The sequence below is a fragment of the Sorangium sp. So ce327 genome (assembly GCF_051530205.1).
GTDB classification, from domain to species: Bacteria; Myxococcota_A; Polyangia; order Polyangiales; family Polyangiaceae; genus Sorangium; species Sorangium cellulosum_B.
This window is the reverse complement of record NZ_CP150330.1, coordinates 288358-346028: the sequence shown is the minus strand read 5'-3', so window position 1 is coordinate 346028 and position 57671 is coordinate 288358. Positions and strand designations below refer to the sequence as shown.

The 57671-nt window shown below is 70.9% G+C and carries 33 protein-coding genes (2 of these 33 only partly in view); 22 read left to right on the top strand and 11 right to left on the bottom strand.

Annotated features, from left to right (window positions below):
• The 4 genes from WME95_RS01300 to WME95_RS01285 all read left to right on the top strand — a co-directional run.
• Positions 1 to 195 carry the end of an AraC family transcriptional regulator ligand-binding domain-containing protein gene (locus WME95_RS01300; RefSeq protein ID WP_437906582.1) on the top strand. Its footprint begins 783 nt before the window's first position, so 195 of the gene's 978 nt are visible here — the last part of the coding sequence; the start codon falls outside the window, past its left edge; it ends in the stop codon at positions 193 to 195.
• Between the two features lie 103 nt (positions 196 to 298).
• Entirely contained in the window at positions 299 to 1387 is a 1089-nt protein-coding gene (locus tag WME95_RS01295) for a BPSS1187 family protein (RefSeq protein ID WP_437906581.1), read from the top strand.
• A gap of 121 nt (positions 1388 to 1508) precedes the next feature.
• Positions 1509 to 3395: an FG-GAP repeat domain-containing protein gene (locus WME95_RS01290; protein ID WP_437906579.1), complete on the top strand. Its 1887-nt coding sequence runs from the start codon at positions 1509 to 1511 to the stop codon at positions 3393 to 3395.
• A gap of 147 nt (positions 3396 to 3542) precedes the next feature.
• The gene (locus tag WME95_RS01285; RefSeq protein ID WP_437911126.1) at positions 3543 to 4874 is read left to right on the top strand and encodes a formylglycine-generating enzyme family protein; all 1332 of its coding nucleotides are present in this window, start codon (positions 3543 to 3545) and stop codon (positions 4872 to 4874) included.
• Between the two features lie 160 nt (positions 4875 to 5034).
• Here WME95_RS01285 and WME95_RS01280 read toward each other — a convergent pair whose 3' ends face one another.
• Positions 5035 to 7950, bottom strand: a complete 2916-nt coding sequence (locus WME95_RS01280) for a protein kinase domain-containing protein (protein ID WP_437906578.1) — start codon at positions 7948 to 7950, stop codon at positions 5035 to 5037.
• Between the two features lie 34 nt (positions 7951 to 7984).
• On the bottom strand, positions 7985 to 9835 hold the full coding sequence (locus WME95_RS01275) for a hypothetical protein (RefSeq protein ID WP_437906577.1): 1851 nt from the start codon (positions 9833 to 9835) through the stop codon (positions 7985 to 7987).
• Between the two features lie 501 nt (positions 9836 to 10336).
• Here WME95_RS01275 and WME95_RS01270 point away from each other — a divergent pair.
• The 7 genes from WME95_RS01270 to WME95_RS01240 all read left to right on the top strand — a co-directional run bounded on the left by WME95_RS01270 (position 10337) and on the right by WME95_RS01240 (position 16843).
• Complete coding sequence (locus WME95_RS01270; RefSeq protein ID WP_437906576.1) at positions 10337 to 10576, top strand: hypothetical protein; 240 nt, start codon at positions 10337 to 10339, stop codon at positions 10574 to 10576.
• 347 nt (positions 10577 to 10923) lie between these two features.
• Positions 10924 to 11718, top strand: a complete 795-nt coding sequence (gene cobM / locus WME95_RS01265) for a precorrin-4 C(11)-methyltransferase (RefSeq protein ID WP_437906574.1) — start codon at positions 10924 to 10926, stop codon at positions 11716 to 11718.
• Positions 11715 to 12275 (top strand): cob(I)yrinic acid a,c-diamide adenosyltransferase, encoded by a 561-nt coding sequence (gene cobO, locus WME95_RS01260; protein ID WP_437906573.1) that lies wholly within the window; start codon positions 11715 to 11717, stop codon positions 12273 to 12275. The genes cobM and cobO overlap by 4 nt, the downstream gene beginning before the upstream one ends.
• Entirely contained in the window at positions 12275 to 13771 is a 1497-nt protein-coding gene (locus WME95_RS01255; protein WP_437906571.1) for a cobyrinate a,c-diamide synthase, read from the top strand. Before cobO ends, WME95_RS01255 begins: the two co-directional genes overlap by 1 nt.
• The gene (gene cobU, locus WME95_RS01250; protein WP_437548783.1) at positions 13768 to 14358 is read left to right on the top strand and encodes a bifunctional adenosylcobinamide kinase/adenosylcobinamide-phosphate guanylyltransferase; all 591 of its coding nucleotides are present in this window, start codon (positions 13768 to 13770) and stop codon (positions 14356 to 14358) included. Before WME95_RS01255 ends, cobU begins: the two co-directional genes overlap by 4 nt.
• Entirely contained in the window at positions 14355 to 15293 is a 939-nt protein-coding gene (cbiB, locus tag WME95_RS01245) for an adenosylcobinamide-phosphate synthase CbiB (protein ID WP_437548782.1), read from the top strand. Before cobU ends, cbiB begins: the two co-directional genes overlap by 4 nt.
• Positions 15290 to 16843: a cobyric acid synthase gene (locus WME95_RS01240; RefSeq protein ID WP_437906570.1), complete on the top strand. Its 1554-nt coding sequence runs from the start codon at positions 15290 to 15292 to the stop codon at positions 16841 to 16843. The genes cbiB and WME95_RS01240 overlap by 4 nt, the downstream gene beginning before the upstream one ends.
• Positions 16844 to 17216: 373 nt before the next feature.
• Here the strand turns inward: WME95_RS01240 and WME95_RS01235 are convergent, their stop codons facing one another.
• The 5 genes from WME95_RS01235 to WME95_RS01215 form a co-directional block, all read right to left on the bottom strand.
• A complete protein-coding gene (locus WME95_RS01235) occupies positions 17217 to 21104 on the bottom strand; it encodes a protein kinase domain-containing protein (protein WP_437906569.1) in 3888 nt (1295 codons plus the stop codon).
• Positions 21105 to 21276: 172 nt separating this feature from the next.
• Positions 21277 to 21411, bottom strand: a complete 135-nt coding sequence (locus WME95_RS01230; protein ID WP_437906568.1) for a hypothetical protein — start codon at positions 21409 to 21411, stop codon at positions 21277 to 21279.
• 325 nt (positions 21412 to 21736) lie between these two features.
• Complete coding sequence (locus tag WME95_RS01225) at positions 21737 to 22369, bottom strand: hypothetical protein (RefSeq protein ID WP_437906567.1); 633 nt, start codon at positions 22367 to 22369, stop codon at positions 21737 to 21739.
• A 505-nt stretch (positions 22370 to 22874) separates the two neighbouring features.
• Entirely contained in the window at positions 22875 to 28826 is a 5952-nt protein-coding gene (locus WME95_RS01220) for a protein kinase domain-containing protein (RefSeq protein WP_437906566.1), read from the bottom strand.
• Positions 28827 to 29110: 284 nt separating this feature from the next.
• Positions 29111 to 30109 carry a trypsin-like serine protease gene (locus WME95_RS01215; protein WP_437906565.1) on the bottom strand — a complete coding sequence of 333 codons (999 nt, stop codon included), beginning with the start codon at positions 30107 to 30109 and terminating at the stop codon, positions 29111 to 29113.
• Positions 30110 to 30569: 460 nt separating this feature from the next.
• Between WME95_RS01215 and WME95_RS01210 the strand changes: the two genes are divergently transcribed.
• On the top strand, positions 30570 to 31820 hold the full coding sequence (locus WME95_RS01210) for a hypothetical protein (protein WP_437906564.1): 1251 nt from the start codon (positions 30570 to 30572) through the stop codon (positions 31818 to 31820).
• On the opposite strand, the gene WME95_RS01205 is transcribed toward WME95_RS01210, so the two are convergent.
• Complete coding sequence (locus WME95_RS01205) at positions 31798 to 35508, bottom strand: protein kinase domain-containing protein (protein ID WP_437906563.1); 3711 nt, start codon at positions 35506 to 35508, stop codon at positions 31798 to 31800. The two genes, WME95_RS01210 and WME95_RS01205, sit on opposite strands and share 23 nt — an antisense overlap.
• Before the next feature lie 53 nt (positions 35509 to 35561).
• Between WME95_RS01205 and WME95_RS01200 the strand changes: the two genes are divergently transcribed.
• Positions 35562 to 36998, top strand: a complete 1437-nt coding sequence (locus WME95_RS01200; RefSeq protein WP_437906562.1) for a serine/threonine-protein kinase — start codon at positions 35562 to 35564, stop codon at positions 36996 to 36998.
• 146 nt (positions 36999 to 37144) lie between these two features.
• Entirely contained in the window at positions 37145 to 38707 is a 1563-nt protein-coding gene (locus WME95_RS01195; protein WP_437906561.1) for a sigma 54-interacting transcriptional regulator, read from the top strand.
• A 301-nt stretch (positions 38708 to 39008) separates the two neighbouring features.
• Here the strand turns inward: WME95_RS01195 and WME95_RS01190 are convergent, their stop codons facing one another.
• Positions 39009 to 40808, bottom strand: a complete 1800-nt coding sequence (locus tag WME95_RS01190; protein ID WP_437906560.1) for an LGFP repeat-containing protein — start codon at positions 40806 to 40808, stop codon at positions 39009 to 39011.
• A 972-nt stretch (positions 40809 to 41780) separates the two neighbouring features.
• Positions 41781 to 42455 carry a hypothetical protein gene (locus WME95_RS01185; RefSeq protein WP_437906559.1) on the bottom strand — a complete coding sequence of 225 codons (675 nt, stop codon included), beginning with the start codon at positions 42453 to 42455 and terminating at the stop codon, positions 41781 to 41783.
• Between the two features lie 154 nt (positions 42456 to 42609).
• Between WME95_RS01185 and WME95_RS01180 the strand changes: the two genes are divergently transcribed.
• The 7 genes from WME95_RS01180 (at position 42610) to WME95_RS01150 (ending at position 55181) form a co-directional block, all read left to right on the top strand.
• The gene (locus WME95_RS01180; RefSeq protein WP_437906558.1) at positions 42610 to 44805 is read left to right on the top strand and encodes a DUF362 domain-containing protein; all 2196 of its coding nucleotides are present in this window, start codon (positions 42610 to 42612) and stop codon (positions 44803 to 44805) included.
• A 91-nt stretch (positions 44806 to 44896) separates the two neighbouring features.
• On the top strand, positions 44897 to 45535 hold the full coding sequence (locus WME95_RS01175) for a regulatory protein RecX (RefSeq protein WP_437906557.1): 639 nt from the start codon (positions 44897 to 44899) through the stop codon (positions 45533 to 45535).
• A gap of 108 nt (positions 45536 to 45643) precedes the next feature.
• Positions 45644 to 49147, top strand: coding sequence for an ATP-binding protein (locus WME95_RS01170; RefSeq protein ID WP_437906556.1), 3504 nt, complete (start codon positions 45644 to 45646; stop codon positions 49145 to 49147).
• Positions 49148 to 49214: 67 nt separating this feature from the next.
• Entirely contained in the window at positions 49215 to 49631 is a 417-nt protein-coding gene (locus tag WME95_RS01165) for a GAF domain-containing protein (RefSeq protein WP_272097267.1), read from the top strand.
• A 141-nt stretch (positions 49632 to 49772) separates the two neighbouring features.
• Positions 49773 to 51002 (top strand): radical SAM protein, encoded by a 1230-nt coding sequence (locus WME95_RS01160; RefSeq protein WP_437906555.1) that lies wholly within the window; start codon positions 49773 to 49775, stop codon positions 51000 to 51002.
• Positions 51003 to 51357: 355 nt separating this feature from the next.
• On the top strand, positions 51358 to 51984 hold the full coding sequence (locus WME95_RS01155) for an L-2-amino-thiazoline-4-carboxylic acid hydrolase (protein ID WP_437906554.1): 627 nt from the start codon (positions 51358 to 51360) through the stop codon (positions 51982 to 51984).
• 359 nt (positions 51985 to 52343) lie between these two features.
• A complete protein-coding gene (locus WME95_RS01150; RefSeq protein ID WP_437906553.1) occupies positions 52344 to 55181 on the top strand; it encodes a hypothetical protein in 2838 nt (945 codons plus the stop codon).
• 55 nt (positions 55182 to 55236) lie between these two features.
• Here WME95_RS01150 and WME95_RS01145 read toward each other — a convergent pair whose 3' ends face one another.
• A complete protein-coding gene (locus WME95_RS01145) occupies positions 55237 to 56190 on the bottom strand; it encodes a S1 family peptidase (RefSeq protein ID WP_437906552.1) in 954 nt (317 codons plus the stop codon).
• 423 nt (positions 56191 to 56613) lie between these two features.
• Here WME95_RS01145 and WME95_RS01140 point away from each other — a divergent pair, with 423 nt between their 5' ends.
• Positions 56614 to 57671, top strand: the 5' portion of a protein-coding gene (locus WME95_RS01140; protein WP_437906551.1) for a cytochrome P450. It continues 391 nt past the right edge of the window; 1058 of the gene's 1449 nt are visible here — the first part of the coding sequence; the start codon lies at positions 56614 to 56616; its stop codon lies off the right edge, out of view.

Below are 57671 nucleotides of genomic sequence, written 5' to 3'. Positions count from 1 at the left end.
GTGCTGGACGAGGTGCGCCGCGATCGCGCGGAGCAGCTGCTGGACGAAGGGGCGCTGACGCTCGGCGAGATCGCCGCCCGTGTGGGGTTCGCCGAGCAGGCCTCCTTCACGCGCGCGTGGCGGCGCTGGCGCGGAGAGGCCCCGTCACGGAGCCGCCGCCACGGATCGGCGCTCACGCCACGGCGAGGCCGGTGAAGCGCCGCCGTGCGCGCCCGCGCCGCGCTGCGTGACCGAGAAAATCGGGAGATCCGGCTCGTCCACCGCGGGGCGCAGGAGGTGATCTGGTAACGTTTCGAGCATGCGGATCGCGGCGTGGATCGGTTGCGCCTGGTGGACGCTCGGGTGCGTGGCGTGCGGCGGCTCGTCGAGCGACGGCGGCCCCCCGGGCGCTGGCGGCGGAGCAGCCACGGGCACCGCGACGACCGGGACCGGCGGCGCCGCCGCGACCTCCGGAGTCGGTGGCTCTGCGGGCGGCGCGAACGGCGCGGGCGGCGCGGGCGGCGCGGGCGGCGCGGGCGGCGCGGGCGGCGCGGGCGGCGCGCCGCGCGAGCTGCACGTGGACACGAGCTCACCCGAGCTCAGCGAGATCCGGTTCAAGCCCAGCGAGCTCGATCCAGAGGTCTCCGACCGCGACCTGGAGCAGGTGGCCCTCCTCGACACCCGGGTCGCGCGGTTCGCGGGCAAGCTCGTCGTCACGCTGTCGGGGAGCAGCCAGCCTCCTGGCCCGCTCGACCTCACCCGCTTCGTCGCCGCGCGCGGCTTTCACGCGTTCGCGGTCGCCTACAAGAACGACTACAACATCGTTCAGAATGATCCGGACACGTTCGGCGACGCGCGGCTCGAGGCGTTCGACGGTCAGGACCACACCGCGCTCATCGAGGTGACAAGGGCCGACAGCATCGAAGCGCGGCTGGCGAAGGCGCTCGCGCACCTGAAAGAGGTCCACCCGCGAGGCGACTGGGGCTACTTCCTCGAAGACGACGGGAGCCCGCGCTGGTCGGTCATCATCTTCAGCGGCCACTCGCACGGCGCGAGCTCGGCCGCCCGCATCGGCAAGGTCGTCCGGCTCGATCGGGTGGTGTCGCTGGCCGGGCCGCGCGACACGAACCCGGTGAGCGCCACCTGGCTCTCGGAGCCGTCGGCGACGCCCGTGGATCGCATGTTCGGATTGACCGGCGAGCGCGATGAGCAGCACCCGGATCACCTCGAAGCATTCGACCTCATCGGCCTGCCCGGCGAGCTCGTCGAGGTGGACGTCCCGGGCGCGGCGCCGCCGTACGGCGGGTCGCACCGGCTCGCGCTCAAGGACGGCGACCACGGAGCCGCCGGTAATTGCGGCGCGCACGTCGCCGTCTGCGAGGCGATGTTCGGCTTGCCGCTGCCGTGATGTCGCGCTCCACGTCGAGTGAGGCTGCCAGCTCGTGCGCGACAACGTCCTGCGCTGCCTGTAGTCTCGACCGGATCGCTTTTCCCGCGGCGACCGCGGGCCTGACGATCGGAGGTCGAACGTGAAACGGTCTTTCCTCGCCCTCGCGGCGGCGTTGCTCGCGGTGGGCTGCTCGGCGAAGTCGAGGACGTTCTCCGGCGAAGAGCCCCAGGGCGCGGGCGGGAACGACGGCGGGGGCAGAAACGACGGCGGCGGCGACGCGGGCACCGGCGGCGGGAGCGACGGCGGCGGCGGGAACGACGGCGGCGGGCCGCTGTGCGTCGGCGTGGACTGCAGCCACCTCGACGGCGGCTGCATGCGCGGCGTGTGCATCGAGGGTGAGTGCTTCGCCCAGCCGCGGCGAGCGGGGACCGAGTGCGCGGCCGCGGCCGGCGAGTGCGACGCGGCCGACACGTGCGACGGCGCGGGCGAGTGCGTCGCGAACCGGGCGCCGGAGGGCACGGCGTGCACGGGGTGCCCGAGCGGGGCGTGCGGCGGCTGCGCGATGGGGGTGTGCGCCGATGGGCCCGCGGTCACCTGCGGCCTCCGCTTCGCCGACGTGACCGCCGCCTCGGGCCTGCCGGCGACGACAGGTGGCTCGGTCGTCGCATGGCTCGATATCGAGAACGACGGCGACCCCGACGTGTTCGTGCGCGGCAGCGGCCTGTACATCAACAACGGAGCGGGCGTGTTCACCGAGGGGGCCGCCGCGCGCGGCATCAGGGACCTTGGCACCACCTCCGAGCATTACCCGGTGATCGCCGCCGACTTCGACAACGACGGCGACATGGACATCTTCGTCGCCAACGACACCCGCTCCGGCACGATCCCGAACCGGCTCTATCGCAACGACGGCAGCGGCACGTTCATGAACGTCGCGCTCTCGGCCAACCTCGAGCTCACGGCGACGACGCCCGGCCCGGCGGTGTGGGTCGATCACGACCGCGACAACGACCTCGATCTGTTCTTCGGCTCGGAGTTCGGCGCGTCCGGCATGTTCCGGAACGACGGTGCGCTGCCGTTCGCGGATGACAGGGCGCGCTTCAGCACCTTCCTCCAGGGCGACAGCGCGGCGTGGGCCGATCCCGACGGCGACGGCGATCTCGACCTCTACATGGCCACCGGCTCGACCGGAGACGGTAACCGCTTCTTCCGCTTTACATCGCCGAGCTGGACGGACGTCGCGACATCGGCGGGGCTCGAGGACACACCGGCGGCCAGCTCCCGCTGGGGCGGCGCGACCTGGATCGATATCGACGCCGACGGCGACCTCGATCTCCTCTCGGTGCGCGACGGGGACGCGGACGATCTGCTCTATTACAATGCCGGCGCGGGCGCGCCGTTCTCCGGCGCCATGGCGGCGAGCGTGGGGCTCGGAGACGGATCGTTCATGAGCGCGAGCGTATGGGCCGACTGGGATCAGGACGGCGACCTCGACGCGTACACGGGCGGCACGCTCTACCGCAACGACGCGGGCAGGTTCGCGGCCGCCGGCGCCTCGCTCGGGATCACCGCGCGGCAGGTCGGCTCGTTCGCGGACGTCGACGGCGACGGCGACCTCGACCTCCTCACCACGAGCTTCGGAGAAACGGCGCTCTACCGCCGCGACGTGACCGGAATGCCTTGCCGCGCGCCGGGCTACGCGGTCGTCCGCGTGCTCACCGATCGCGACGGCAATGCGACCGACGCGAACGTGAGGGAAGATCGCGACGCGATCGGCGCGCGCGTCGACGTGGACCTCGACGGAGACGGCGACTTCCGCGCGGGCGGCTATACAGGGGCCGATCGCGTGGCGACCTACCTCGTGGGCGCCGGCCAGTGGGGCAACCGGCAGCAGAGCCAGCTCCCGCTGATCATCGGGATGGGGGCCGCGGCGTCGGTCGATATCCGCGTGACGTTCCCCGACGGCTCGGTGGTGACACGCAACGACGTCGCCTCGGGCGCGCGCATCACGATCAACGATGTCTGACGAGGGTGGTAAACGAGATCGGCGCGATCCGGAGTGGCGGGTCGATTGTCCAATGCGGGCTCGAGGCGCACTACCCCGAACTGGGTCATCCGCCCGGTTCGGAAGGTGACTTGACAAATGCCGGGCGAAGATCGGAGTTTGGTGTCGATGCCTCAGGCGCGCGGCGCAGCACGGTGGACCGCGGGGTGGCTCGCGGCGGTGCTCGCTGCTGGCTGTGCCCAGATCCTGGGCGTGGACTGGGATAGCTACACGCCTCCCGGAGCGCACGGGGGAGGTGGCACGGGCGGCGGCTCCGCATCTGGCCACGGTGGCCAGAGTGGCGGCCCCGATCAGGGGGGCGGCGGGGGAGTGGCCGGAGGCGACGCGTCCGGTGGCGGCGGCAGCGGCGCCAGCAGCGGCGGAAGCGGCACAGGCGGTGACGACGGCACAGGCGGCTCCGGCGGTAGCACCAGCAGCAGCAGCTCCGGCGGTGGCGCCGGCGGCAGCGGCGGCTCCGGCGGTGGCAATAGCACCAGCGCCAGCAGCAGCGGCTCCGGCGGTGGCAATGGCACCAGCAGCAGCTCCGGCGGTGGCGCCGGCGGCAGCGACGGCAGCGGCGGCTCCGGAGGCGGCGTGACCGCCCCGAGCTGTGCGACCAGCCCGCCTGAGACAGGCCCCCTCTGCGGGCCTCCTCCCGGCATCAGCTGCTGTGATAGCCGCGAGGTCCCGGGCGGCACGTTCAACCGGAACAACAACCCTGCATTCGCCGCGTCGGTCAGCAGCTTCCATCTGGATACGTTCGAGATCACCGTGGGGCGATTCAGAGCCTTCATGGAGAGCGGGCACGGCGTGCGGACCTCGCCGCCCGCCGCCGCAGCGGGAGAGCACCCGAAGATCCCGGGGAGCGGATGGCAGTCCGCATGGAACGAGGCGCTCCGCCCGGACGCCACCTCGCTCTCGGCAGCGCTGCGCTGCACCAGCATGACCGCGACGTGGACCCCCACGGCTGAGCATAACGAGGCGCTGCCGATCAACTGCATCACCTGGTACGAGGCGTTCGCGTTCTGCATCTGGGACCGCGGGCGGCTGCCCACCGATGCCGAATGGAACTACGCAGCTGTCGGAGGGAACATGCAGCGAAAGTTCCCCTGGGGCGACGTGATCACCCATGACCACGCGGCGTACGCCTGCACGATGCCGTGCGCCTTGAGCAGCCTCCTTGAGGTCGGCTCGCTGCCGCAGGGGCGGGGACGGTGGGGCCAGTTCGATCTCAGCGGCAACGTCTCGGAATGGGCGCTGGACTGGGCCGTCAACTACACAGTTCCCTGGAACGACCAAGCCCAGCTCTCGGACGTGGCTGCTGACAATCAACGCACCCGTCGAGGCGGCTACTACGCCTCGGATGAATATACGGTGAGCAACGCGCACCGAGGCACCGACCCTCCGACGGTGCGCGGTCCCTGGACCAGCGCGCGTTGCGCGAGAGATCTCCCTCCCTAGAACAACGATCACGTTGAAACCCGGAGAATTTTCACAGGGAGGCGGGGAGGCGGGGAGGAAGAAAGAATGAATTTCTTTCTCTTGCCGTCTCTCGCTCCCCGCCTCCCCGTCTCCCTGTGAAATTCTTGCTTTTTCTCGTCGTTTCAGCCCGTTTGTCGCGCTAACGCCGCGCCCGCAGCGCGCCGAGCCGCGCTCGCGCCTGCTCCGCGGAGATGGATCGCGGGCGCGCCTTGCCCCAGCGCTCGAGGACAGCCTCGTACGCCGCGGCGGCGCCGCGCAGATCGCCTGTCGCCTCCAGGGCCATGCCGAGGTAGAGCCGCGCCTCCGTTGTCGAGAACGGGTCGGCCAGGGCCGCGCACGAGCGCGCCACGCGCGTCAGCGGCCCGATCGCCTCCTGCCCCTTCCCCACGAGCGCGTACACCTTGCCGATGTGCAGATCGAGCAGGAGCCACCGGCCGCTCTCCGACGGGAGCGGCTGGTCGAGCGGCATCGTCTTGAACGCCGCCGCCGCGTCGGCCGCGGTCTCCACGCCGGCGGCGTACGCCTCGGTCCAGAGCAGCCAGCGGTGCTCCGGCTTGATCTCCTGCGCCGCGGCGCGCCACTTCGCCTGGACCCGCTCCACCCACGCCGAGCGCGCCGCGTCGTACGCCTCCTGCGTCATCGACGCTGCCCGGCGGCTGTACGGCAAGAACGCGATGGTCCAGTCGGCCGTGGTCGCCGGCTCGGACCAGGCGCTCATCCGGCGGAGGAAATCGTCCGCCACCCGCCCGGCCTCCCGCGGCAAACCCATCTCACGGTAGAGCTCCGCCAGCCTGAGGGCCGGGCTCGCGTGCGCGTCCTGATCGTTCCTGCCGGCGACCTCCCGCTGCCACGCGCGGGCGTGCTCCACCGCCAGCTCGAAATCGCCGTCCAGGACCGCGAGCGAGATCCGATCGAGCAGCTCCTTCGCCCTCCGCTCGCCCTCGGGGACCTCCGCCCACCCCTGCTCCAGCGCCACGAGCACGCTCTCGCGCGGCGCGCCCCGCGCGTGGAGCGCCAGCGCCAGGTGCCTGTGCGCCGGCGCCGCCTTCGGATCGATCGAGAGCCAGCGGCGCGCGTGCTCCTCGACTTGCTGGCAATCGCCCTGGCGATGGAGGAGGCGAACCCGGTTCGCGAGGCAAAGCGTCGCGCCGGGAGCCGTCTCGGCGCACGCCTGGTAGGCCGCGAGCTCCGCCGCGACATCCCCCTTCATCCCGAGCGACTCTCCCTTGGACCCCCACGCGAGCACGTGGCCCCGGTCCAGGGCGAGCGCCCGATCGTAGGCCTCGATGGCGGCGTCGAACCGGAGCTGAGCGAACCTCGCCGCGCCGAGGTACACGAGGAGCTCCGGATCGGCCTGGAACCTCGCGACCGCGGCCTCGAGCCGCCGCTCCCATGCGACGGCGTCGGAGGGCTGGCGCACGTACGGCTCGGCCGCGTCGAGCAGCGCCATGTCGCGCTCGCCGAGGGCGGCCCGGTGCCGGAGCGCCAGCTGGAAGTGCTCGCGCGCCACGGCCGGCCTCTGTCGAAACGTCCAGATCGCCACGCGCAGGTGGCCGGCGCCGAGGCCACGATCCAGCGCCACGGCGCGCTCCATCGTGCGCGCGGCCACGTCCGGCGCGCCGTCACGGTAGGCCTGCAGCGCCTCCTGGTAGAGCGCCGCGGCCTCCGGGTTGCTCGAGGCGGGGCGCGGCGGCTCCGGGGCGGCGACTGCCGCGCCGCTCGGCCGGGGCGGCGGCTCCGGGGGACGCCGGAGCACCGCGACCGTGGCGCCAGCGACCGCCGAGGCCGCGAGCGCGAGCGCGACGAGCCCGCGCCGGCCCGGCCGCGCGCGCTCGTCGCGTGCGGTCCGCACCACGACGGCCTCGCCCGACGCGGCCCCAGCCCCATGGTCCGGCCGCGGCGCAGGCTCCGCACCGGCCGGCGCGGACGGCGCGCCATCGGGGCGCAGCGACGCCGGGTCGGTCCGGTGCGGCACGGTCGGCTCGAAGCCGATCCCCGCAGGCGTGCCCGCGTGCTCGGCGCCTGGCGCAGGGCCGCCCAGCGCGTTCCCGCTCTCGACCCGCGTCTCGGCCTCTCGCGCCGCGGGCGGCGAGCGCGGCGGGAGGCTCGGCAGCTCGGCCTCGAGCCCCTCGGCGGCGATCAGCGCGCGCCAGAACGCGCCGGCGTCGGGGTACCGGTCACGCGGAGCGACGCTGAGCGCCCGGGAGAGCACGCGCTCGACCGCGTCCGGCGCCGAGACGCCGCGCGCTCGCAGCGTGGGGCGCAGCGCGGGATCGACGACCACCGAATAGAGCTCGACGATCCCCTCCCCCGCCAGCGCCCGAGCGCCCGTCACGAGCTCCACGAAGACGAGCGCGAGCGCGAAGACATCGGTCCATGGCCCCGTCGCGCCCCGCTGCTTGTCGAACTGCTCCGGAGCCCCGTAGCGGGGCGTGAACACCGACGGCCCCTGCGCGGTGCTCGCGAGCGCCGCGGTGCGCGAGCGCTGATCGCCGATGATCTTGGCGATGCCGAAGTCGAGGACCTTGAGCGTCCTCGCGCCCCCTGCCTCGGCGAGGAAGAGGTTCTCCGGCTTGACGTCGCGGTGGGCGATGTTCTGCTCGTGCGCCACCGCGAGGGCGCGCACCGCGGGGTCGAGCAGGAGGATCGCCTCGCGGCGGGACAGGGCGCCGCCGCCTCCGGCGCGCAGGCGCTCGAGGTGGCTGGCGAGCGTCTCGCCGTCGAGCCACTCGAGCACGAGATAGGGCACGCGACCGCCCTCCTGGGTCGTGAAGGCGCCGATGTCGAGCGCCTGGACGATGCCGGGCGAGAGGCGCGAGAGCTGGAGCAAAAGCCGCCCCTCGTCGCGCAGCCGTCGAACGAAATCCTGCTGCGCCTCGGGCGAGAGCTCGTCGGGCAGCTTGAGGCACTTGATCGCGACGGGCGCGTCGAACCCCTCGTGCACGCCGCGATAGACGACGCCGAACCCGCCTGCGCCGACGGCGGAGAGGACACGGTATTTGCCGTCGATCGTGGTCCCGCAGAGCCGAAATATGTCGCGCTGGGCGCCGGACATCGGCGGAAGTATACGCCATCTCCGGAGGACAGACTCAGGGCGACTCGGCGTTCGCCATGGCGGCCCGGAGCCGGCCGCAGGCCTCCACGAACCCGGTCGCGAGGATCTGGTCCAGGTGCCAGAAGTTCCTCTGCCGCTCGTGCTCGTAGAACCGGGCGATCGTCACCAGGAGCAGGTCGACGCACAGCGCCGGGTCGCGCCAGGCGAGCTCCGTCCGCGGCCCGCTCCGTGACCCGCTCCGCGGCCCGCCTGCGCACGACGCGGCGAGCGTCCGCTCGAGCACCGCGGCGACCTGCGCGAGCTGGAGCACCATCCGGCGGCACGCGCTCGCGCGGATCCCTCCGCCCCTGGCAGCCACCGGCCGCAGCGTGTCGTCGAACGCCGTCGCGAACTCGCGCCACAGCAGCGCGCCCGCCTGATCCACCGCCTCCTTGAGCCCCGCAGCCGGAACGCGCGGCGAGAGCGCGTCGACGAGGCGGGCGCGCGCCCCCTCGTCCTCGGCCAGCGCGCGGTACGGCTTCGACCAGCGGGCGACCTGGCGGCGAACGTCGCCCACCGTCAGATCGAGCTTGAGCCCCGTGATGGGGAGGAGCGACGCGTCCGGCAGCTTCAGGGAGGGCCTGTGCCACGCGTACTTGCTCTCCATGAAATCGGCGAGCATCTCGGCGATACCGTTGCTCGCGGCCACCTGGAGTCGCGCCCTGATGTCGGCCTCGGCGAAGCGGAGCAGCGCCGCCTCGTCGAGCTCGGTGCGGCCCCCGCGCTCGACGAAGGCCGAGGCGATGCCGGGGCCGACCGCGCCGGGAAACACGGTGTCGAGCGCGAGGGGCTCCTCGATCCGCGGCAGCACCGCGTACTCCCACTCGAACTCGGCCAGCGCCTCCTGCCACGCATGGCCCCAGGCGTCATGAACCACGTAGTCCTCGACCTCCGGCGTCCGGAGGACCATCACCATGGTGGCGAGGGTCTGTGTGACGACCTCCGTCGGGACCGAGGCCGCGTCCGCGAGGGAGCGCGCGAGCGCCGGGTCGATGGCCGCGCGGTCGAAGTAGCCGAACGCGGGAAAACGCGCCGTCGCCGCGGTGTTCGTGTCGTCGCATCGCGCGATGAAGGCGGAGATGGCGCGCCGCTCGTCCTCGGGGCGCTCGTCCCAGCCGGGCACCTCGAGCCGCGGCGCCTCGCCGGAGCCCGCCGCCCCGGGCGAGCCGGTCGCCGGCGCCGACGCGCGGATGCACAGGAAGATCGCGGTCGACGTCATGAGCAGATCCACGTCGCCCGGGCGCCACGGCAACGGGCCGTAGATCGCGCTCATGAGCTCGGCGCACGCGGCGGGCGACGCGCCCCCCTTCGCGGCGAGCTGCGAGGCGATCGCCTTCGTGATCGCGTGCTTCACCGCGAGGTTGGAGGTCATATGATCCATCGCGGCCTCGACCTGCGCGAGCTCCGCCTCGTCCCACCCGAGCGCCTCTCGCAGCGCCCGCCGGACGCGCGGGATCCCCTCGCTGCCCGCCGGCAGATCGAGCGGGAAATCGAGGAGCGGGCGCGACGCGACCGTATCGATGAGCGGCGCGGAGCTGCTGCCGGCGAACCGGAGCCAGAGCAGCACCGCCTCGGTGAACCAGGCCCGGAACGACGCGCTCGCCGCGTGGAACTCGTCCGGGGTCGGCTCGCTCAGGGCGTCGATGCCGCGCATCAGCCGCTCGCGAAGATCGCGCCCCCTCGCCTCCCGCTCCTCGCGGCTGCCCTTCGCCGCGTCTTGCAGCTCCTCGATGTCGGCGAGCAGATCGAGCGTGGGTCCCCACGCGGCCGGGAGCGTCGGCTCGAAGAGGGCTGCCGCGGACAGGATGGGCGCCGCGGGCTGAGACCCGGTGTTCTTCTGGTCCATTGCCTTTCCTCGTGAAGGGGAGCGATCTCCCATCGCATCACAAGCGCATGGCCTGAGCAAGGTCAGCGGATTCCAGGGGAGCCGGGTGTCATGCAAGGTAGGCGCCGCGCCGCCGCCAAGGGTCGCGGCGGCGATTGCCATCCAGCCATCCAGCCATCCAGCCATCCAGCCATCCAGCCATCCAGCCATCCAGCCATCCGTTGCCTTGCCCGCTCGATCGGATCGCGGTGGTGGCTTTGCGGGGCGCTCTTCGGCACTGCTGCGAGAGGTCGCCCCGGTTCAGCAGAAGAATCACCATCCAGCCAGCCGGGGTTCCGCGCGAGGTGGGGTTCCGCGCGAAGCGCTTCCTCCGGTGATCAGGGATGCCGGACACGATTCCGCCCGGCGCGAGCGCTTGACGGGGTGAGAGCTGTGGGTTCTAGTGGCTGGCCAGCCGTCCGTTCGAGGTTGGGCAGATGTCCACGGTATCCTTCAACTCACCGAAAACACTGAGGAAATACCATGCCAAGCTGCAAAGTATACGGCACCAAACCTGGGACTGGCCCTGGCCAGCTCGCTGCGCAGGCTGCGCTCAATTCGATCAATGGGCTCAATCCTACCTGGGGCGTGACCCTCAACTACAATCAAGGGCTTACCGAAGCGACGTACGTCACCAACGCCGCCGGCGTCGGGACTGCTGCGCTAGAAACAGCCGTCCAGAACGAATTCGTGGCAACTGGGTACGACGTCATCGCTTGGTGAGCGGTGAGTTGCCGGGGGAGCGGCGAGACGCCCGCAGCCACCGCGATGGCGCCGCCCCCACGGAGCAGGGTGGCGTCGGCTCTGCCGCTTGACAGACCGCGCGGCGGAGCACGACGCCCACCGCTCCCGCCTCGGGTAGCCACGATGGCGGTCTTCCTCGGGACGCGGCTCGCCTGAGCAGAGCGACAGGCGCGCTCTCTCCCTCGACGCCGCAGCGTCCGTCTCCTCGGGCATCTCCGCCCCGAGGCGTCCGCCATGAACGCTGGCGTTTGTTCCGCGACCGCTCTAGCTTCGCGCGCCGCCGGTCCGCTCCGGGATCGCCGGCGCACGAACCGAGGAACAACACCATGCGCGTCTACATCATCGGCGCGGGCCCGGGCGATCCCGGGCTCATCACGGTGCGCGGCGCCGAGCTCGTCGCTCGCTGCCCTGTCGTCATGTACACGGGCTCGCTCGTCCCCCGGGAGATCGTCGCGTCCGCGCGGGCGGACGCCCGGGTCATCGACTCCTCCGGCATGACCCTCGACCAGATCGTGGAGGTCCTCGTCGAGGCCAGGGACGCAGGGCACGACGTGGCGCGCGTCCACACGGGCGATCCCGTCCTCTTCGGGTCGACGGCCGAGCAGATGCGCCGGATGGATGCGCTCGGGATCCCGTACGAGATCATCCCCGGCGTCTCGTCCTTCACCGCGGCCGCCGCGGCGCTCGGGCGCGAGCTCACGCTGCCCGAGCTCTCGCAGACCGTCATCCTGACGCGCGCCGAGGGGCGCACGCCGGTGCCGCCCGCCGAGCGGCTCGAGGAGCTCGCCCGCCACCAGGCGACCCTGTGCCTGTTCCTGAGCATCACCCTGCTCAAGGACGTGACCGCGGCGCTCATCCCGGCCTACGGCGCGGATTGCCCGGTCGCGGTGGTGCACAAGGCGAGCTGCCCCGATCAGAAGATCGTGAGAGGCACGCTCGCCGACATCCGGGACAAGGTGCGGGCCGAGGGGATCAAGAGCCAGTCGATGATCCTGGTCGGCCGGGTGCTCACGTCCACGGATTTCGCCGACTCGCGGCTCTATGATCCGGATTTCAGCCACCGCTTCCGCAAGGCCGAGAAGAAGCTCCTCGTCCCTGGCAAGACCGAGGAGGGCTCGTGAGCGCGGAGGAGAGCGCCGGCACGGGCGCGGCGGCCGCAGGTCGAAAGGGGCTCGTCATCGTCTATACGGGCCACGGCAAGGGCAAGACGACGGCCGCGCTCGGCATGGTGTTCCGCGCGCTCGGCCGGGGCATGCGCGTCGCTGTCGTGCAGTTCATCAAGGGGAAGTGGAAGACGGGAGAGCGGCTGTTCGCCGAGACGCTCCCCAACCTGACGTTCCTCGTCATGGGGCGCGGCTTCACCTGGGAGAGCGACGATCTCTCGCGCGACAAGGCGGCGGCGCGCGCGGCCTTCCAGGAGGCCGCGGCGCTCATCGCGGGCGGCGAGCAGGACATCGTGGTGCTCGACGAGATCACGTATGCGCTCCATTACGGCTTCATCGCCGAGGACGAGCTGCTCGCGGCGCTGCGCGCGAGGCCCGCGCACGTGCACGTCGTGATCACCGGCAGGAACGCGCCCGACGCGCTCCTCGCGCTCGCCGATCTGGTGACGGAGATGAGATCGGTGAAGCACCCGTTCGAGCAGGGGCAAAAGGCCCAGATCGGAGTCGATTTCTGATGTCCCGGGCCATCCCCCGGCTCGTCGTCGCCGGCACGGCGAGCGGCGTCGGCAAGACGACCGCCACGGTGGCGATCGCGCGCGCGCTCCGCGCCCGCGGCCTCCAGGTCGCGCTGTTCAAGTGCGGCCCCGACTACCTGGATCCGACGTACCACGCCCGCGCCGTGGCCGGCACATCGCACAACCTCGACGGCTGGATGATGGGCCGGGAAGCGGTCCTGTCGACGTTCGCGGCGGAGACCGCCGGCGCCGACGTCGCGCTGATCGAGGGGGTGATGGGGCTGTTCGACGGGGCGAGCCCGACCGGGGAGGAGGGCTCGACCGCCGAGATCGCGAAATGGCTCGAGGCGCCGGTCGCGCTCGTGATCGACGCGTCCGGGATGGCCCGCAGCGTCGCGGCGCTCGTCCAGGGCTTCGCGGGCTTCGATCCGGCGCTGCGCATCGCCGCGGTCGTGTGCAACCAGGTCGGCAGCCGCGGCCACCTCGACATCCTCCGACAGGCGCAGGCGCAGGTGAACCGGTCGCTGCCCGTCCTCGGCGGCCTGCCGCGGGACGAGGCGCAGCGCTTCCCCGAGCGCCACCTCGGCCTGCGCACGGCCGACGAGGCCGCGCTCCCCGAGGAGCGCCTCGACCACTGGGGCGCGCAGGCCGAGGCGTGGATCGGGCTCGACGCGCTGCTCGAGATCGCGCGCGCCGCGCCGCCCTTGCCGGCGGCCGGCGCGGCCAGCGCGGCCGCGACGCCCGGCGCTGCGACCGCCGGCGCGCAGCGCGGCCGGGCGCGGATCGGCCTGGCGTTCGACGAGGCCTTCCACTTCTACTACGCGGACAACCTGCGCCGCCTCGAGGCCGCCGGGGCCGAGCTCGTGCGGTTCTCGCCGATCGGCGACGCGCGCTTGCCCGACGTCGACGCGCTCTACCTCGGGGGCGGCTACCCCGAGGTGCACGCGGAGCGCCTGGCCGCGAACGCCGCGCTCCGCGGCGAGATCCGCGCGTTCGCCGGCCGTGGGGGCCCGATCTACGCCGAGTGCGGCGGACTCATGTACCTGACCGAGGCGATCCGCACGCTGGACGGGCGCGCGCACCCCATGGTCGGGCTCGTGCCCGCCGAGGCCGCGATGTGCGAGAAGCTGCAGGCGCTCGGGTACGTGGAGGTCGAGACGCAGGCGCGCACGATCCTGGGCGGCGCGGGGCTCCGCTTCCGCGGGCACCAGTTCCGCTACTCCGAGCTCCGCCCGTCGCAGCGCGCTGTGCCGGTCGAGCCGTCCGCAGCGCCAGCGCCGGCCGAGCAGCCGCCGTCGCCGTCCGCACAGGCGCCCTTGCCGATCGAGCACGCCTACTCCGTGCGACGCCGGCGCGGCGGGCAGGTCAGCCGCGAGGGGTACCGGACAGCGAGCGTCCTCGCCTCGTATGTGCACGCGCACTGGGCCTCGAACCCGCTCGTCCCCGAGGGGCTCGTCGCGAGCGCCGCCGCGCACCGGAAGGAGCGCGCGCGATGAGCGGCCCGGGCACGGCGCCGCGCCGGGTCGCGCTCATCGGCGGCGGCGTGCGCTCCGGCAAGAGCGCGTTCGCGCTCTCCCTCGCGCGCTCGCTCGGCGAGCGCCGCGCCTTCATCGCGACCGCCGAGCCGTTCGACGACGAGATGCGGGCGCGCATCGACGCGCACGTCCGCGAGCGAGGCGGCGCGTTCCTCACCGTCGAGGAGCCGATCGCGCTCCCCGAGCGCATCGCCTCGCTCTCCGGCGTCGACGTCGTCGTCGTCGACTGCCTCACGCTCTGGCTCTCGAACCTGCTGCTCCGCGACGAGACCGAGGGCCGCGCGCTCGGGCCCATCGAGGAGCGCATCGAGGCGCTCGCCGCCGCGGTCGAGTCGGCGGCGCCGCACGTCGTCCTCGTCTCGAACGAGGTCGGCATGGGCGTGGTCCCGGAGAGCCGGCTCGGCCGGGCGTTCCGCGACCTCGCGGGGCGCGCGCACCAGCGGCTCGGCCGCTCGGCCAGCGAGCTCTACGTGGCCGTGATGGGCGCGATCCTGCGCCTGCGCCCCGGCCCGGTCGCGCTCGTCGGCGGCGGCGAGGACGCGCGATGACGGCCGCCGCCGCGCTGCTCGTCGCGGTCGCGTTCGACCTCGCCTGCGGCGAGCCCCCTTCCGCCGTCCACCCCGTCGTGTGGATGGGCTCCGCCATCCAGGCCCTGAAGCGCGCCGCGCCCACGGGCGGCCGCGTTGCGGAGCTCCTCTTCGGCGCGCTCATGGCCCTCGCCGTCCCCTGCCTCTTCGCCGCGCTCGGCGCCGGCGTCGCGGCGCTGCTCGCCCCGCACCCCGTCCTCGCGCTCGCTTTGTCAGGTCTCTTGCTGAAGCCCACCTTCGCGCTCCGCGCGCTCCGCGACGCGGCCTTCGGCGTGCGCGACGCCCTCGCGGCGGGCGACGTCACCGGGGCCCGCGGCGCGCTGCGCAGCCTCTGCAGCCGCGACCCGTCGGAGCTCGACGAGCCCGCGCTGGTCGCCGCGTCGGTCGAGTCGGTCGCGGAGAACGCGTCGGACAGCTTCGTCGCGCCGCTCTTCTATTTCGCGCTCTTCGGGCTCCCGGGCGCGCTCTTCTACCGCGCGGTGAACACGCTCGACGCGATGATCGGCTACCACGGCCGCTACGAGTACCTCGGCAAGGCGTCGGCGCGGCTCGACGACGCGCTGAACTTCGTTCCGGCGCGGCTCACCGCGCTCCTCCTGCTCGCCGCCGGGTGGCTCCGCGGCGCCGACGCGCGCCGCGGCCTCGCCGTGCTCCTGCGCGACGGCGGCCTCACCGAGAGCCCGAACGCCGGCCGGCCCATGGCGGCGATGGCCGGGCTGCTCCGGGTCGAGCTCGAGAAGCGCGGCCACTACCGCCTCGGCGACCCCGTGGAGCCGCTCCGGCGGGGGCTCATCGACGAGGCCTGCCGGATCGTGCAGCTCGCGGCGCTGCTCTTCGCCGGGCTCGCGGCGGCCCTCCTGGCGGCGGCTTCCTTTGGACAGGAGCTCTTCCGATGACGGCGCTCACGGTGATGGTCCAGGGCACGGCGTCCTCGGTCGGCAAGAGCCTGCTCTGCGCGGCGCTCTGCCGCATCTTCCAGCGGCGGGGCCTCCGGGTCGCGCCGTTCAAGTCGCAGAACATGGCGCTGAACTCGTTCGCGACCCTGGACGGCGGCGAGATCGGGAGGGCGCAGGCGGTGCAGGCCGAGGCGGCGCGCGTCGCGCCGACGGTCGACATGAACCCGGTGCTGCTCAAGCCCGAGGGCGACTCCCGCTCCCAGGTGATCGTGCTCGGCAAGCCGATCGGCAGCCTGCACGCGCGCGACTACTTCGCGTACCGGGGAGAGCTGAAGGACATCATCGCCCGCGCGCTCGGGCGGCTGCGCGAGGCGCACGACGTCGTGGTGATCGAGGGGGCGGGCAGCCCCGCCGAGATCAACCTGAAGGACCGCGACATCGTGAACATGCACGTCGCGCGCGTCGCCGACGCGCCGGTGCTGCTCGCCGGCGACATCGACCGAGGCGGCGTGTTCGCGGCGCTGGTCGGGACGATGGCGCTGCTCGAGCCCGACGAGCGCGCGCGCGTGGCCGCGTTCGTGATCAACAAGTTCCGCGGCGACCTCAAGCTGCTGGAGCCGGGGCTCGACATGCTGACGGCGCGGACGGGCGTCCCGGTGCTCGGCGTGGTGCCTTACCTGAAGCAGCTGCGCATCGCGGACGAGGACTCGGTGTCGCTGGAGGGCCGTCGGCGCCGGGCGCCGGCGGGCCCGGGGCAGCTCGACATCGCGGTGGTCCGGCTGCCGCGGATATCGAATTACGACGACGTGGAGCCGCTGGAGCACGAGCCCGGCGTGGTGGTGCGGTTCATCGAGCGGCCGGACGAGATCGGCGATGCGGACCTCGTGCTGCTCCCCGGGACGAAGAGCACGATGGCCGATCTCGCGTGGCTGCGCGCGAGCGGCCTCGCGGAGGCGGTCGCGGCGCGCGCCCGGCAGGGCGGCTGGACGCTCGGGATCTGCGGCGGCTGCCAGATGCTCGGCGGGGCGATCGAGGATCCGGAAGGCGTCGAGTCGGCCGAGCCGGCGGCGCGGGGCCTCGGGCTGCTCGATGTGTGGACGCGGTTCGAGCGGACCAAGACGGTCGCGCAGGTGCGGGCGCGGCTCGCGGGCGGCTCGTTCCTCGGGGCGGCGGGCGCTGGAGAGGCCGAGGGCGAGGGCGCGGGAGAGCTGACCGGCTACGAGATCCACATGGGCCGCGTGGAGCGGGTGGGCGGCGCGGCCGCGGCGTTCGCGATCGGGTCGCGGGGCGGCAAGGCCGAGCGGGCGCTCGACGGGGCCGTCTCGGCGGACGGCGCCGTGGTGGGCACGATGATCCACGGGATCCTCGACAACGACGGGCTCAGGCGGTCGCTCCTCGCGGCGCTGCGCGAGCGACGGGGGCTCCCCAGGGCCTCGGGGGAGCCGGCGATACCGAGCCGGCACGAGGAGTACGACCGGCTCGCCACGGCGGTCGAGGCGAGCCTCGACCGGGCGCTGCTCGACCGCATCGTGGGGCTCGACCGGCGCTGAGCGGCGCCGGCGCCTGGTTGCCATTCACACCGGCAGCCACGTACGGCACGGGGTTCTACAGGCGCGGACGGACCGCACGTGCGGCTGTAGTACTCGCCAACAAACAGGACAAACGTAAACGAAATCCAGATAATCGATTCAGATTTCTGGATAAACACAGGCCATATCCAGAATTTCGTCACTCAGATCCAGACAATCACGAGCCACATCCAGAAAATCGACTAATCGACTCAAAAAAAGACCAGACCGACGCACCCTGGATCCAGAAAATACGCTCAGGAATCGAGCTAACCGGGCTCGCCCAATCGTGCTCGCACGGCGAAGACACGCCCCCGCTCGACTGCCTGGAGCCGGCGTACCTCCGCAGCGGATGTCAGCCACCTCCCTCATCGAGCCATTCCCGGGCGAGAGCGAGTGTTCTGCGATTCTCCGGGATGTTCTCGAAGAAGCTCTCTCGATAGGCCGGCTCGACAATCTTCTCGGCGCTCGAGAGGAGGCGGGCGCGAGCGCTGGCGAGGGCGGCGCGGGCTTCGTCATGGCGCCCTGTGGCCACGAGGCTCTCGGCGTGGGCGAGCCGGAGAAAGGCGCCACCCCGGGCGAAATACCCGTACGCGTTCATGGTCGCATGGAGCGAGAGGCCCTCCTCGGCGGCGGCGAGCGCATCGAGCGCCTTCCCTTGTGCAAGCTTCAGAGCGGCCTTCGTGGCGAGCGCGCCCGGCACGTCCGCAATATACGCTCTCCCCAGCAAGAGGAGGGCGTGTTCAACCTCCTGTTCCGCTTCCTCGAGCGCACCGGCACGCCGCAGCACCTCCGCGAGGACCCAGCGGCCCTGGCCCTCGGCGCCCGGATGGCCGTAGCCACACCCCAATGTAACGAGTTGCATCGCCACGGCGCGCGCCTCGCCCACCTCGCCGCGATCCGCGAGCAGCCAGGCCAGGATAAAAGGCCCGAAGGTCGAGACGAGCGTGGGCTCGGCATCTGCCATCGGTAGCGCCCGAAGCATTCGCTCGGCCTCGTCCGAGGCGCCCAGCCACCAAATACACAGCGCCACGATGACGCTCCCCATGCTCATCAAGCCCGGATGGCCGCACTCCCTGGCGAGCACTTGGCTCTTCCTTGCGTATTCCAGCGTGCCGACAGGATCATTGCCGTGCTGCAGCGCCCACCCCCCAATCACCAGAAGGTAGAGGCTCCCGACGATCTCGCTGCGGTTCCCAGCGGCCTGCGCGATCGCCTCAAGCTTCGCGTGCATCGCATCCCACTGCGAAGAATGTCCGCTCATCCTGAGATAAAAAATGGCCGTGGACAGCGTGACCGCCATCGGGTACAGCGCGTCCTGCGCAACATCCACCTCCGTGAGCTCGCGCGCAACCGAGAGGATCTCCTCGGTGTTCCCCGCCACGGCAGCCAACGCGATCCGCGCGCCCGCCCCCTGGATCCAGGGTGTGCTCCCGCGCGGAGCGCCCCGCATCAGCTCCTCGGACTCGTGCTGCACGGAGACCGCCATATTGATCCGTAGGACGGCGATTTCGCACAGTGCGCCGAGCAACCGGATGCGCAGCTGGTCCGGCAACGGCAGCGCAAGCCCCCGGCGCGCCAGCACGACCGTTTCCAGCACCCCATCACCGCAGCTCGCCTGCTGCGCCGCCCGCAAGTAATGCCTTCCCGCGGCCGGCCCGTCCCCGCCCTTCTCGAAATGCTCAGCGAGCGCCCGCGCGTCCTGTTCGCCCCGCGCCTCGAGCCACTCGCCCGCGAGCCGATGGCCCAGCGTCCGGTCGTGCTCGGTCAGCATCGCATAGGCGCCCTCGCGCAGAAGCGCATGCCGGAATGCGAGCTCCTCCTCGTCCAGGAAGCGGCTCTCGCGGCGGCCGACCAGGAGTTCCTGCTCCACGAGCGCCGCGAGCCCGGCCATCACGTCGCTCCGGCGCGCCTCGCCCCCAAGGAGCGCCGCGACGCCTCCAGCCCAGCACACCTCCCCGAACACGCTCGCCGCGCGGAGCAGCCTCCGTGCTGCCTCGTCGAGCGCCCCGAGCCGCGACTCGACCATGGCGACGACCGTCTCTGGCGTCTTCGAGCCCTTGCCTTCGGCCGTCCAGCGGATCAGCTCCTCCAGGTAGAACGCATTCCCCTCCGATAGACGCACGATCTGCGCGATGACGCCGGCGTCCGCGCGCTCACCGAGCACGTGCCGCGCGAGCCGCTCAGCCGCGCGCCGGCTCAGGTGGTTGAGCCGCATCTCGTACAGCCGGCGCTCGTCCCAGAGCTTCGGGAAGACCTCGCGTACCCCGGGGCGCCCCAGGGCAAGCACGAAGAGCGGGCGCTCCTTCAGATCGCGCAGCGCCGCGTCGAGGAGCTGCACCGTGATCGTGTCTCCCCAGTGCAGGTCCTCCAGCAAGATGAGCACTGGCCCTCTCCCGCAGGCGGCCCCCACGAAATCGACGAATGCCGCGCGCACCTGGTTCGCCATCAGCCGCGCATCGAGCCGCGCGGCCTGCAGCGGCAGGCTGCCCTCCTCCGGGAAGGGCGCGCCCGCGACTTCGCCCAGAAACTCCGCGACCCGCTGCCGTTCGCTCGGCGCGACCCACGCCGCCACCTGGGCCGAGAGCCGCTCTCGCCGGACCGAGAGCGGCTCTCTCTCGCGAACGCCACATGCGCTCCGCAAGACCTGCCCCAGCATGCCCAGGGGCGACCCCGCCCGCAGCGCGTCGCCATGCGCCCTCCAGATCGACACCGTCTCGCCACGCCCCCTGAGCTCCTGCACGAGCTCCTGCGCCAGCCGCGACTTGCCCACACCCGGCGGCGCCACCACCAGCGCCGCCTGCGCCGTGCGCTCCTCCACGGTCTCGTTGAACAGCGCCCGCAGCGTGCCGAGCTCGCGATCACGACCCACGCAGGGCGTGGCCTTGCCCAGGAGCAAGCGCGCGCCCTCGGCGAGCGGCCGCTCTCCGCGCAACGCGAAGAGCCCCTCCCCTTGCTGCACATCGAAGCGCGCGTCCAGGAGCCCCGCGACCACCTCGTCAATCATCACCGCGCCCTCCGGCGCAACGTCGCCCGTCGCGGTATCCAGGAGCCGCGCCACCCGGTCGATCGCCGGCCCAAACGACCGTGACCCGCGCTCGCCGCGCCCCATGGCCAGCGCGACGCGGCGCCCGCCGGCGCGCGCCCGCAGCGAGAGCGCGCACCGCGCCGCGCGCGCGCAGAGATCGGTCGCCGTGGCCGCGCCCTCCAGCACCACCACCGCCGACCCATCGACCAGGCGCTCGCTCATGCCGCCGTGCAGCTCCGCCTGGCGCAACATCGTCGCTTCGTCAGGGGCCACCGCCAGGGTCGAAACACCATCGAACGGCTCCACCTGGGCATTCGCGGCTGCACTCACCAGGATCACCGCTACCGCGCGCTGCTCACCGCCTGTCAATGACGGTGCCAGGATCGATCCTCCAGGCAGCCCGGAAGGCAATGCCTCGATCGCGCGCAGCGCCGTCGCTGCTGCCCGGCCGTCCATCGGCCGCTCCTCTCGCCCCTTGGACAGCATCCTTCGCAACAGCACGTCGAGCGCTTCCGGCACCTCGGGCCGCACGCTCCGCGCGCTCCGCGTCTCCTCGAACAGCACCTTCGCCAGGATCGCCGCCGCGTGCTGGCCGTCGAATGCAGGCTCCCCCGTCAGGCACTCGAAGAGCACGCAGCCCAGGGAGAACACGTCCGCGCGCGCATCGACGCTCGCCTCGCCCCGCGCCTGCTCCGGCGCCATATACGACACCGTCCCCATTATCATGCCCGACCGCGTCATCCGCGTCGCGTGCGCGAGCCGCGCAATCCCGAAATCGAGCACCTTCACCGCATCCAGGCGCCCTCCGGGCAAGAACAGGTTGCCCGGCTTCAGGTCGCGGTGGATCACTCCCTGTGCGTGCGCGTAGCCGAGCACCTCCGCGACGCGCAGGGCGAGGGCCACGCTCTCGTCAATCGCGAGCGGTCCGCGCGAGAGGCGCGCCTCGAGATCCTCGCCGTCTAGCCACTCCATCACGAGGTACGGCGCCCCCTCGGCGGTCGCGCCGTGCGCCACGTACCGCACCACGTCCGGATGCGAGAGCCCTGCGAGGACCCGCGCCTCGCGCGCGAACCGCGCCGCGTCGTCGTCATCGCCGCCGGGCACGACCTTGACGGCCACCGCCTCGCCCGTCGCTTGATCGATGGCCTTCCACACCTCCCCCATGCCACCAGCGCCGGCGCGGCGCTCGAGGACGTAACGTTCCCCAACGATCATCGCTCGTCGCACAGGGCCATTATCAGCGCGCGGGGCTGAGTGCGTAAAGCACGATTTCGCGGGACCGTGAAGCGAGCTCCCGTCGCCGAGCGAGCCATAGCTGCGCTAGCTCCGGGCCAGGCCGGCGAGTCACCGCATGGACGTAATCATACGAAATTACTGCGCGCGGCGGTCACCCGTGCACGGTCACCTTCCCGAACCAGAAGGCCACCTGCCGGGGAAGCATCATGATGAGGAACGGCGTGCCCACCTGAGCGGCGGCCACCTTGCCGCCGCTCAGGTGGTGACAGAACAAACGATCACTCAATGTGATACGTCTCCATCGACATGACATGCACCTTCCGCGTAGGTGCCGAGCTGCTCTCCGACGTTCGCGCGGTCGCGGCCACACGGTACGTCTTGCCGACGTGAAACTCCGCCGGATCGAACCCCACCCACGGCTCATCGCAGTAGGCAGCGTGGGACGGCGAGGCATCGTCCTATTGGCCAACGTCTTCTTGGGCGCCCTTCCAGATCCACCGGCCCGCCGGTGCGTGGAGCTCGAACAGGTCCGCTCTCACCCAGAGTTGGTTGCACGCGCCCGCCGTGGTCACTTGCGCGTCAGCATACTCGACGACCTGAACATCGGACAATCAGAAATATACCGGCTTATCGGATCTTACCCGGACCCTGCGCGTCGGCGCCGAGCTGGTGTTGTTCGTGCGCGCGGTCGCCGCCACGCGGTAGGTCTTCCCAGGATCCAAGTCCGTGAAGACGAGGCCGGGACCCCAGCAGGAGGCTTCGTCGAAGAGGTCGATGAGATGGACCCACTCGCCGTTCGCCTCCTTGCGGTCCAGGTAAACCCATTGGCCCGCGACCAACACGAAGAGGTCCGCTCTGACCCAAAGCTTCTCGCACTCGGCCTGCGTTGCCGCGGTAGAATTTTCCCCCCACCAGACCCGCGTGCCCCCCGAAGGAGACCCTGGGCCAGTAAACGATGCCGAGTAATTGGTCACATCATAGACAACCGCCTTGTAGCAGTGCTCCGTGTTATAGGTCTGGGGCGACATGGCATCGATACCTCCGGAGAACGTTTGCGTCGGCAAGGCCGCGGCGCACTCGGGACCGATGGCCTCCGCGGTCTCCATCACGTCTTCCACGAGCGCTTCGCCATCCATCATGTCCTCGGGCAGCTCCTCACCCACGCAACCGGCGAGCGCGAGGCCGACAATCCCGAACACCACCACACCCATCCCACGAACGATCTTCGAGGTGCCCATGTTCATCTCCCGCATTCCTTGCGGATGTTTTCCGGCACAAACCGACGCTGCCGACCATTCGGCCCCATCGATTCGCCTCTCCGACGGCTTCTCCGCTCGCGCGCCGGACGCCCGGGGATATGCAGCCGATATGCCAGCTCCCGCGCGTGCGATCCCAGCGACGTCCGTCGGCTCCTCTCGGCTCCGACGCCTCACCGGAGCGGCCAAAGCGAGAGGATCAAGCGGGCCGGTCCCGCACGCTTTCCTGCGCCGAGCACGAGGTGGCAACAGGGCGGTTCGTCAGGTGCCTTCAACCCGACGAGGATCGCCCTCACGGCAAGCCTGCCGGGGGCCCGTCCCCTGGAAGGGACACCCGTCCCATCGAGGGGAATCCCGTGGAGGGGACATCGACGATGAGACAGCCCTGAGGTCAAGGGCTTGAACGTTCTCTTTGCGCGGCTGGCCGGCTTTGGTGCGGCGGCGCCAGCGCTCGGCAGCGCTCGGCAGCTCGACTGACTCTCCTACCGCGAGATCATCGCGGCGCTGCTTCGCGGAGCCGCGTCGCGATCTCCCGCGCGGCTGGGCGCTTTGTCGGCTCCATGGTGAGGCAGCGTTCGAACAGCTCCGCGAGCTCCAGCGGGAGACCCGCGCATTGCCGCAGCGGTGACGGGACGTCGAGCTCCAGCCCATGGCGCCCGAAGCTCACGGGTGGGCGAGAGAAAGGCATGGATCCAACCAGCAATTCGAAGGCGATGACCCCGAGGCTGAACACGTCCGACGGCGGCTGCGCGTCCTTGGAGCCGGCAATGAGCTCGGGCGCGATATAGAAGGGCGTTCCGATGATCGCGCCGGTCTGCGTCACTCGCGCCCCACGTCCGAGCCTGTCCCCCCGCTGCTCGACCGGAGTGAGCGCGCTCTCCGCCGAGAGCACCATCCGCCCGCCGCCGAGCCCGGTGCCATCCTCCGCAGCGCCTTCCGTGGCCATGGATGCGACGGCGAGACCGGGCTTCGCAGAGCGGGCTGGCTCGAGCTCACGCCGCGTCGGCGCCGCGCGACGCGCTGTCGCGCGCAGCGCGTCGTCGAGCACGATCGAGATCCCAAAGTCCGCCAGCTTCACCACGGGGCGCGCGCCCGGAGCTCCGGACAGCAACAGGATGTTCTCCGGCTTGAGATCCCGGTGAACGATGGATTGCGTGTGCAGCACGGACAGCGCCTCCGCCGCCTGCCGCAGCACCGAGAGCACCCACGGGACCTCACCGAACCGCGCGTGCTGCTCCCGCAGCGACCCCCCGGTGACCAGCTCCATCGCGATGTACAGCACGCCTTCGCTCGTCACGTCCACGTCGACGATGGAGATCAGGTTCGGGTGACTCAGGCTCGCAAGGATCTGTGCCTCGCGCATGAAGCGCGCCAGATCCTTGTGCTCGGGGTTCGAGTGCAGCACCTTCGCGGCGAGGCGCGCGCGATCGGTCGTGCGCTCGACCTCGTAGACCGCTCCCATTCCCCCCTCGCCGATGGGACGGACGACGCGGTAACAATCCCCGAGCAGACCGCCTTCCTGCAAGGCTTCGTTCGACGACGGCAGGGTGTCCTGTGACAGGAGCGCCTCCATGAGCCGGCGGGACCGATGCTTGATCTGCCGCCGCAGCTCGTCGTTGAGCTGCTGGATCTCTCGATTGCGTGCCTCCAGCGTCCCCACCTGCGCCTCCACGTCGCGATACAGGACGGCGTTCTCCACCGCGATGGCGGCCTGCGCTGCGAGCACCGACAGCAGCGACACGCGCGCGGGTGGGAATGCCGATGGGGCGTCCCGGTGCTCGAGACAGAGCACGCCCACCAGGCGCCCTTGATGGGAAAGCGGCAGAGCCAGGATCGACCGGACCGCGTGTGTGGACAGGTACGGGTCGTCATGGAAGCGCTTCTCGCGCTGCGCGTCGTCCACCAGCACGGCCTCGCGGCTTCGGGCCACGTAGTGCACCACCTTGATCGGGACCCCGTCGCTCGCCTCGAGCGGCTCCGACAGGCCTGCGTCGATGCGGCCGTCCGCGACCGAGAGCCGTGCCACCACGACCAGCGCGCCGGCCTGCACCAGCACGAGCGCCCCGTGCTGCGCCCCCGCGTTCTCCAGCACGAGCTCCATCAAGCGCCCTACGACGCGGTCCGGGTGGAGCTCGCTCGCGAGCGCCTGCGCCGCGCGGATTGCGGTGCTCACGTCCAGCGCCGCGCCTCCCGTCGTATCCACCGCCGCGGCAGGCGCCGTCGCGGCGGTGCGCCGGGCACTTGCGGAGGCGAGGGGGACGTTCAGCAGGCCGGGATACTTGGCTTCCAGGTGGCCGACGAGGGCCAGCGCATCCCAGCGGAGATAGGCGTCGCGCGCCTCGTGCAGATAGAGCGCACCGATGCGCTCGCGCCCGGCTTCCAGGTGGTATTCCGCCGAGAGCTGGGCGGCGAGGGCTTCGACATGGAGAAAGCCGTCCTTGCGGGCGAGGGTAATGGCCTCGTCGTACCTGGCCATGGCCTCGTCGATCTTGCCGTGGATGCGGGCGCGCTCGGCCTCGAGAAGGCGACGCTTGTGGAGGAAGTTTTCGGGGCAGCCCTCCGAAAAGTAGCGGAAGCGCTCGATGCCGTGCTCGAGCTTGGCCAGGAGCGCCGCGCGCTCCACCTCGGAGAGCCCAGGTGACCAGCACTTTGCAGCGGCGAGCCCACGCCACAGGGATATGTCCGCAACATTTGCAGTGGCATAAATGGTGGCACGAAAATGTTCCGCTTCATCGGCGCAGTCGAGCGCTCGGGCGTACTCGCCGAATGCCAAGAACAGATGCGTCTCCTGCAGTCGCGCGTATTCAGCGACCGTCTTGTAACCCGCTGCGGCGAAAGAGCGGGAGCTCGCGGCCAGCCACTCCCGGCCAGATCCCGGTCGGGCGTTCTGCGGCGCGCGAAGAAAGCTCGTGTAGCATGCGGCCAGCGCGAACATGTGCTGCCCGAGTGCATCACCCGCCCTCAGCATCACGTCGCGCTGCGATTGTTCCTTTTCCGCCACCTCGCCGAGCGGGCGTCCCTGCCAGAGATCCAGGTAATACAGCTCTGCGAACAATGCCCAGCTCGTGCCCTGAAACGAGCCCGAGGCTGCTCCTGCGCGCTGCGCGGCGTGATAGAATTCCCGGCTCTGCTCTACGGGGAGCTCGAAAGCGACGTAGTTTCCTCGAGCCTGGCGGCATTCCGCCAGGAAGGGTGAGGCAAGCTGTCCGGCCAGCTGATCTCCCGCCCGAGCCCAGCGTGCGTCGCGCCGGAACTCCCCGAGAAGGGCGGAGCGGTCGAGCGCCACACAGACGAGGAAGAAGGGCGTCACGGGCGTCAGGCGCTCAGTCTCCGCTGCGTTCTTTGCGCTGCGCGCATTGATGATCGCGGCGAGCGCCGGACGGCTCCCGAGCGAAACACACACCATCATCGCAGCCTTCAGGGCGTCACACAGATGGTTTTCGACGGAAGGGTCGGCAGGCATCGATGAGAAGCCCTCCGGGTGCTCGTCGAGCCAGGCGTCATACTCCGTGAACAATTGAAGCGCTTGAGCAATGCACTCCTCGTCCGTCTCGGGATATGTGATGCCCTGCTCCGCGAGCGCGGCGAGCCCCAGCCGCTCGCCTTCCGTGTATCGTCCTGCTGCGAGGTACGCGCGCACGCGCAGCTCCTGCGCTGCCAGTCGCGGCAGCGGCGCGAGCGGCGATGCCAGCAGCTCCTGCGCACGCCGGTGCACTTCTTCGAACTCCTTCAACATGAAGTCCGCCTCGATCCGCTCGAGCGCGAGCTCCACGGAGAGCTGCGGCTCGTCCTGCCAGGCGCGCGCTCCCAGGAGCTCCTGCGCCTGCTCCACCAGCATCGCCTGCAATCGGTACGACCCGTTCTCCTTGGCTGCCTTGGCCGCCCGCAGGTCGAGCCGCGCGAGCTCCCTCCGCTCTGCCTCGCTCGACAGCGCCTCGGCGCCCAGGTTGAGGTGCCGGGTGAGCTCGATCAGCTTCTGGTTCGAGCCGCCCTCCTGCTCGAATGCCGCCTGGAGCCGCCGCCCGATGAGCAGGTGCGTTCGCGCTCGCTGCCCCGGCGCGATGCGCTCGTAGAACGCCTGCTGCACCCGGTCGTGCAAGAACCGATACCCAGCTTCCATCTCGGTGCTCTGGCGTGCCTCCGCGAGCGCCTGCGCCTCTCGGTATTGCCCGTCGTGCGGGATCACGAGCCCCGCCGTAAGCGCCGACCGCAGCCCGCTCGCCGCTTGCGCGTGGCTCACCCCTGCGATCACCGCGAGCTCGCCGAAGGAGAAGCGATTCCCGGCGCACGCGGCTTGCCCCACCAGCTCCTGCGTCTCCGCCGGCAGCTCCATGACCTTCTGCCGCATCAGCTCCACGACATTGTCGGTCACCGCCGCGCCCTCCACGGCGTCCTGGTCCCACTCCCAGACACCATCGTCCGCGCGCCGCCGCACCCGCTCTTGCCGATGGAGCTCCAGGAGGAGCTGTCCCAGGAAAAACGGATTGCCATCCGTCTTGCTCCAGAGCGCCCGGGCGAGCGGCGCAGCGCGCGCGGCGTCCGCCGACAGCACTGCCGCGAGCCACCGCTGCACCGAGGCTTCGTCCAGGGGACCCACCGTCAGCCGCGGCGCCTTCACGCCGCTCTCCTCCACCGCCTCGACCAGCTTCCACAGCGGGTGGCTCGGCGCAGCTTCGTTGTCGCGGAAAGCGGCGATGAGCAGGAGGTGCTTGCGCCCCACGTCGGTGAGCAGCGTCTTGAGGAGCTCCAGCGATGCCGGATCCACCCATTGCATATCGTCCAGGAACAGCACCAGCGGCGGTGATGCGTCCGTCACGGCGCGAACGAACTCAATCCAGCTCAGCTTGAGCCGGTTGTACGTCATCTCGGTCGGCACCACCGGCACCGGCGCGAGCTGCCCCATCACCCATTCCAGCTCCGGCACCAGATCCGCGATCACCCGCGAAAGGGGCCCGAGCGCCAGCTCGATGCGCGCTTTCCACCCGTCGAAGACGGGCCTCGGGCTCGCGGCCAGATTGCGCATCAGCCCGCTAAAGGCCTGCGCGAGCGCGGCGTAGGGCACCGAGCGACCGAGCTGATCGTGCTTTCCAGAGAGCAACAGCCCCCGCCCCGACCTCGCGATCTCACGATAGACCGAGCGCACCAGCGCTGTCTTCCCCACGCCCGATGGCCCTCCGAGAAGCAGCACCTCCACGGCCCCGCCCGCCGCGCGCTCGAAGGCCGCCGTGAGCCCCCGGCTCTCCTCTTCACGGCTCACCAGCGTCTCCGGGATCTGCAGCGCGGCAGAGAAGTCCCTCTGCCCGAGCGAAAACGGCTCGAGCCGCCCGTGCTCCTGGAGCTCTATCAGGCAGCGCGACAGGTCCGCCGACAGCCCCTTGGCCGTCTGGTATCGCCGCTCGGGGTGCTTCTCCAAGCAGCGCGCCACGATCCGCGCCACGGCGCCGGGTAACCCCGGAACCAGCCCATCGAGCGCGGGCGGCCCCTTCGCCAGGTGAGCGTGCACCAGCGCGAGCGCGTCGGCCTCCGTGAAGGGCCGGCGCCCCGAGAGCACCTCGAAGAGCACGACGCCCAGCGAATACAGGTCCGTGCGGGCATCGAGCGAGCGCGCCGTGCGCCCGGTCTGCTCGGGCGACACGTAGGCCAGAGTTCCCTCCAGCGCTTCCGGAATGCTCGCCACAGTCGCCTCCTGCGACAGCCATGAGGCAATGCTGAACTCGAGCAGCACCACCTGCGTGAGCGCGTCGTCGACCAGCACGTTTTGCGGCTGGATGTTCTTGTGGATCACGCCCGCCGCGTGCACCCCCTCGAGCGCGCGTGACAGCGAGAGCGCCATCCGCAACGCCGGCTCCAGCAGGAGCTTCCCCCGCTCCGCGAGCACCCGGTCCAACGAGCGATACCCCGGGTCTTCCAGCACCAGCGCCGTCACGCCGCCGCGCTGCTCGAGCGCCCTCACCCTCGCCACCTGCGGCACGGTGGCGAGCTTGACGAGGACGTCGTGCTCGTGGAGCAAGCGCCCCAGGACGCGCGTGGTCGGCATGCCGGCGACCGGCAGCTTCACCACCGCGCGCGCCCCGGAGGGCCGGTGAACCGCGCGGATCACCTGCGTCTCACGTCCACAGTGGACGATCTTCCCCGGCGCATAATCGATCAGATCGAGCATGATCCCTCGGATCGAACGGTACTGAAAACGCCCCACGGCGTCCATACCGCGGCCCGAGTCCCCATTCCCGCTGCGTTCGGGTTCGCCTCGCCGGGTGGAAGCCTTCTGGCTCCCCCTGCACGCCATGGAAGTAGGCGGATGTATTCGGCGTTCTGGAATCCAACGTTGGCGTCGCGATCGCTTATGCGACCGGTGGCTTGCGCCATGGCCTGGTAACCCCGCGGAACCGAGCGCGGGGGGGGAGGCACGGATGCTCTCCTTGACCTTGCAGCCGCAGCCCACCACCGGCGCCGGGTCAGGCGAACAAGAGCGCCGGACAAAACCGGACCGAGCCAGACGGCCGTGGGTGCAGTGCTGGACGCGACGAGGAGGGCTGCGGAAGCCGGGCGACGAGGAGCAACGACGCGATGCGCCCTCCACGGCCACCTGACGACGGGAGGTTCTGAGGGGCGCACGAAGGCGCGCTCGGGGTACTGCATGCGGTGTCGCCCTGCGTCCACGCGATCGGGCGAGCCCTGGGTGGGCCTGCCCGGGGCATGGCGCGGCCGACGACCCGCGTGCCGCGCGCTCTACTTCACGCCGCTCGTCGCGCCCGGGAAGCTGAACGACCCGCTGTTCGAGTTCTTGAGCTCGCACTGGCCGAACGTGGGCGTGTACGTGAATGCGACGCAGCTCGAGGTCTTGTCGCAGATGTACGAGCACACTTTGCTCGAGCTCGTGAAGTAGATCGATGACAGGCCGCCGAGAACGCTCACGTTGCTCGTGGTCGTGCCGGGGAACGTGTAGCCGATGGTCTTCAGGATCCAATCGAGGTGAAGCGGGACGCTGGTGTACTTGTCTCGGTACTCCCACTCGAACACCGTTCCAGAGAGCGCGCCGAGCACGCGGTTCGAGTAGAAGAACGGCCCTCCCGCGTCGCCGACGTTGTTCTGCGCATTCTCGGTCAGGAAGTGCCCGCCGCTGCCGTTGTCCGAGTAGGTCTGATCAGGCACGCCCCGGAGATCCGCGTCATCGTTCATGTACCCGTTGTGGCGGCCGGCACCGACCTTGAGACCCCAATCGTCGCCGCCGGAGGGATAGCTCCACGCCAGGGTCGCCACCGCGCTCGTCGCCGGGATGTTCGAGCTCAGCCGGACAACGGTGATGTCCGCGAATTTCCCGTTGACGTCGGTGTAGTCCCCGGCCAACACATCGACCCCTGGCGGATAGCTCACCGCGTCGATCGTGCGGGCGGTGCTCCCGTCCGCTGCGACGTAGTCGGGGTTGTTGCTCGTATAGAAGATCGCGTGGCCGCCCTTCTCCGGCGCGCAGCGCGCAGCCGTCAGCAGATGTCGCGGACCGATGATGGTCGCCGTGCACTTGCCGAGCGTGCAGTTGTCGAGCGACGCCACCCTGGCCCGAGTCCACAGATCGGGTGCGGTCCCGTTCTGGATTTCGCCCTGTGCCTCTCCGACGTCCTCGCTCGGATCCACGACCTCATCGGGCACGTCGGCGCAGCCGAAGGCCGCGAGCGTGAGGGTCGACAGCAGCAGCGCGCGGCTCGAAGTACGAATCAGACCATTCTTCATGACGATTGGCTCCTTCCCAGAATCGGCCGTCGATCACGGCCTCTGTGCCCCCTCCGTCCAAGAACCGAGCCAGGCTCCGCGATCGCCGCCAGCCGCCGCTTCGGCCGCGCTCGCGACGAGTCGCGGGCCCGAGCCGCCGGCGAATGGCGGTCTGGCGATGCCACCGTGAGAGCGACCCGGCACCTCCCGCCCGACACCCGTCCCCTGGAAGGGACGCCCGTCCCCGTGAAGGGAATCCCCGGGAGGGGACGCTCGCGTCACCGCCGCAGGGGGTCGAACGCGCGGACCAGGCTGCGCATCGCGACACTGTAACGACGGGGCGATACTGCCAAGACAGGCGGCGCGACAGCCTCGGGCCGGAAGCGGGCTCCCAGCTTCAGAGAAGCCGCCACGTCCATGGCATGACGCCTGCAATACGCGTCAGGGTCACTCCACCTTGGGCGAGAGAGGGAAATGAGTCATGTCGACGCAAGAAATGCCTTCCAGGACGAGCATTTTCAAACTGACGATCGCCGTGGGTCTGGGTTTCCTGGGCGCCGCCGGGATTGCGCTGATGCCCGGCGGGTCGACCGCGGAGCCATTCGGGATCCGGGAGGCGAGGGCGAATGGGCAGACTGCGGTAGGTACGCCGGACGGGCTGGGTGGACTGGGCGGGTCGGGGGGATCGGGCGGGCTGAATGGGTCGGGGGGATCGGGTGGGCTGAATGGGCCGGGTACGCATCCGGTCGGGGTGCACGACTTCACGTGGGGCAACGGGATCACCGCGCTGCAGTTCCGTGAGTACGGCCAGCTCCTGTGCTCGAACAAGTACCTTCAGCTCAACGATCCTAAGGGCGCCGATCTCAAACGCGTCGGTCTCCAGAACGACGGGAATTACGTCGCGAACCCCGTGTTCGCCGAGCACATGCGAGAGCCCGCTTTCAACAAGTGGTTCAGCTACGTCGTCAGGGACGGCGCGCCGTCCGGCACCTCGGTCGTCGGTCCTGATATGCTCGGCCGCTTTATAAGGTTCAAGGGCGAAGGCGGGCTAACCTTCAGCTGGCTGAACAATCCCCTCCTGAGGGAGCAGAGGGGCCTCATCCTGGGAGCCCTGTCGGCCTTCGTCAACGACAACGGTCCGATGAGCATTGTCCGGGCCTGCAAATCCTGCTCCGGGCTCAATGAAATCATCGCCAACGAGGGCCTCGTCTCCACGATGGACAGGGCAAAGAACCCGAAAATTAAACCGACAAATGACAAGAGTCACTGGCCTCTGGAACTGGCGTTCGTCGGCGAATGCAACGGCAATAACCCCAAGGTCCGCATCTTCTGGTCAGAGAAGCTCAAAGAATTGCTGCGTCCGCAGGCTGAATCGTCCAACCATGCTGGATCGTCCCGGGCTAATTCGGTCAAGATCGAGGGCCACATCGAGGACCGAATGTGCTCCCAGCCGTATAAAAAGCAACGCCTGTCCCATTGCCCGTTCGAGGTGGTGGACAAAATGGATGGGGTATGCCGGATGAACAAGGATAATGGAATGGTCTGCCCGGTCTCTGACCAGGACGGGGGGATAGTCTTCAGGGATGCGACCTATACGTTCATCGATCCCACCACGACTTGGCGGGCGTATGGGCTCCCGGTCCACATCGGGATCCAGGTCGGGGGGCCGACCGATCTGCCACGTCCACCAACCGACACGCCGATTCGGATCAACTCTCCGAAGACGCGCTGAGGAGCTCGGCGCCTCCACCAAGGCGGCGCCGCAGCTCGTCGAAGCGTGGGCGCCAGGGGGGGCGCTGCGCGAGCCACGGCTCGGCCTTCTCGAGGGCCCGGAGCGCGGCCGGCGGATCGCCGGCCAGCGCGGCCATCCGGGCGCGCCAGGCGAGAATCTCCAGCACGTCGATAGGGTCGACCTGCGCCTCCGCGGCGCGCACCAGCTCGCCCCACGCAGCGCCGTCCGATGCGGCGCCCGCGGCATTCGCGCCGAGTTGCTCCAGCACCAGCGTGAGCCGGGTGAGGTGCAGCGTGTTCCTCGCGTGGACCTCGGAGTGCTCGGTCAGGTCCGGCGGGCTCGCCTCGCGGATCCAGCTGACCAGGCGGCGCGCCTCGTCGATGTCGCCGCGCTCGAGCTGGATCCGGGCGGTGAGCAGCGGTCCCAGCGCGGCGGGACGGTCGAGGAAGCGCTCCTCCAGGAGGCACACGCGCCGCGCCAGCTCGAGCGCGTCGTCGTAGCGCCCGAGCTGATGGAGGAGCTCGGCGGTGTTGACGGTGACCATGCGCTCGGTCAGGGGGTCGCCGAGCTCGCGCGCGAGGGTGACGGCGCTGCGGGCGTCGGCGAGGCCGCGCTCCAGGTCGTGGCGGACGATCCACAGGTTGGTGCGGTTGTAGTGCGCCATGACCAGGTGGACGCGGTCGCCTTCGGCGGTTGCCCTCGCGATCGCCTCATCGAAGCGGGCCTCGGCGGCGTCGGGGCGGCCAGTGAAGGTGAGGAGCGCGCCGAGGATGAGCAGGGCGATGACGAGCGGCTCGTGATCGCCCTGCGCGGCGGCGGCGGCGCGCGCCTGCTCCAGGAAGGCGATGGCCTCGGGGAGCTCGCCGCGGCGACCCGCGGTGCGGCCGCGCGCGAGGAGGAGGCGGGCCGAGAGGCGCGGGTGCGCGAGCGCGGCGACGAGCGGCGCGGCTTCGCCGGCGCGCTGCGCGGAGAGCTCGAACTCCCGCAGCCAGTCGAGCGCGGTGGCCTCCTCCAGGATGAGCTCGGCGAGGAGCGCGCGATCGCCGAGCGCCTCGGCCAGGGCGCGGGCCTCGCGGAGGTCGTCCCAGGCCTCGCGGGCGCGGCCGATGCGGTAGCGGCAGCGCCCGCGGCCGGCGAGCGCCTCGGCGCGGCGCCGAGGAGCCGCGCCCTCGCCGCCCTCGAACATCGCGAGCGCCGCCGTGTAGCGGAGGTCCGCCTCGGCATGCGCATGGGCGGCGAGCGCGGCGTCGCCGAGGCGGAGGAGGGCGCTGGCCGCCTCATCGCGCCGGCCGCACGCGGCAGCGTGGCGGGCGATCGGCTCGAGCGCCCCGGCATCGCGGCCCTCGCGCGTGCGCCAGTACGCGAGCGCGTGCTCGTGGATCGCGGCGCGCTGCGCCGGAGCCACGAGGTCCTCGATGGCGTCCTGGAGGGGCGCGTCGCGGAACGAGAAACGGCCGCCGTCGGTCTCGGTGAGCAATCCCTCGTCGACCAGCGCGGTCAGACCAAAGCCCGCGTCGACGGGCGTGCCCGCGCCGCCAGCGCGCTCGAGCGCGTCCGCGACCCACGCGACCTCCTCGCGGTGGAAGCTCGTGCCGAGCGCGGCGCAGAGGCGGGCGCAGGCGGAGAGACCGGGCGGGAGCGCGGCGAGGCGGCGCGCGGCGAGCCACTGAAACACTGGCGACGCGGGGAGCGCGTCGACATCGGCCGTGGAGACGTAGAAGCTGCGGGCGCCGGGGCGGCGGCGGATGACGCCGGCGCGCCGGAGGGCGCGGGCGATCTCGGTGAGCGCGAAGGGGCTGCCGCCGCTCCAGCGCACGAGCCGCTCCAGCACGGCCGCGGGGGGATACTCCGCCGGGCGGAGCAGGGCGGCCGCGAGCTCCAGGGCGGGACCGTCGTCGAGGGGATCGAGCGAGAGGCGCAGGTGGTGCCGCGTGCGCGCGCCCCAGGCCGGACGTGCAGAGAGCAGGCGGGGGTGCGCGGTGACGAGGACCCAGAGGCGACAGCCGGATCCGTCGAGCGTCGCGGCCTCGAGCCCGTCGAGCAGCGCGCGGTCGGCCCAGTGGGCGTCGTCGAGGATCACCGCGACGCCGCGCTCCGCACCGCGGCGCGCGAGCTCTGGCGCGGTCGCGGCGGCGGCGCCCTGGCCCTGGAGGAGCACCACCTCCGCGCCCGGGTGCGCGCGGCAGACCAGGGCGGCCACCTCGGCGGCGAGGCGGCTCTTGCCGAGACCGTGGCCGCCCAGCGCCGTGACCAGCGTCGGGCTGCCGCCGTCGAGCGCGCCGGAGAGGCTCGCGGCGATGGCCTCGACGAGCGGGGCGCGGCCCAGGAACGGGATCTCGGCGGGCGGCTCCGCGGCCGGATCCGTGAGGGGCTCCGCGGCCGGATCCTTGGGGGGGCGCGCCGCGGCGTGATCCGTCTCCGGCAGGGTCTCGGAGAGCGCCGGCGTGACGACGACGCCGGACCAGGCGCCCTTCGGTAGCCAGCTCTCCGGCCGATCGAGCGCCGCGCCATAGGCCGCCGGGGGCTCGCCCGGGCGGCGCCGGATCGTCACGCCCGCGAGGTGCAGCGCGGCGCGCCCGCCCCGCGAGCCGAGCACCGCGCGCGCGGCCGAGAGCGCGGCGCGGGCCGGATCCTCCACGTCCAGACCGGAGAAGACCGCGATGTGGCGCGCGCCCCGCTGTCGCGCGGGGAAGCCGCCGCGCGCCGCGATCGCGTCGAGGATCGCCGCGGCCTCGCCGTCGTGCTCGAGGAGCAGGATCACCGCCGGTTGCGGGCCGTCGGCGAGGATGGCCGGGCGGGGCGCTGGCGCCGCTGGGGCGGGCACGGAAAGCGCCGCAGCGCACGCGGCGGCGAGCTCGCGCTGGAGCACGCCCGCGTCGGCCGGCCGCTGCCCCGGCTGCTTGGCGAGGCAGGCGAGCACCAGCGCCTCGAGCGCGGCGGGAACCGGCGCGACATGGCTCGGCCGCGGGGGGCGCAGCGCCAGGTGCCCGTGCGCGACGGCGGCGTCCTCTCCCTCGAAGGGCAGGCGCGCGGTGAGGAGCTGGTAGAGGATCACGCCGAAGGCGTACACGTCGGCGCGCGCATCGAGCTGCCGCTCGGCGCGGAGCTGCTCCGGCGCCATGTACGCGGGGGTGCCCGCCGCGAGGCCGGTCCGCGTGAGATCGTCGCCAGGCTCCTGCCCGACACGGCGGGTCAGGCCGAAATCCAGGAGTGCGACCCGCGCAGCGCCGTCCGCGAGGAAGAGGTTGTCGGGCTTGAGATCCCGATGCACCACGCCGCGCGCGTGCGCGGCGGCGAGCGAGGCGAGCGCCGCGGCCCCCACCCGCGCGATCTCGGACGGCGAGAGTGGCGCGGGGGCGCGCGCGATGCGCGCGGCGAGGGTCTGCCCGTGGAGCCGTTCCATCGCGAGGTAGGGCCGACCGTCCGGCAGCGCGCCGCGATCGTGGAGCGCGGGGGTGTGCGGCGGGCCGATCGCGGCCATCGCCTCGGCCTCGCGGCGGAAGCGCTCGGCGGTGCGGGACGAAGCCGCGCGCGCGACCTTCAGGGCCAGCGCCGCCCCGTCCCGCTCCCGGACGGCGGACCAGACGAGCGCGAAGCCGCCCTCGCCGAGGAGCTCACCCGGAACGTAGCCTCGTACGAGCGGCGGGCGGCGCTCCACCTGCAGGGCGTCTGTCGGGTCGTGCGGCACGTCGGCTCCTTCCGCACCGGCGGCGGGGTGTGCGAGGATCGGGGAGCGATTCTATGTCATCGCAGGAGGAGACAAGGGAGATTGCGGAGCTGGAGCTGCTTCTGGCCGGCGCGCGCGTCGGGCCCTACGTGATCGAACAGCCGCTCGCCTCCGGTGGTTTCGGGGTGGTGTATCAGGCCGCGCACGTGGAGAGCCGCGCGCCTGCGGCGCTCAAGATCCTGCACACCGAGCTCGCGGCCGATGCCGAGGCGGTCGCGCGTTTCGACCGCGAGGTGACCGCGGTCCGCCGTATCCGGCACCCCCACGTGATCGAGGTGCTCGACCACGGGCGGCTGGACGACGGGCGCTCCTGGCTCGCGATGCCGTTGCTCCGAGGCGTCAGCCTAAGGGAGCACCTTGCGATGCGGGGCTGCCTGTCGGTCGAGGAAGCGTGCGCGATCCTCGCACCGCTCTGCGACGCCGTGGCCGCCGCGCACGCGGAGGGGGTCCTCCACCGCGACATCAAGGCCTCGAACGTCTTCCTCGATGAAGCGGGCCCCCTCGCCCCGGGCTCGCCGCGGGTGGTGCTGCTCGATTTCGGCGTGGCCAAGCTGCTCGACGGCGAGGGACCGCGGCTCACCACGTCTCGCCACATGGTCGGGAGCCTGTGCTGCATGGCACCCGAGCAGATCCTGTGCGGGCCGGTGGACGAGCGCTCGGACGTCTATGCGCTCGGGGTCCTCGCCTACAGGCTGCTCACCGGCAGGCCGCCTTTCTCCACGACATCGTCGGTGGCGCTGTACCAGATGCATCTCTACACGGTGCCGCCGCCGCTCACGCTCTCGGCCCAGGTCAGCGCGGCGCTCAACGCGGCGGTGCTGCGCGCGCTGAGCAAGGAGCCGGAAGAACGACCGCCGACGCCGCAGGCCTTCCTCGCCGAGATACGGGCCGCGACGAGCCAGCAGCGCAGCAGCACGGAGGGGCTGGCGCTCGGGGTCCACGTCGAGGCGCGCCTCGCCGAGGGCGCGCCCCCCGAGGAGCCGGGCGAGGAGGCCATGGCCGATCTCGAGGCGATCGTCCCCGCGGCGCGCGCGGCGTTCGAACCGCTCGGGCTGCGGGTGGCGCTCTTGACCGGCTCCGGGGCGCTGCTCGCGCTGCCCTGCGCCGGGGAGGCGGTCGCGGACGCGGGCGCGCGCCGCCGCGTGATGGAGGCAGTGATCGCGTTCACCCGGCGGATCGAGGGCCGCGCCCGCCGGAGCCCGTGGGTCGAGGTGCGGATCTCCGTGCACATCGCGGAGGCGCGCATCGGGGGAGGCGGCACGGTCGAGGGCGGTCCGATCACCAGGCTGACATGGGTGCCAGAGGTGGCCGCGGCAGGCCCGCTCGCGTCGGATGCGGCCCTCGCCGGCATGGACCTGCCGGCGCAGGAACTCGGCGAGGTCGCCGGGATCGTCTGGCTCGATCTCGGATCGGCCGAGGCTCAGCGGACGGCGTCGGCGCAGGCGTCGTAGCACCTCATTCGGCGGGGATCTGCGCGCGCTCCCTGCCGGGGGGACGAGGGCGACGGGCGCTCACGCAGCCGTGCGAAGAGGCATCAGAGAGAAGCCGGCACTGGACGTCGTTGTAAGCCCATTCGCCTTTTCGTACTATCCGAGCGATGTCGTCCCTCTCCCCTGACGGCTCTGCGACGCAGGCGCGCGTCGAGAAGGAACGGGACTTCTACCGCAAGCTCCTGGAGCTCGGTCAGACGGACGAGATAGAGCCGTTCCTCTCGGACGCGCTCGCGCTGATCGTCGAGATCAGCGGGGCTCTCCGGGGATACGTCGAGCTGATGTCCAGTCCCGACGACCGGGAGCCGACGTTCTGGGTGGCCCACGGGTGCGAGGAGAAGGACGTGGTGGAGATCCGCGCGTCGTTCTCGCGAGGCGTCATCGCCGAGGCCCTCGCTACGGGCCGCACGATCAGCACGGTGTCCGCGCTCCTCGATCCTCGCTTTCGCACAAGCAAGAGCGTGCAGAAGAACCGCATCGAGGCGCTGATCTGCGCGCCCGTCGGGGCAGTGCCGCCGGTCGGGGTGGTCTATCTGCAAGATCGCGCGCACAAGGGCCCCTTCCCTGAGGACGATCGGCGGCGCGTCGAGGCCTTCGCGCGGCACATCACCCCGTTCGCCGATCGGCTGCTGCTCCGGAGGCGCAGGGCGGACGAGGTGGACTCGACCCTTCCTCTCCGCCGCACACTGCGGGCGGGCGGCATCGTCGGCAGGAGCGGCGCCCTCGCAGACGTGCTTGCGCAGGCCGCGGCGGCGGCGCCACTCGACATCACGGTCCTCCTCACGGGGGCCTCCGGGACGGGCAAGACGCAGCTCGCGCGGGTGATCCATGAGAGCAGCCGGCGGGCTCGCGGGCCGTTCGTCGAGCTGAACTGCGCGGCGCTCCCGGAGGGGCTCCTCGAGAGCGAGCTGTTCGGCGCGCTGCCGGGCGCGCACTCGACGGCGGGGAAGAAGATCGAGGGCAAGGTGGCCGCAGCGGAGGGTGGCACGCTGTTCCTCGACGAGATCGGAGAGCTGAAGCCGTCGGGGCAGGCCAAGCTGCTCCAGCTCCTCCAGTCGAAGGAGTATTACCCGCTGGGCGGGACGCGGCCTGTCCGGGCCGATGTGCGCGTGCTCGCCGCCACGAACCTCGATCTCAAGGTGGCAGTCCAGCGCAAGGAGTTCCGCGAGGACCTGTTCTACCGGCTCCAGGTGTTGCCGATACGGCTCCCCTCGCTCACCGAGCGGAGGGAGGACGTGGCGCTCCTGTCGGAGCACTTCTGCGCGGAGACGTGCAAGACCCACGGCTTTCCCCGCCTCCAGCTCAGCGTGGACGCGCTCTGCGCGGTGGAAGCGGCGGAGTGGAGCGGCAACGTGCGCGAGCTCGGGCACGCCGTGGAGGCCGCCGCGATCCGCGCGGCGGCGGAGGGGGTCGCGCAGATCGAGCGGCGGCACCTGTTTCCGGCAGCGGCGGGGGCGAGCCGGTCGGAGAAGGGGGCCGTCGCTCCGGTCGAGATCGGGCCGTACAGGGGGCTGACCTTCCAGGAGGCGACCCGCCGGTTCCAGGCCGCGCTGCTTCGGGACGCGCTGGAGGATAACGGCTGGAACGTGACCGACGCCGCGGCGAAGCTCGATCTCGCCCGCTCCCACGCGTACAGGCTCGTTCGCGCATTCGACCTCTCGCGACGCTGAGGGGGTGTGCCCTCCAGGGGAATCCCGTGGGCGGGACAGGCGTCCCCTTCGAGGGATCCCTACAGAAGGGCCGGGCGTCTCCCCCGGCGGACGAGCGCCCCGTTCCAGGGGAGCGCCTGCCCAGCCAAGAGCACCAGGGATCTACCGAAGAGCTCCGCGGTCCGAGAGGTACGGCTCGGAGGGGCGGCAGAGGGAAGGCATCGCCGGCGACGGCTCGAAGCTTCAGGGCTCGAGGTGCTCCGCGGGCACTACCTGGTCACATAGCGCCTGAGCCCCACACCTGTCATGCATTGGGCCATGGCTATTTGCTGGCCAACGCTGCCCGGGCCTCGCACACCGCTTTCTTGTCGCCGAGCGCGTTGATCTTCTGGTTGATCGCCACAATCTGTCCTGCCAACGATGGCTTTTGACCAGGAGCCGCGACACTCAACTCTGCCTGCAACGCGCCTCTCTCTGCATACAACGCGTCGAGTTCGCTCTTGATCGATTGACAGTCGGCGCCGGAAGGCGAAATGCCGAGGTATTTCGTCCCCCAGGCGCTCTCGACGATCGCTTGTCCATCAGGACACGCATACATCAGGATCTCGCCGTAATTCTCCAGCGATGTGGTGTCTGTCCGGATCTCTCCCCAGGTCGGTGCGAGGCCGAACCACGACGCCTTGATCCGCTGGTGCATCGCATAGAGCCGCGTGTCGCTGAAGGCGTCCACGTTCTCCGGTGGAGGAGCTACGATGGACGAGGCGAGATGCGGGTAGGAGGCTGCCCACCAAGGGTCATCGTTGTTGCGCAGGTCGGGGTAGCCGTGGTTCTGAAGCATCCACTCGACGCAGTGGGTGATCTCGTGAACGAAGAATGCCCACCAATAATCGCCGGGGTAGACGTGATGGATGGTGGTCCAGGTCTTGGCGTTGTTCAGCTTGAAGACAGGATTGGCCTTGGCGAAGCTGGCGGGCTTGTCTTTCGAGGTGTCCGTCCCCATCCACGGAATGCAGATGGACACCACGTCAAAATCAGCGACCGAATGTCCGTGTTCGGCGAGCGCCTGGATAACCTTCGAATATCCGTTGAACTCGGCCTGGAAGGTCGTCGGGTCCTGATCAAACTCCTTGTCGGTGAAGTCCACTTTCTTCAGCGTGGTATTGGCCACGACCACGGTGGGATGAACCTCCGCGAGCCCGAAGTTAAAATCGCGGATCTTCGCCGCGGCGGTCGCGTAGCTGCTCTTGACGTTGTCGATGTCGCTGCCCGCCAAGGTCCTCGTATAGGATCCCGGGAAGATCACGAGCGCTGTCCTGAGCCGGAAGTGGCGATTGAGCCGGGTGAGCTTGCAAGTCCTGGCGTCGTTGATGCCCGGTTTTTTCCACGCATCGGCATACTTGGGATTGACGGCAAGCACCAGCGACCGGGTGCGGGCCTCGATTCGTGGGGAGATCACAGGATTGGCGACAATGGACCGCGATGCGCCCTCCTTGCAGGAGATGCTGCCCCCCTGGAATTGCTGCGTGTAGCTGCCGCCGGCGTCCTTGGCCGTCGGCGTGTCCGAGGTCGGGAGCTTGAACAACCCCTTTTCCCGATCGGCGAAAGTCCACGCCTCAAGTATAGGCGACCGAACCACGTGGGTCCCGACCGACGAGCTGTAATAGATGGCTCCATGCTCGAAGTCATTGAAACGTCCGGCGCCGACGACAGTGGCCGACTCGTCCGTCAAGGGAAAGCCCAGCGGCCCCTTGTCGTACTGCAAGGTCCCCCATTTCGCGTAGATGGCACCGTAGACGGCGAAGGCCTCGCTGGTGCCTCGCTTCCAGGTTATCGTCCCGTGCTGGAACATGTTGCATCTCCCGAGCCCGCTGGGTGAGTCGATCTCGTCTGACGTGGGATATCCGTTTGGGCCCTTCTCGCGGCCGAGGGCGATCCACTTGGCCCGGATCAGACCGTAGATGAGATGTGCCCCCGTGTTCGGCGTGTAATAGATCGACGCCGCCCCCTGATACTCGCGGAACGATCCGACCTTGTCGGCGCAGGTCTGCTCATCGCCTACCGGCGCTCCGATCCAGGGATTCGCTTCGATCAATTGCAGATATTTTTCGTCAATCTTGCTCATGCTCATATTGCTCTCCAAAGGGCATGAAATTCAACGACCTACGTGCCTACGGCAACAGCGTCCGCCCGTCCGTCCGCTGCCGGTGATGCACAGCGACCGAGGACATCGGCGCTAGGCTGATCGGCGTAGCTTGACGGCCTGCGGATCAAGCCAGTGATCGCAACCAGCATTTCATTGGCTCGGCTATGCAGCGTTTGCGTTTGCAGTGAACATGCCATGGGCGCGCCGCCGAGCTCGGTGCTGAGAAAGACCGTCCGTCAGACTCGCCTTGCTGGACACCCGTCCCCTGGAAGGGACGCCCGTCTCCTTTAGGGGAATCCCCAGGAGGGGACACACGCGTCCACCATCGGCACAGGTCGAACGCGCGGGCCAGCCCGTACGCCTCGGATCGGGCGAGGTAGAACGTCACCGCTGCCTCGGCCACACTTCAGCCGCTCTCCTCCAGCGCGGTTCGACGATGTCCGATGGCTGCTCTCGGCATCCTCGCGGACCACATCACTTATGCTGTCAGGCGGGCTCCTCGCTACGTCGTCGTGGGCGCTCAGAACGGCGTCGGGAGGCTGGATGCCAATCGCCCCCCTCATGGATCCACCCATCGCCAGGATGATGCGGCCAGGTGGTGGGCTCGAACGACCGGGCATGGACTGCCACGAGCACGGTGCGGCCGTCGAGCCCCCGGAGGCCTCCGGCAGGAGGCCGACGTAGGTTGACCTACCGCGCCTGTCGGCTCCTGCGACCCGACGTCGGCTGCTCGATCACCGGAGCCGAAGGCGGAGGACCATCTCTGTCCACGGCCAGCTTCTGGCGCGGTCGGTACGACTCTCCCTCGATCACCAGGTCGTAAGCGTTGTTCTTGAACTTGTCGATCGCGCTCTGCGCGAGCAGGGGCGAGCCTCGACCGGGCGCTGCTCGACCGCATCGTGGGGCTCGACCGGCCTTGAGCGGCGCCCCGACGACCGGGCTCGCCGCGGCTCACTCCTTCGTGAACCTCATGTAGTGCTTGATGGGCCCCGAGGCGTCCGCTCCCTCCGGTACCGGGAAGCCTCTCGTCAACGAGAATCCCTGCACGCAGAACGGGCCCTCCTCGGGCTCGTCGCCCTCGATGGTCAAGATGGAGCCGGAGACCGACCAGGTGCCCGTCCACGTCGTCGTGTCCCGCCCGAAGACAAACGTACATGCGCAGTCGGCGCCCGCCTGAGCGCACTCCGCCGAGGTGAAGGGCGACTCCTTCCCACCTGCGGCCCGCTGCATGTTCACGCTGAGCTGCGCGCACGTGATCGGGACCTCCTCGGCCGCGAGGCACGCCGCAGGGTAGACCACCTTGATCGGCCCCTGGTGCGTGATGGTCGCGGCATAGGTGTTATCGGCCCGGAATTCGGCGCGTCCGCTCATCATCACGCTGCTGTCGACGATCGCCGCGTCACACCCCTTGTGGAGGTCCTCGAACATCGACGGATCCAGGCACGCCTCATCCATCGTCCACGTTCCTGTCGGATCGCCGCCGCACGCCACGACCAGCCCGCAGGAGGGGCCCTCTTCCTTGCTGTTTCCCTCGTCATCGTCGTCATCGTCGCCGCCGCCGCACGCGGACAGCGCCAGCAGGGTCGTCACGATCACGGCCGAGAACACGCCAGAAGCAGATTTCATCCCATCCTCCACGCACAAGAATTCTCTAGTGGAAGTAAATTCCAGGCCAGCAGGGCCACACATCCGTTCATTCCTCGCCTGCACTGGAGCAGATGAGCTGTATCAAATTCTTCCTTCTCGCCGCCGTGGTTTCGCCCCATCGTGCTCCGCGAGCATGAACACGACACGGGCGATCCACGGCCGCCGGGCGCGGCGTTCTTTCCTGGCGATCGCGGCGCTCCCGGCGCTGCTCGCCGTCCTCGCGGGCTGCGGGGACCGGCGGCGCGAACCAGGCGGGCCGCCCGGCGATGGCGGGCCTGCCGCCCAAGCGCCGCCGCCCGACGCGGCAACGTCCTCGTCCGCGCCCTCGCCCGCGCCGGCGCCGACCGCCTCCTCCTTCGCCGCCGCCTCCGCGCACCCGGCCGTCCCGACCGCGGTGCCGAGCGCGTCGAGCGACGTGGTCGCGGGCGCGTCGCAGCGGTACGAGTCCGGCCCCTCGGTGATCGCGTCGGACAGCATCGACGGCGCCGCCCTCAGGAAGCGGCACGTCGAGCGCATCAAGGCCGACGACTCGCCCGTCACCGTGCTCCGCGGCCAGGGTCCCCTGGAGCTCGGCAAGCGCATCTGCGAGGCGGTGGTTCCGAGGCGCCCCGCGGCGACTCCCGTGCTCCTCAAGCCCAACATCTGCGGGTTCGACAGCGTGAAGGACCCTGCGAAGTCGAAGGGCGACGACGGCGTGACCGGCCGGATCACCCAGCCGGAGTTCGTTCGAGGCGTCGTCCAGTGCCTCAAGGCGCGAGGACACACGAAGATCACGATCGCCGAGGGCTGCGGCCACTCGCACAAGTTCTGGAAGGACATCGCGCAGCGCACCGGCTACGAGGCGATGGCCGCCGAGGAGGGCGCCGCGCTCGTCGCGATGGACGACGACGGGGTCTACGACGTCGCCGGCGACAGGCCCGGAAAGCCCCTCGCCATCCGCGGCATCCAGGCGACCCACGTCCCGACGCTGCTCATGCCGAAGGTGCTGGCCGAGCACCTCGACCACGGGCTCTTCCTGTCGCTCCCCCGGCTCAAGATGCACCGGTACTCGGTCATCTCCGTCGGTATCAAGGGCATGCAGGGCACGGTCATGCTGTCGGACAGCGCGCCTGCCTACAAGCAGAAGTGGAGGATGCACAGGGAGCTCAAGGCGTACCTGGACACGAAGTCCGCCGGCCAGGAGGATAGAGCTCTTTACTTATCGTCGCTCCGCGTCTTCGCCGAGCGCATGGTCGACGTGCTCGAGATATCCGCGCCGGACGCGGTGCTCGGCGACGGCGCGCCGGCGATGGGCGGAGACGGCTTCCAGGTCCTCCACCCCACGGCGGAGATGGTGGCCGTCGGCGGCACGAACCCGGTGCGGGTCGACCGCGTGGCGGCGGAGCTCCTCGGCGTGTGGAACAGCCCCGCGCTCGCGCGCGAGCTCGGCGGCCACCGGACCTCGCCGCTCATCGACGCCGCGGCGAAGCGCTTCGGGCTGGATCTCAAGGCGACGGCGATCACGGGAGACGGGGCAGATCTCCTGAAGAGCCCGAGGCCCGTGCATTACAAGGCGATGGCGCCCTTCCGGCTCGACTGGGAGCCCGGACACGCGCCCTTGCCCGGCGGGCCCGCGAAGGGGCTCGATCCCGCGCCGCCGGCCTCGCAGAAGGCGCCCGAGGGGAAGCAGGGCGAAGGGCCGGGCGGAGGCCCCGCGAAGCCGGAGGCGCACGCGTCGCGTCTTCCGCCGGGAGAGCAGGTCGTGCTCGACGGGAAGGCCGACGACGCGGCGTGGGGCCGCGCGAAGGCCGTGCAGTGGGACACCGACTATGCCGGCAAGCCCTCCGGGTTCCCCACGCGGGCGCGCTTCCTCTGGTCGAAGCAAGGGCTCCACGCGCTCTTCGAGCTCTCGAACGCGGGGCTCAACACGGATCGCTCGAAGCCCGTCGGCGCGGAGCGAAAGGGGCTTTACAAAGAGGATTGCATCGAGCTCTTCCTGACGCCGGCCCCGGGCTCGCCGAGGCGGTATTTCGAGGTGGAGATCGGGCCGTTCGGCCATTTCTTCGATATCGCCATCGACCGCGACGCGCGCCTGGAAGACACGGCGTGGTCGAGCGGCGCGACGATCGCGACGAGCCAGGACGCGCAGGCGCGCACGGCCGTCATCGAGGCGCTGCTGGCGGCGCCGGGGATCGTCAGCGCGCTCGCCCCGAGCGCGCGGCTGCCCATGAACCTGTACCGGATGGAGGGCAAGGACCCACGGCACTACCTCGCGTGGAGCCCGCCCCGCACGAGCAAGCCGAACTTCCATGTCCCGGAGGCGTTTGGCGTGCTCGTGCTCGATCCGTGAGGTGAGCGCGCAGGCGCCCCGCCGCGGCCGGAAGCAGGCGGGGTGAGCGGGAGCTTGCGGCCCGCGCCAGGTGCGCCATCGTCCCTCGCGCATGCCGCTCATCACGGGAATCGTCCCCTCGCCCGACAAGCCCGGCCACGTCGTCATCCTGGTGGATGGGGTCCCCTTCGCCACGGTGCCCGAGCAGGCCGCCGCCGGCCTGACCCCCGGCCAGGACAGCCCCGGGGCCGCGGCGGAGCCGCCCCGGAAGAGCGCCGCGGGCGAGCAGAAGACCTACGAGCGGGCGCTGCGGCTCCTGTCGTTCCGGGCGCGATCGGCCAGGGAGCTGGAGAAGCGCCTGATCGAGAAGGGCGAGCCCAGGGAGCACGTGACGACCGCGATCGAGCGCCTCACCTCGAGCGGGCTGCTCGACGACGCGCGCTTCGCGGAGGCCAAGGCGCGCTCCGGCATCGTGGGCAAGCCCCGGTCGCGCCGCAGGATCGAGCAGGACCTCGCCCGCAAAGGCGTCTCGCGCGACGTGGCGGACGCGGCCATACGGCAGGTCATGACCGAGGAGGGAACGGACGAGTCCGCCGTGGCCGAGCGGGCGGCGCGCAAGAAGCTCCGCTCGCTCTCGGGGCTCGCTCCTGCGGAGCAACGGCAGAAGCTCTATGCTTTCCTCGCGCGCCAGGGCTATTCGCCCGACGTGGCGCGCCGGGCGCTGCGCGCGGTGCTCGACGCGCCGCCGTGAGCGGCGCCGGCGCGCCGGCCCCTCCGCGGTGTACGGGCTCTCCCGAACAGCCAAAACACCCTGTTTTCTGCCCTTCTCCCCCCACCCACCGCACGCTACAAAGGGCCCATGTCGCTCGAGCTGGATGGCCTGCCGCCGGATCGCGCGGATGCTCGCGCGGTCCTCGCCGGCGGAGGGGAGATGGGCGCGCGCATGCGCGCGATCGACTGGTCGAAGACGCCGCTCGGCCCGGTCTCGTCGTGGCCGCAGAGCCTCAAGACGTGCGTGCGCATCGTCCTGACGTCGCGCCAGCCGATGTTCGTCTGGTGGGGCGACTCGCTCATCAATCTGTACAACGACGCCTACAAGTCGATCGTCGGCGGCAAGCACCCCGAGGCGCTCGGACAGCCCGCGTCCGTCGTGTGGCGCGAGATCTGGGGCCAGATCGAGCCGCGCGCCGCGTCCACGATGCGCCGCGACGAGGGCACCTACGACGAGGCGCTCCTCCTCATCATGGAGCGGAACGGCTACCAGGAGGAGACGTATTACACGTTTTCCTACAGCCCTGTGCCGAACGATCAGGGCGGCACGGGCGGAATCCTCTGCGCCAATACCGAGGATACGCGGCGGATCATCGGAGAGCGGCAGCTCGCGCTCCTCCGCGACCTCGCGGCGCGGACAGCGCACGGGCGCTCGTGGGAAGACGTGTGCGCGCGCAGCGCGAGCTCGCTCGCGACCAACGCGAAGGATCTCCCGTTCGCGCTCCTCTACGTCGTCGACCCGGACCGGCGGCGCGTGCAGCTCGCCGGCAGCATGGGGTTCGAGCGGGGGCACCCCGCGGCCCCCGAGACGATCGCGCTCACGGACGCGTCGCCGTGGCCGCTCGCCGCGGTGCTGCGAGAGCACGAGTCCTGCCGCGTCGTCGAGATACCGGCTCACCTCCGCGATCTCCCGACCGGCGCATGGCAAAGGCCGCCGACGCGAGCGGCCGCGCTCGCGATCTCCCCTTCGGGCGAGACGGGGCGCGCCGGGGTCCTGATCGTCGGGCTGAATCCATTCCGCCTCTTCGACGACGATTACCGCGGCTTCCTCCACCTCGTCGCCGGCCAGATCTCCGCCAGCATCGCCAACGCGCAGGCGTACGAGGAGGAGAAGCGGCGGGCGGAGGCCCTCGCCGAGCTCGATCGCGCGAAGACCACGTTCTTCAGCAACGTGAGCCACGAGTTCCGCACGCCCCTCACGCTGATGCTCGGGCCGCTCGAGGACGCCCTCGCGTCGGCGGAGCGGAGCCTGTCGGGCGCGGCTCTCGAGACCGCGCACCGCAACGCGGGCCGGCTCCTCAAGCTGGTCAACGCGCTGCTCGACTTCTCGCGCATCGAGGCGGGCCGGATCCAGGCGTCGTATGAGCCGACCGATCTCTCCGCGCTCACCGCGGATCTCGCGAGCGCCTTCCGCTCGGCGATGGAGCGCGCGGGGCTCGCCTTCGAGGTCGATTGCCCGCCGCTGCCCGAGCCCGTCTACGTCGATCACGACATGTGGGAGAAGATCGTGCTCAATCTCCTCTCGAACGCGCTCAAGTTCACGTTCGAGGGGACGGTCTCGATCTCGCTCCGCGCGCACGGCGATCGCGCCGACCTCACCGTGCGGGACACCGGGACGGGCATCCCGGATCGCGAGCTCTCGCACCTGTTCAAGCGGTTCCATCGGGTCCAGGGCGCGCGATCCCGCACGCACGAGGGCTCCGGGATCGGGCTCGCGCTCGTCCACGAGCTCGTCCGCCTCCACGGCGGGACCATCCACGTCACGAGCGAGCTCTCCGTGGGGACGTCGTTCACGGTCTCCCTGCCTCGCGGGGCCGGGCACCTGCCGAAGGACCGCGTGAACGCCGCGCGGACGCTGGCATCGACGACGACGGGCGCAGCGCCTTATGTGCAGGAGGCGCTCCGCTGGCTGCCCCGCGCGGAGAGCGACTCGCCCCCCGGCGCAGAGGGTGACTCACCCGCCGGCGCAGAGGGTGACTCGCCCCCCGGCGCAGAGGGTGACTCGCCCCCCGGCGCAGAGGGTGATGACGCCGTCGAGCACCTCTCCCCGGCGGCGTGGACGTCGTCCGACGGCGCCGCGATCCAGGCCGGGCCGGCGGGGCGCGTCCTGCTCGCGGACGACAACGCCGATATGCGCGAGTACGTCGGGCGGGTGCTGCGCGAGCGCTGGACGGTCGAGGCCGTCGCCGACGGGGCCGAGGCGCTCGCGTCGGCGCGCCGCAGCCCGCCCGATCTCGTGCTCACCGACGTGATGATGCCGAACCTCGACGGCTTCGGCCTGCTCCGCGCGCTGCGCGCGGACGAGCGCACGAGGGGTGTCCCGGTCGTCATGCTCTCCGCGCGCGCCGGGGAGGAGTCGCGCGTCGAGGGGCTCGAGGCGGGCGCGGACGACTACCTCCCCAAGCCGTTCTCCGCGCGCGAGCTCGTCGCCCGCGTCGCCACGCACCTCCAGCTCGCCCGATTGCGGGCAGCGGCCGAGCGCGAGCGCGAGAAGCTGCACGATCTCTTCATGCAGGCGCCGGTCCCCATCGCGGTGTTCGCCGGCCCCGAGCACCGCTTCGAGGTCGCGAACCCGCCGTACTGCGAGATGGTCGGCCGGCGGGACCTCGTCGGGAAGAGCGTGCGCGAGGTGTTCCCGGAGCTCGTCGAGCACGAGGCGATCGCGATGCTGGACCGCGCGCGGAAAGCCGGCCAGCCGCTGCGCATGACCGAGCTGAGCATCCCCGTCCAGCGCGGCGACGCGGTGCACGAGGCCGTCTTCAACTACGTCGCTCAGCCCATCCGCGACCCCTCCGGCGCCGTCTCGGGCGTCATGGTCGTCGGCTTCGAGATCACCGATCAGGTGCTCGCGCGGCGCCGCATCGAGCAGCTGAGCCAGCACCGAGAGGAGCTCATCGCAGCGCTCGCGAAGACGAACCAGGAGCTCGACCAGTTCGCTTATGTCGCCTCGCACGACCTCAAGGCGCCCCTCCGGGGGATCGCGAACCTGTCCGAGTGGATCGAGGAGTCGCTGGCGGGGAAGCTGGACGGCGAGACGCAGGAGTACATCCACCTCCTGCGCGGGCGCGTGCGCCGCCTCGAGGCGCTCATCGACGGGATCCTCCATTACTCGCGGGCAGGGCGCCTGCGCGGCGACGTGGTCAGCGTCGACACCGGCCATCTGCTCGCGGAGGTCGTCGAGCTGCTCTCGCCGCCCGCGGGCGCCCGGGTCGACATCGCGCCAGGGATGCCGACGATCGCCGCGGAGCGCGTCCCGATGCAGCAGGTGTTCCAGAACCTCATCAGCAACGCCCTGAAGCACGCGCGCCGCAGCGACGCGCGCGTCGAGGTGACGTGTGAGGACGCCGGCGCCTACGTCGAGTTCGCCGTGAGCGACAACGGGCCCGGCATCGCGCCCGAGTACCACGAGCGCATCTGGGATCTCTTTCATACGCTCGAGTCGCGCGACAAGGTGGAAGGCACCGGGATAGGGCTCTCCGTCGTGAAGAAGATCGTGCAGAGCCGCGGAGGGAGCGTGTCCGTCTCGTCGCGCCCCGGCGCAGGAGCCACCTTCATCGTGCGCTGGCCCAAGCGGGTGAAGGACGAGGCCTGACAAATCCGGCGCGTCCCGCGAGCTGCCCCGGGTTGACGCAGGCCCCGCGACGGCCGAAGGTGCGGGCATGCATGCGCGCCGAGAGTCGTTGGAGCCGTGGCTTCGGAGCTTCGTCGCCGACAACGGGGGTATCGCTGGCACGGTGCACCTCGTCGAGGGCGATGCGCTCGCGCTGGCCGCCGCCGTGAACATCCCCGAGAAGGTGCAGGAGATCACGCGCCGCGTCCCGCGGGGCAAGGGGATGGCCGGGCTCGCCTGGGAGCGCGACCAGCCCGTGCAGACGTGCAACCTGCAGACGGACACGTCCGGCGACGTGCGGCCCGGGGCCAGGGCGGTCGCGGCGCAGGCGGCGGTGGCGCTGCCCGTGCGCGACGCCTCCGCGAGCGTGCGCGCCGTCGTGGGGATCGCGTTCGCCGGCGAGCGCGAGCTCGGTCAGGACGAGCTCGATCGCCTCGCGCAGGGCGCTGGCGCGCTGCCGGCCTGACAAGAGCGCTCCCGCCCCACCTCGCTGCCCGCCGCGGGGCTGCTGCCCGCCGCAGCCCCGCTGCCCAGCTGCACCGCCGCACCGCCGCAACACAAGCCCCTTGTTTTTCGCGGCTGCGATGCTAGCGATGCCCGCTCTCCCATGGAGACGAACGGACGCAGCGCCCCGAAAGCCGCGATCGACGCTCCGCTCGATGCGCTCGATCCGGGCGCCCGCCCGCACGTCCGCGTGGAGGACCTCGTGCGCGGCGCCGCGAACGAGCCCGCGTGCGAGCGCGCCGCAGCCGGGCCTGGCGAAGGCGGCGCCGCGGGCGAGCCCCTCACGGCGAAGCTCGCCCGCCGCACCGTGCCCGGCGCGCTCTACGAGCCCGGCCCCGAGGAGGGGTATCTCCGGTGCACCGCGTGCGCTCACCGCTGCGTCCTCGCGCCGGGTCGCGCGGGCGCGTGCGGGATCCGCTTCGAGAAGGACGGCGAGCTGCGCGTCCCGTTCGGCTACGTCGCGCGCCATTACGTGCGCTCGGTCGAGACGAACACGATCTTCCATGTGCGCCCCGGCGCGAGGTCCCTCACCTTCGGGATGTTCGGGTGCGACCTGCGCTGTCCTTATTGCCAGAACTGGAAGGTCTCCCAGGCCCTGCGCGAGCCGGAGGGCGACGGCGAGCCCATCGACATCAGCGCCGCGGATCTCGTCGAGGTGGCCGTCGCGGCGGGCTGCGGGGTGCTCGCGAGCGCCTACAACGAGCCGATGATCACCGCCGAGTGGGCGCGCGCCGTCTTCGCGGAGGCGCAGCGGCGGGGGCTCGTCACGGCGCTCATCTCGGATGGCAACACGACGCCCGAGGCGCTCGCGTACATGCGCCCGGTCGCCGACGTGTTCCGCGTCGACCTGAAGGGGTGGAGCGCGGATCAATACCGGACGCTCGGCGGCCGCGTCGAGCCGGTGCTCGCGGCGATCGGCGAGGCCCGGCGCCTCGGCTACTGGGTCGAGGTCGTGACGCTCGTCGTCCCCGGCTTCAACGACAAGGCGGCCGGCCTCCGCGCCCTCGGCGCCGAGATCGCCAGCGTCGACCCCGACATCCCCTGGCACCTCAACGCCTTCTACCCGCGTTACAAGATGCGCGATCGCATGACGACCGACCCGGCGTTCCTCGTGGACGTGGCGGGCGTCGCCTATGCGCGGGGGATGAAGTACGTTTACGTCAGCAACGTGGCCGACCGCGTCCGTGAGCTCTCGCATACACGCTGCCCCGCCTGCCACGAGGTCGTTGTGCGGCGGTTCAACTACGAGACGCAGGAGGTCCTCCTCTCCGGCGGCGCGTGCCCCTCCTGCGGGACGCGCGTGCCCGGACTGTGGGGACCGGCGGCGCCGTAGCGCCGCACAGGCGGACGCCCGGCTCCTGCCGAGCCCGCGCGCGCATCGCCGCCCGGGGGCCGACTGGGCCTGTTGCTGAGAGGTTTCTGTCTCATTTCACCAGACGCCCTGTCCGGTGCTCCGCGCATCCCGGCAGAGCCAACTTGCGTCCCTACCGGACTCCCCCCGATCGCAGGAGCGTCGCTGACCCTCTGGCCGCCCAGGCCGGCTGGAACAGGCTGCGCCCGCTGTTCGGACTGGCCTGCTGGCCGGCCAGTCGATTGGCCGGCCAGCAGGCCCCTTCAGCCGGCCACTCCTCTCACGGAAGCTCCCACAAGGAGGCTTGCCGCGGCGCCGCATGTGATAAATTTCCAGCATGTCGTCGCCGTCCGAACGTCTCGCGCAGATCCTTGCGGAAGGCCGAGTCATCGCGACTCGCGAGCTCGGCGAAGAGTGTGCGGCGGAGCTCCACACGCGCGCCAAAGAGCGGTATCTCGCGCTGGAGGCGACGATGCCGCGGTTCCAGAGCAGCATGAATCGCAAGCTCTTCGAGCTCGGCCCGCCGGTGCTCGCGATCTACCAGGCGCTCCTGCACGACCTCGGCGTGGACCGGGAGCCGGCCCTGCGCCTCGCCGAGGACATCCTGCTGGCCTTCTACCGCAAGCAGCTGAACCGGAGCCCGCTCCTCGGCGCCGCGATGGATGTGATGTTCCGGCTGAAGCCAGCGCGGAGCCTGCTCATGATGAGCCTGCGCGCGGACGAGCCGGAGGGCATCCGCTTCGACGAGGCCAGCGGCACCGGCGCGCTCCTGGCCTTCGACGTGCGCGCGTGCCCGATCGTGGCGTTCGCGCGGCGGCACGGCGCGCCGGAGATCGTCCCCATGATCTGCCGCCTCGACGACCTCAAGGTGAAAGAGCTCCACGGCGTCGAGCTCCGCCGCACGGGCACCCTCGGCACGGGCGCCGAGCGGTGCGACTTCCGGTACGTGACCGCGAAGAAGTAGCGTCGCGCCCCGCGGCCCCGGGGTCGACGCGAGCTCGTCCGCGTAGCGCGCGGCGGCGCCCCGCCCTCTCCTTATCTCATCTCCCGCACCGCCAGAACGCACATGGGCTCACCACCCGTCGCTCGGGTGCGCCGGTGGGCTGCGCGCGTCGCCATTCAATGCTTGCCCCATGACGCGCCGCACCCCTGAAAAGGGTCATGATCGTGGGGCGGTGTGCGCTGTGGACTGCGCGCTGTGCGTATTTCAAATTTGAAACACAAATGCTCTTTCCTGGATCCCCAAAGAGCGTGTCCGTGTTAGTTGTTGAATGATCACTCGATCCCCGATCGCTCCTGAAGTCGCTTTCTCGAGGAGGTCATATGAAGTCACCGTTCGCCCTGCGAAGGGTCGCCGGCGGCCTTTTGTCCGCCGCGGCGTCGTCTCTCGTCCTCGCGGCCAGCGCCCCCGCCCTGGCCGAATCGTCTACCACGCTCTTCGAGAGCGGGCAGGTGCGCCCGCTCGCGCTCTCTCCCAGCGGAAACCTGCTCTTCGCGCTCAACACGCCGGATGGCCGCCTCGAGGTCTTCCGCGTCCATCACGGCGCGCTGGTCCACCGGAGCTCGATACCGGTCGGGCTGGATCCGGTCGCCGTGGCGGCGCGGAGCGACACCGAGGTGTGGGTCGTGAACCACCTGTCCGACAGCGTCAGCGTGGTCGGGCTGTCCCCTGGCGGATACGGCGGCCGCGTCGAGCGCACGCTGCTCGTGGGTGATGAGCCGAGAGACATCGTGTTTGCCGGCCCCGGGCGGCGCCGCGCCTTCATCACGGCGGCGCACCGCGGCCAGAACAACCCGAACGATCCGCAGCTGACCACGCCGGGCGTGGGCCGGGCCGACGTCTGGGTGTTCGACGCGAACCACCTGGGCTCGTCGCTCGGCGGCGAGCCGCTCGCGATCCTCACCCTCTTCACCGACACGCCGCGCGCGCTCGCCGCGACGCCCGACGGCGCGCGCGTCTACGCCGCCGGCTTCCACTCGGGCAACCGGAGCACCGTCGTCACCGAGCTGCTCGTGCCTGACGGCGGCGCGGTAAACGGCGGCTCGCCGGGCCCCATGACCAATGCGTTCGGCGACCCGGCGCCCGAGGTCAGCCTCATCGTGAAGTTCGACGGCGCGCACTGGGTCGACGAGCTCGGCCGCACCTGGGACGACACGGTGCGGCTCTCGCTGCCCGACAAGGACGTGTTCGCCATCAACGCCATGGCGAACCCCCCGCGGCCGATCGCCGGGCCCTCGGGCCATTTCACCGGCGTCGGGACGATCCTCTTCAACATGGTCGTCAACCCGGTGAACGGGAAGGTCTACGTCTCCAACACCGACGCGCGGAACGAGCAGCGGTTCGAGGGCCCCGGCGTCTTCGCGGGGCAGAGCCTGCGGGGCCACCTCCACGAGAGCCGGATCACGGTGCTCCGCCCCGGCAACGCCCCTCCGCGCGTCGCGCCGCGGCACCTCAACAAGCACATCGATTACTCGGTCTGCTGCGCCCCCACGCCGAACGCCGAGAGCGAGGCGAGCCTGGCCCAGCCGGTCGACATGGCGGTAACGAGCGACGGCGCGACGCTCTACGTGGCCGCGCTCGGGTCGAGCAAGGTCGGCGTGCTCGGCACGGCCGCGCTCGAGAGCGACACGTTCGTGCCCGACGCTTCCGACCACATCGAGGTGAGCGGCGGCGGCCCGTCGGGGCTCGCGCTCGACGAGGCGCGAGGCCAGCTGTTCGTGCTGACCCGCTTCGACAACTCCATCTCGATCGTCGACACCGCGACCCGGGCCGAGACAGCGCACGTCGCGATGTACAGCCCCGAGCCGCCGAGCGTCGCGCTCGGGCGGCGCTTCCTCTACGACGCGCGCGTGAGCTCGGCGCACGGCGACTCCTCGTGCGCGAGCTGCCATATCTTCGGCGACTTCGACAGCCTCGGGTGGGATCTCGGCAATCCGGACGAGCCGGTCACGACCAACCCGGGTCCCTTCGTCGGCCCGCTGCTCAACCTCTTCACGCAGCAGCCGATGCCCCAGGAGTTCCACCCGATGAAGGGCCCGACGACGACCCAGAGCCTGCGCGGCATGGCCAACCACGGCCCCATGCACTGGCGCGGCGATCGCACCGGCGGCAACGACGCGCCCACCGCGCAGCCGGACAGCGGCTCGTTCGACGAGCGCGCCGCGTTCATGAAGTTCCAGGCCGGCTTCACCGACCTCCTCGGCCGGAGCGGCCCGATCCCGGCCGCCTCCATGGAGGCGTTCGCGGACTTCATCCTGCAGGTGACCTATCCGCCCAACCCGATCCGCCGTCTGGACAACGCGCTCACGCCGGATCAGCAGGCCGGGCGCGACACCTTCATGAGCGGCAACCTGGACGGCACCGCCATCTGCAATGGCTGTCACGTCCTCGACCCGGAGGGCAACCCCGGCGTCGACAAGCCGGGATTCTTCGGAGCGAACGGCAACATGACGTTCGACTTCCAGCCGCAGCTCATCAAGACGCCGCACCTGCGCAACATGTACCAGAAGGTCGGGATGTTCGGGATGGCCGCCCCGCTGTTCGGCATCCTGCCCGGCGACAACGATCCCATGGGAGACCAGGTGCGGGGGTTCGGCTTCCTGCACGACGGGAGCTTCGACACGCTGTTCCGGTTCTTCCGCGGGATGGGCTTCTCGCCGTTCACCGGCTTCACCAACCAGTTCGGCACCTTCCCGGACAACCCGAACGGCCTGCCGGACTCGCCGGCGGGCGACGCGGTCCGCCGGCAGCTCGAGTCGTTCCTGCTCGCCTTCGACTCGAACGTCGCGCCGATCGTCGGCCAGCAGGTCACGCTCACGTCCGGCAACCAGGCCGCCGCCGATCCGCGCGTCGATCTCCTGATCGCCAGGGCGGACGCCGGCGAGTGCGATCTCGTGGCGAAGAGCCACCTGACCTTGCAGGAGATCGGCTTCCTTCACACCGGAGCAGGGCAGTTCGTCGCCGACCGGATGGCGCTGCCGCCGATCCCGGACGCGGTGCTCCGCCAGATCGCCCTCGCGACGGGGCGACCCCTGACCTACACGTGTACGCCGCCGGGCTCGGGCTACCGCATCGGCCTCGATCGCGACGAGGACGGCTTCCTCGACGGCGACGAGCGGAGCGCCGGCAGCGACCCGGCGGACCCGGCCGACACGCCCTGAGCTCCGCCTCGCGGCGCGGCGCGCGGCCGGCGCCCGCTGGCCTTCCCCTGTCCCGTCATCTCACCTGCACGCCGGCGTGGAGCGCGCAGTCCGGGTCGGCCGGGAACGCGCAGGCGAGGGCGCACACCCCATCTTGGCCGCAGTGGAGATCGGCGCAATCGGGGTCGACGATCTCGGGCCCGACGTCACAGGCCGCCTCGCAGAGGCCGTCCGCGCGGCACGGGTTGTCCGGCTCGAACTCGTCGATCGTCGGCTGGATGAAGCGAGATATCTGGTCGAGATCGGTGCGCGCCTGCACCCCGTCCAGCGTACAGGGGTCGTCGCCGAACGAGGTCACGCCGGCGTGGCGCTCGACGCCCCCGCGCACGAGGAACGCCGGACCTCCGGAGTCGCCGGCGCACGTGTTCATGTCGGGGACCTGGTAATAGAACTGGGTCGCGTCGATCGTCCCCGGCGTCCCGCCGACCTGGGCGGGGCCGACGGCCACGATCGGGAACGTCACGGCGCGGCGCATGCCGAACCCCGTCCCCGCGACCCCGTCGGAGACACCGTAACCGACGAAGGTGTAGTCCGGCCCGACGTACCATGTGGTATTCTCCATCGATTCGCGCAGGAGGGGCGCGGGCTGCACGGGCGCGTCGCTCTCCAGCCGGAGGAGGGTAAGGTCGTTCTGGAGGCTTGCGGGATCGAAGGCGGGGTGCCTCCTCGACGTCTCGATCCGCACGCTCTCCGACCGCCGCCCGAGGGTCGGGCCGAAGAAGACGCGCGTGAGCGCGCCGTGGCAATGTCCCGCCGTGATCACGGTGCGCCGCGAGATGACGGTCCCGCTGCAGTACGCCCGGTTCCGATTGCCCACGCCCACGACATAGGCGTGCGTCGTGTCCACAGCGCCTCCAACGATGCGCTGCCGGGACGTGAGCAATGGCTGCTCGCCGTCGCCCCCGAGAGGTGCGTCCGCGCAGCCGAGCCCGCCGAGGCACAGGATCGCGATCGGGATGGCATTCTTCATACTGCAACCTTTCCGTCCAGAAATGGTGTCCAGAGCGGCGGATTGCGGAGGCGCCCACGGTTCGGCGCCGCTCGGACCCGTGGGCGCGCGGGGGGCATAACAAGCGCAGTGCCAGCGCCATGCTCGGCGAGCGCGCGAGTCGGCCGCGGGGCGCGGCGGAGACTCCTGGAATGGCGCGCGAGCGGGGGGATCTCGTCGGAGCGATCACCGCTGGAGGGACGGCGCGGACGTTCGCTCCGCTCCGGAGCGACCTTCGTCACGCGCCGGCTCGCCCAGGGGCGCCTCGCCGCCGCGCTCGCGATGCCGGCGCGTGACGAAGGCGGCGCGCCGGTGAGCGCCCACGCACACGCCAGGACGAGCTACGTTGCACCTTGACCGCGGCGGCGCCAGCGCGGGCCGCTCTCGCTCTCTCGAAAGGAGACCATGGAGACCGCCAGAGCAGAAGTCGCCCCTTCAGCGGGCATGCGCGATCTATCGACGCTCCCAGGACCGCGGAGGCTGCCGCTGCTCGGCAACCTCCTCGAGATCCGGCCGACCCAGTTCCACCTCACGCTCGAGGGCTGGAACCGCAGGTATGGCGATCTCTACACCTTCTGGCTCGGCCGCACGCCGGTCATCGTGGTCGGCGGCGCCGAGCTCGTCCAGCCCATCCTGCGCGAGCGGCCGAAGGAGTTCCGCCGCTGGAGCCCGCTGCAGGAGCTCATCGACGAGATGGGCTTCGGCGGCGTCTTCTCGGCCGAGGGGGAGCAGTGGACGCGGCAGCGGCGGCTCGTGATGAGCGCGTTCACCGCCGCGCAGCTGCGCGAGAGCCACGGCACGCTCTCCACGATCACCCGCCGGCTCCGGGAGCGATGGCGCGCGTCGGCCGCGCGGGGGGCGCCGGTCGACGCGCGGCGAGACCTCGCCCGTTACACGGTGGATGTCACAACCGCGGTGGCGTTCGGCCTCGACATGAACCTCATCGAGCGCGGCACCGACCCCCTGTCGCACCAGCTCGAGACGGTCTTCGCGTCGCTCAACCGCCGCGTCTTCGCGCCATTTCCGTACTGGCGGCACGTCAAGCTGCCCGCCGATCGGGCCCTGGATCAGGCGCTCTCGGAGGTGCGCACGCGGATGCTGGGCATCCTCCGGACGACGCGCGCGGAGCTCGACAGGGATCCGGCGCGGGCCGCGGCGCCTCGCTCGCTGCTGGAGGCATTGCTCGTGGCGCGCGACGCCGACGACCCGAAGGCGCGGCTATCGGAGCAGGAGGTGCTCGGCAACGTGCTCACGCTGCTGCTCGCCGGGGAGGACACGACGGCCGACACGATGGCCTGGATGCTCCACTTCATGGCCCTGCGCCCCGACGTCCAGGCGCGGATGCGGGCCGAGGTCGACGCCGAGCTCGGCGACGCGGATCTGCCCGAGAGCCCGGAGCACGCGCAGCGGCTGCGCTATCTCGGGGCGGTGGCGCAGGAGACGCTGCGGCTGAAGTCCGCGGC

What these genes read in the sequence shown, in the direction of transcription:
- WME95_RS01180 (WP_437906558.1), top strand. Translation starts at nt 42,610, where the DNA reads ATGAACACGACACGGGCGATCCACGGCCGCCGGGCGCGGCGTTCTTTC.
- WME95_RS01155 (WP_437906554.1), top strand. Translation starts at nt 51,358, where the DNA reads ATGTCGTCGCCGTCCGAACGTCTCGCGCAGATCCTTGCGGAAGGCCGA.
- WME95_RS01285 (WP_437911126.1), top strand. Translation starts at nt 3,543, where the DNA reads ATGCCTCAGGCGCGCGGCGCAGCACGGTGGACCGCGGGGTGGCTCGCG.
- WME95_RS01185 (WP_437906559.1), bottom strand. Translation starts at nt 42,455, where the DNA reads ATGAAATCTGCTTCTGGCGTGTTCTCGGCCGTGATCGTGACGACCCTG.
- WME95_RS01235 (WP_437906569.1), bottom strand. Translation starts at nt 21,104, where the DNA reads ATGATCGTTGGGGAACGTTACGTCCTCGAGCGCCGCGCCGGCGCTGGT.
- WME95_RS01270 (WP_437906576.1), top strand. Translation starts at nt 10,337, where the DNA reads ATGCCAAGCTGCAAAGTATACGGCACCAAACCTGGGACTGGCCCTGGC.
- WME95_RS01295 (WP_437906581.1), top strand. Translation starts at nt 299, where the DNA reads ATGCGGATCGCGGCGTGGATCGGTTGCGCCTGGTGGACGCTCGGGTGC.
- cobM (WP_437906574.1), top strand. Translation starts at nt 10,924, where the DNA reads ATGCGCGTCTACATCATCGGCGCGGGCCCGGGCGATCCCGGGCTCATC.
- WME95_RS01145 (WP_437906552.1), bottom strand. Translation starts at nt 56,190, where the DNA reads ATGAAGAATGCCATCCCGATCGCGATCCTGTGCCTCGGCGGGCTCGGC.
- WME95_RS01210 (WP_437906564.1), top strand. Translation starts at nt 30,570, where the DNA reads ATGTCGACGCAAGAAATGCCTTCCAGGACGAGCATTTTCAAACTGACG.
- WME95_RS01170 (WP_437906556.1), top strand. Translation starts at nt 45,644, where the DNA reads ATGTCGCTCGAGCTGGATGGCCTGCCGCCGGATCGCGCGGATGCTCGC.
- WME95_RS01200 (WP_437906562.1), top strand. Translation starts at nt 35,562, where the DNA reads ATGTCATCGCAGGAGGAGACAAGGGAGATTGCGGAGCTGGAGCTGCTT.
- WME95_RS01215 (WP_437906565.1), bottom strand. Translation starts at nt 30,109, where the DNA reads ATGAAGAATGGTCTGATTCGTACTTCGAGCCGCGCGCTGCTGCTGTCG.
- WME95_RS01195 (WP_437906561.1), top strand. Translation starts at nt 37,145, where the DNA reads ATGTCGTCCCTCTCCCCTGACGGCTCTGCGACGCAGGCGCGCGTCGAG.
- WME95_RS01150 (WP_437906553.1), top strand. Translation starts at nt 52,344, where the DNA reads ATGAAGTCACCGTTCGCCCTGCGAAGGGTCGCCGGCGGCCTTTTGTCC.
- WME95_RS01190 (WP_437906560.1), bottom strand. Translation starts at nt 40,808, where the DNA reads ATGAGCAAGATTGACGAAAAATATCTGCAATTGATCGAAGCGAATCCC.
- WME95_RS01240 (WP_437906570.1), top strand. Translation starts at nt 15,290, where the DNA reads ATGACGGCGCTCACGGTGATGGTCCAGGGCACGGCGTCCTCGGTCGGC.
- cbiB (WP_437548782.1), top strand. Translation starts at nt 14,355, where the DNA reads ATGACGGCCGCCGCCGCGCTGCTCGTCGCGGTCGCGTTCGACCTCGCC.
- WME95_RS01165 (WP_272097267.1), top strand. Translation starts at nt 49,215, where the DNA reads ATGCATGCGCGCCGAGAGTCGTTGGAGCCGTGGCTTCGGAGCTTCGTC.
- WME95_RS01280 (WP_437906578.1), bottom strand. Translation starts at nt 7,950, where the DNA reads ATGTCCGGCGCCCAGCGCGACATATTTCGGCTCTGCGGGACCACGATC.
- WME95_RS01275 (WP_437906577.1), bottom strand. Translation starts at nt 9,835, where the DNA reads ATGGACCAGAAGAACACCGGGTCTCAGCCCGCGGCGCCCATCCTGTCC.
- WME95_RS01160 (WP_437906555.1), top strand. Translation starts at nt 49,773, where the DNA reads ATGGAGACGAACGGACGCAGCGCCCCGAAAGCCGCGATCGACGCTCCG.
- WME95_RS01255 (WP_437906571.1), top strand. Translation starts at nt 12,275, where the DNA reads ATGTCCCGGGCCATCCCCCGGCTCGTCGTCGCCGGCACGGCGAGCGGC.
- cobU (WP_437548783.1), top strand. Translation starts at nt 13,768, where the DNA reads ATGAGCGGCCCGGGCACGGCGCCGCGCCGGGTCGCGCTCATCGGCGGC.
- WME95_RS01225 (WP_437906567.1), bottom strand. Translation starts at nt 22,369, where the DNA reads ATGAACATGGGCACCTCGAAGATCGTTCGTGGGATGGGTGTGGTGGTG.
- WME95_RS01175 (WP_437906557.1), top strand. Translation starts at nt 44,897, where the DNA reads ATGCCGCTCATCACGGGAATCGTCCCCTCGCCCGACAAGCCCGGCCAC.